At 39.1% G+C, this 57,671-nt stretch carries 58 protein-coding genes (1 of these 58 running past the window's edge); 15 read left to right on the top strand and 43 right to left on the bottom strand.

Annotated elements, in window-relative coordinates; translation table 11 throughout:
• Window positions 1-576, top strand: the 3' portion of a protein-coding gene (locus ACFSFY_RS05130; protein ID WP_381536104.1) for an LCP family glycopolymer transferase. It extends 345 nt beyond the left edge of the window; the window shows 576 of its 921 coding nt (coding positions 346-921); its start codon lies beyond the left edge, outside the window; it ends in the stop codon at window positions 574-576.
• A gap of 57 nt (window positions 577-633) precedes the next feature.
• Here ACFSFY_RS05130 and ACFSFY_RS05125 read toward each other — a convergent pair whose 3' ends face one another.
• A complete protein-coding gene (locus ACFSFY_RS05125) occupies window positions 634-1,431 on the bottom strand; it encodes a phosphatidylserine decarboxylase (protein ID WP_381536103.1) in 798 nt (265 codons plus the stop codon).
• Between the two features lie 85 nt (window positions 1,432-1,516).
• Between ACFSFY_RS05125 and pssA the strand changes: the two genes are divergently transcribed.
• Complete coding sequence (gene pssA, locus ACFSFY_RS05120) at window positions 1,517-2,056, top strand: CDP-diacylglycerol--serine O-phosphatidyltransferase (protein ID WP_381536102.1); 540 nt, start codon at window positions 1,517-1,519, stop codon at window positions 2,054-2,056.
• A gap of 503 nt (window positions 2,057-2,559) precedes the next feature.
• Here the strand turns inward: pssA and ACFSFY_RS05115 are convergent.
• The 9 genes from ACFSFY_RS05115 to ACFSFY_RS05075 form a co-directional block, all read right to left on the bottom strand.
• Complete coding sequence (locus ACFSFY_RS05115) at window positions 2,560-3,867, bottom strand: serine hydrolase domain-containing protein (protein ID WP_381536101.1); 1,308 nt, start codon at window positions 3,865-3,867, stop codon at window positions 2,560-2,562.
• Window positions 3,868-3,926: 59 nt separating this feature from the next.
• A complete protein-coding gene (locus tag ACFSFY_RS05110) occupies window positions 3,927-4,889 on the bottom strand; it encodes a 2-hydroxyacid dehydrogenase (protein WP_381536100.1) in 963 nt (320 codons plus the stop codon).
• Between the two features lie 48 nt (window positions 4,890-4,937).
• A complete protein-coding gene (locus tag ACFSFY_RS05105) occupies window positions 4,938-6,587 on the bottom strand; it encodes a M20/M25/M40 family metallo-hydrolase (protein WP_381536099.1) in 1,650 nt (549 codons plus the stop codon).
• A gap of 132 nt (window positions 6,588-6,719) precedes the next feature.
• Window positions 6,720-7,730, bottom strand: a complete 1,011-nt coding sequence (gene moaA / locus ACFSFY_RS05100) for a GTP 3',8-cyclase MoaA (protein WP_381536098.1) — start codon at window positions 7,728-7,730, stop codon at window positions 6,720-6,722.
• 4 nt (window positions 7,731-7,734) lie between these two features.
• Complete coding sequence (gene mobA / locus ACFSFY_RS05095; RefSeq protein WP_381536097.1) at window positions 7,735-8,304, bottom strand: molybdenum cofactor guanylyltransferase; 570 nt, start codon at window positions 8,302-8,304, stop codon at window positions 7,735-7,737.
• Window positions 8,301-8,534 carry a molybdopterin converting factor subunit 1 gene (gene moaD / locus ACFSFY_RS05090; RefSeq protein ID WP_381536096.1) on the bottom strand — a complete coding sequence of 78 codons (234 nt, stop codon included), beginning with the start codon at window positions 8,532-8,534 and terminating at the stop codon, window positions 8,301-8,303. The genes mobA and moaD overlap by 4 nt, the downstream gene beginning before the upstream one ends.
• A 6-nt stretch (window positions 8,535-8,540) precedes the next feature.
• Window positions 8,541-8,978 (bottom strand): molybdenum cofactor biosynthesis protein MoaE, encoded by a 438-nt coding sequence (locus tag ACFSFY_RS05085; RefSeq protein WP_381536095.1) that lies wholly within the window; start codon window positions 8,976-8,978, stop codon window positions 8,541-8,543.
• A gap of 1 nt (window position 8,979) precedes the next feature.
• Window positions 8,980-9,438, bottom strand: a complete 459-nt coding sequence (mobB, locus tag ACFSFY_RS05080; RefSeq protein ID WP_381536094.1) for a molybdopterin-guanine dinucleotide biosynthesis protein B — start codon at window positions 9,436-9,438, stop codon at window positions 8,980-8,982.
• The gene (locus ACFSFY_RS05075; RefSeq protein WP_381536135.1) at window positions 9,435-10,691 is read right to left on the bottom strand and encodes a molybdopterin molybdotransferase MoeA; all 1,257 of its coding nucleotides are present in this window, start codon (window positions 10,689-10,691) and stop codon (window positions 9,435-9,437) included. Before ACFSFY_RS05075 ends, mobB begins: the two co-directional genes overlap by 4 nt.
• A gap of 70 nt (window positions 10,692-10,761) precedes the next feature.
• Between ACFSFY_RS05075 and moaC the strand changes: the two genes are divergently transcribed.
• A complete protein-coding gene (moaC, locus tag ACFSFY_RS05070) occupies window positions 10,762-11,256 on the top strand; it encodes a cyclic pyranopterin monophosphate synthase MoaC (RefSeq protein ID WP_381536093.1) in 495 nt (164 codons plus the stop codon).
• A 15-nt stretch (window positions 11,257-11,271) separates the two neighbouring features.
• On the opposite strand, the gene ACFSFY_RS05065 is transcribed toward moaC, so the two are convergent.
• The 16 genes from ACFSFY_RS05065 to ACFSFY_RS04990 all read right to left on the bottom strand — a co-directional run bounded on the left by ACFSFY_RS05065 (window position 11,272) and on the right by ACFSFY_RS04990 (window position 30,046).
• Window positions 11,272-11,784, bottom strand: coding sequence for a MogA/MoaB family molybdenum cofactor biosynthesis protein (locus ACFSFY_RS05065; protein ID WP_381536092.1), 513 nt, complete (start codon window positions 11,782-11,784; stop codon window positions 11,272-11,274).
• 12 nt (window positions 11,785-11,796) lie between these two features.
• Window positions 11,797-12,816, bottom strand: coding sequence for a ThiF family adenylyltransferase (locus ACFSFY_RS05060; protein ID WP_381536091.1), 1,020 nt, complete (start codon window positions 12,814-12,816; stop codon window positions 11,797-11,799).
• Window positions 12,817-12,937: 121 nt separating this feature from the next.
• Window positions 12,938-13,585, bottom strand: a complete 648-nt coding sequence (locus ACFSFY_RS05055) for a response regulator (protein ID WP_381536090.1) — start codon at window positions 13,583-13,585, stop codon at window positions 12,938-12,940.
• Entirely contained in the window at window positions 13,582-14,655 is a 1,074-nt protein-coding gene (locus tag ACFSFY_RS05050) for a sensor histidine kinase (RefSeq protein WP_381536134.1), read from the bottom strand. The genes ACFSFY_RS05055 and ACFSFY_RS05050 overlap by 4 nt, the downstream gene beginning before the upstream one ends.
• Entirely contained in the window at window positions 14,655-15,119 is a 465-nt protein-coding gene (locus tag ACFSFY_RS05045) for a GAF domain-containing protein (protein ID WP_381536089.1), read from the bottom strand. The genes ACFSFY_RS05050 and ACFSFY_RS05045 overlap by 1 nt, the downstream gene beginning before the upstream one ends.
• Window positions 15,120-15,136: 17 nt before the next feature.
• Window positions 15,137-15,217: a hypothetical protein gene (locus ACFSFY_RS05040; RefSeq protein ID WP_381536133.1), complete on the bottom strand. Its 81-nt coding sequence runs from the start codon at window positions 15,215-15,217 to the stop codon at window positions 15,137-15,139.
• 260 nt (window positions 15,218-15,477) lie between these two features.
• Window positions 15,478-17,571: a methyl-accepting chemotaxis protein gene (locus tag ACFSFY_RS05035; protein WP_381536088.1), complete on the bottom strand. Its 2,094-nt coding sequence runs from the start codon at window positions 17,569-17,571 to the stop codon at window positions 15,478-15,480.
• 472 nt (window positions 17,572-18,043) lie between these two features.
• The gene (locus tag ACFSFY_RS05030; RefSeq protein WP_381536087.1) at window positions 18,044-19,045 is read right to left on the bottom strand and encodes a nuclease-related domain-containing protein; all 1,002 of its coding nucleotides are present in this window, start codon (window positions 19,043-19,045) and stop codon (window positions 18,044-18,046) included.
• Window positions 19,046-19,493: 448 nt separating this feature from the next.
• Window positions 19,494-20,531: a ribonucleotide-diphosphate reductase subunit beta gene (locus tag ACFSFY_RS05025; protein WP_381536086.1), complete on the bottom strand. Its 1,038-nt coding sequence runs from the start codon at window positions 20,529-20,531 to the stop codon at window positions 19,494-19,496.
• Complete coding sequence (locus tag ACFSFY_RS05020; RefSeq protein ID WP_381536085.1) at window positions 20,510-20,953, bottom strand: flavodoxin; 444 nt, start codon at window positions 20,951-20,953, stop codon at window positions 20,510-20,512. Before ACFSFY_RS05020 ends, ACFSFY_RS05025 begins: the two co-directional genes overlap by 22 nt.
• Window positions 20,938-23,160, bottom strand: a complete 2,223-nt coding sequence (locus tag ACFSFY_RS05015) for a ribonucleoside-diphosphate reductase subunit alpha (RefSeq protein WP_381536084.1) — start codon at window positions 23,158-23,160, stop codon at window positions 20,938-20,940. Before ACFSFY_RS05015 ends, ACFSFY_RS05020 begins: the two co-directional genes overlap by 16 nt.
• A 598-nt stretch (window positions 23,161-23,758) precedes the next feature.
• Complete coding sequence (locus ACFSFY_RS05010; RefSeq protein ID WP_381536083.1) at window positions 23,759-25,183, bottom strand: alanine/glycine:cation symporter family protein; 1,425 nt, start codon at window positions 25,181-25,183, stop codon at window positions 23,759-23,761.
• Between the two features lie 249 nt (window positions 25,184-25,432).
• On the bottom strand, window positions 25,433-27,376 hold the full coding sequence (locus ACFSFY_RS05005; protein WP_381536082.1) for an FtsX-like permease family protein: 1,944 nt from the start codon (window positions 27,374-27,376) through the stop codon (window positions 25,433-25,435).
• On the bottom strand, window positions 27,363-28,142 hold the full coding sequence (locus tag ACFSFY_RS05000) for an ABC transporter ATP-binding protein (protein WP_381536081.1): 780 nt from the start codon (window positions 28,140-28,142) through the stop codon (window positions 27,363-27,365). Before ACFSFY_RS05000 ends, ACFSFY_RS05005 begins: the two co-directional genes overlap by 14 nt.
• A 182-nt stretch (window positions 28,143-28,324) precedes the next feature.
• The gene (locus tag ACFSFY_RS04995; RefSeq protein WP_381536080.1) at window positions 28,325-29,347 is read right to left on the bottom strand and encodes a sensor histidine kinase; all 1,023 of its coding nucleotides are present in this window, start codon (window positions 29,345-29,347) and stop codon (window positions 28,325-28,327) included.
• A gap of 15 nt (window positions 29,348-29,362) precedes the next feature.
• Window positions 29,363-30,046 carry a response regulator transcription factor gene (locus ACFSFY_RS04990; RefSeq protein ID WP_417766396.1) on the bottom strand — a complete coding sequence of 228 codons (684 nt, stop codon included), beginning with the start codon at window positions 30,044-30,046 and terminating at the stop codon, window positions 29,363-29,365.
• A 251-nt stretch (window positions 30,047-30,297) separates the two neighbouring features.
• Between ACFSFY_RS04990 and ACFSFY_RS04985 the strand changes: the two genes are divergently transcribed.
• Genes ACFSFY_RS04985 through ACFSFY_RS04975 form a run of 3 tightly spaced genes read left to right on the top strand, consistent with a single transcriptional unit; the run spans window position 30,298 to window position 32,970 of the window.
• Complete coding sequence (locus ACFSFY_RS04985; RefSeq protein ID WP_381536079.1) at window positions 30,298-31,434, top strand: betaine/proline/choline family ABC transporter ATP-binding protein; 1,137 nt, start codon at window positions 30,298-30,300, stop codon at window positions 31,432-31,434.
• On the top strand, window positions 31,427-32,080 hold the full coding sequence (locus ACFSFY_RS04980) for an ABC transporter permease (RefSeq protein ID WP_381536078.1): 654 nt from the start codon (window positions 31,427-31,429) through the stop codon (window positions 32,078-32,080). The genes ACFSFY_RS04985 and ACFSFY_RS04980 overlap by 8 nt, the downstream gene beginning before the upstream one ends.
• 2 nt (window positions 32,081-32,082) lie before the next feature.
• On the top strand, window positions 32,083-32,970 hold the full coding sequence (locus tag ACFSFY_RS04975) for a glycine betaine ABC transporter substrate-binding protein (RefSeq protein ID WP_381536077.1): 888 nt from the start codon (window positions 32,083-32,085) through the stop codon (window positions 32,968-32,970).
• 47 nt (window positions 32,971-33,017) lie between these two features.
• On the opposite strand, the gene ACFSFY_RS04970 is transcribed toward ACFSFY_RS04975, so the two are convergent.
• On the bottom strand, window positions 33,018-33,602 hold the full coding sequence (locus ACFSFY_RS04970; RefSeq protein ID WP_381536076.1) for a TetR/AcrR family transcriptional regulator: 585 nt from the start codon (window positions 33,600-33,602) through the stop codon (window positions 33,018-33,020).
• A 115-nt stretch (window positions 33,603-33,717) separates the two neighbouring features.
• Here ACFSFY_RS04970 and ACFSFY_RS04965 point away from each other — a divergent pair, with 115 nt between their 5' ends.
• The gene (locus ACFSFY_RS04965) at window positions 33,718-34,263 is read left to right on the top strand and encodes a hypothetical protein (protein WP_381536075.1); all 546 of its coding nucleotides are present in this window, start codon (window positions 33,718-33,720) and stop codon (window positions 34,261-34,263) included.
• 86 nt (window positions 34,264-34,349) lie between these two features.
• On the opposite strand, the gene ACFSFY_RS04960 is transcribed toward ACFSFY_RS04965, so the two are convergent.
• The 8 genes from ACFSFY_RS04960 to ACFSFY_RS04925 all read right to left on the bottom strand — a co-directional run bounded on the left by ACFSFY_RS04960 (window position 34,350) and on the right by ACFSFY_RS04925 (window position 41,881).
• The gene (locus ACFSFY_RS04960; RefSeq protein WP_381536074.1) at window positions 34,350-34,811 is read right to left on the bottom strand and encodes a flavin reductase family protein; all 462 of its coding nucleotides are present in this window, start codon (window positions 34,809-34,811) and stop codon (window positions 34,350-34,352) included.
• Window positions 34,812-35,008: 197 nt separating this feature from the next.
• Window positions 35,009-36,613: a M20/M25/M40 family metallo-hydrolase gene (locus tag ACFSFY_RS04955; RefSeq protein ID WP_381536073.1), complete on the bottom strand. Its 1,605-nt coding sequence runs from the start codon at window positions 36,611-36,613 to the stop codon at window positions 35,009-35,011.
• Window positions 36,614-36,648: 35 nt separating this feature from the next.
• Entirely contained in the window at window positions 36,649-37,803 is a 1,155-nt protein-coding gene (locus ACFSFY_RS04950; RefSeq protein ID WP_381536072.1) for an aminotransferase class I/II-fold pyridoxal phosphate-dependent enzyme, read from the bottom strand.
• A 97-nt stretch (window positions 37,804-37,900) separates the two neighbouring features.
• The gene (locus ACFSFY_RS04945; RefSeq protein ID WP_381536071.1) at window positions 37,901-38,569 is read right to left on the bottom strand and encodes a GntR family transcriptional regulator; all 669 of its coding nucleotides are present in this window, start codon (window positions 38,567-38,569) and stop codon (window positions 37,901-37,903) included.
• A gap of 56 nt (window positions 38,570-38,625) precedes the next feature.
• On the bottom strand, window positions 38,626-38,964 hold the full coding sequence (locus ACFSFY_RS04940; RefSeq protein WP_381536070.1) for a cupin domain-containing protein: 339 nt from the start codon (window positions 38,962-38,964) through the stop codon (window positions 38,626-38,628).
• 12 nt (window positions 38,965-38,976) lie between these two features.
• Window positions 38,977-40,257: a TRAP transporter large permease gene (locus ACFSFY_RS04935; RefSeq protein ID WP_381536069.1), complete on the bottom strand. Its 1,281-nt coding sequence runs from the start codon at window positions 40,255-40,257 to the stop codon at window positions 38,977-38,979.
• On the bottom strand, window positions 40,254-40,736 hold the full coding sequence (locus ACFSFY_RS04930; RefSeq protein WP_381536068.1) for a TRAP transporter small permease: 483 nt from the start codon (window positions 40,734-40,736) through the stop codon (window positions 40,254-40,256). The genes ACFSFY_RS04935 and ACFSFY_RS04930 overlap by 4 nt, the downstream gene beginning before the upstream one ends.
• Before the next feature lie 134 nt (window positions 40,737-40,870).
• Window positions 40,871-41,881 (bottom strand): DctP family TRAP transporter solute-binding subunit, encoded by a 1,011-nt coding sequence (locus ACFSFY_RS04925; RefSeq protein ID WP_381536067.1) that lies wholly within the window; start codon window positions 41,879-41,881, stop codon window positions 40,871-40,873.
• An 831-nt stretch (window positions 41,882-42,712) separates the two neighbouring features.
• Between ACFSFY_RS04925 and ACFSFY_RS04920 the strand changes: the two genes are divergently transcribed.
• The 3 genes from ACFSFY_RS04920 to ACFSFY_RS04910 all read left to right on the top strand — a co-directional run bounded on the left by ACFSFY_RS04920 (window position 42,713) and on the right by ACFSFY_RS04910 (window position 45,363).
• Window positions 42,713-43,453, top strand: coding sequence for a metal ABC transporter ATP-binding protein (locus tag ACFSFY_RS04920; protein WP_381536066.1), 741 nt, complete (start codon window positions 42,713-42,715; stop codon window positions 43,451-43,453).
• Window positions 43,453-44,313, top strand: a complete 861-nt coding sequence (locus tag ACFSFY_RS04915; protein WP_381536065.1) for a metal ABC transporter permease — start codon at window positions 43,453-43,455, stop codon at window positions 44,311-44,313. Before ACFSFY_RS04920 ends, ACFSFY_RS04915 begins: the two co-directional genes overlap by 1 nt.
• A 75-nt stretch (window positions 44,314-44,388) precedes the next feature.
• The gene (locus ACFSFY_RS04910) at window positions 44,389-45,363 is read left to right on the top strand and encodes a metal ABC transporter solute-binding protein, Zn/Mn family (RefSeq protein ID WP_381536064.1); all 975 of its coding nucleotides are present in this window, start codon (window positions 44,389-44,391) and stop codon (window positions 45,361-45,363) included.
• A 72-nt stretch (window positions 45,364-45,435) separates the two neighbouring features.
• On the opposite strand, the gene ACFSFY_RS04905 is transcribed toward ACFSFY_RS04910, so the two are convergent.
• From ACFSFY_RS04905 to ACFSFY_RS04890, 4 genes are all read right to left on the bottom strand, one after another.
• Window positions 45,436-46,263, bottom strand: coding sequence for an undecaprenyl-diphosphate phosphatase (locus ACFSFY_RS04905; RefSeq protein WP_381536063.1), 828 nt, complete (start codon window positions 46,261-46,263; stop codon window positions 45,436-45,438).
• Between the two features lie 6 nt (window positions 46,264-46,269).
• Window positions 46,270-46,881, bottom strand: a complete 612-nt coding sequence (locus ACFSFY_RS04900; RefSeq protein WP_381536062.1) for a DedA family protein — start codon at window positions 46,879-46,881, stop codon at window positions 46,270-46,272.
• Between the two features lie 280 nt (window positions 46,882-47,161).
• Window positions 47,162-47,911, bottom strand: coding sequence for a VanZ family protein (locus tag ACFSFY_RS04895; protein WP_381536061.1), 750 nt, complete (start codon window positions 47,909-47,911; stop codon window positions 47,162-47,164).
• 114 nt (window positions 47,912-48,025) lie between these two features.
• A complete protein-coding gene (locus ACFSFY_RS04890; protein ID WP_381536060.1) occupies window positions 48,026-49,648 on the bottom strand; it encodes a long-chain fatty acid--CoA ligase in 1,623 nt (540 codons plus the stop codon).
• A gap of 326 nt (window positions 49,649-49,974) precedes the next feature.
• Between ACFSFY_RS04890 and ACFSFY_RS04885 the strand changes: the two genes are divergently transcribed.
• From ACFSFY_RS04885 to ACFSFY_RS04865, 5 genes are all read left to right on the top strand, one after another.
• Entirely contained in the window at window positions 49,975-50,322 is a 348-nt protein-coding gene (locus ACFSFY_RS04885) for a lmo0954 family membrane protein (protein ID WP_381536059.1), read from the top strand.
• A 16-nt stretch (window positions 50,323-50,338) separates the two neighbouring features.
• Entirely contained in the window at window positions 50,339-50,977 is a 639-nt protein-coding gene (locus ACFSFY_RS04880) for a PspA/IM30 family protein (RefSeq protein ID WP_381536058.1), read from the top strand.
• Window positions 50,978-51,055: 78 nt separating this feature from the next.
• Window positions 51,056-51,757: a cell wall-active antibiotics response protein LiaF gene (gene liaF, locus ACFSFY_RS04875; protein ID WP_381536057.1), complete on the top strand. Its 702-nt coding sequence runs from the start codon at window positions 51,056-51,058 to the stop codon at window positions 51,755-51,757.
• Entirely contained in the window at window positions 51,754-52,782 is a 1,029-nt protein-coding gene (locus ACFSFY_RS04870; protein WP_381536056.1) for a sensor histidine kinase, read from the top strand. Before liaF ends, ACFSFY_RS04870 begins: the two co-directional genes overlap by 4 nt.
• Window positions 52,775-53,407, top strand: a complete 633-nt coding sequence (locus ACFSFY_RS04865; RefSeq protein ID WP_381536055.1) for a response regulator — start codon at window positions 52,775-52,777, stop codon at window positions 53,405-53,407. Before ACFSFY_RS04870 ends, ACFSFY_RS04865 begins: the two co-directional genes overlap by 8 nt.
• A 77-nt stretch (window positions 53,408-53,484) precedes the next feature.
• Here ACFSFY_RS04865 and ACFSFY_RS04860 read toward each other — a convergent pair whose 3' ends face one another.
• From ACFSFY_RS04860 to ACFSFY_RS04845, 4 genes are all read right to left on the bottom strand, one after another.
• Window positions 53,485-53,694, bottom strand: coding sequence for a hypothetical protein (locus tag ACFSFY_RS04860; RefSeq protein ID WP_381536054.1), 210 nt, complete (start codon window positions 53,692-53,694; stop codon window positions 53,485-53,487).
• Between the two features lie 295 nt (window positions 53,695-53,989).
• Window positions 53,990-56,236, bottom strand: a complete 2,247-nt coding sequence (locus ACFSFY_RS04855; protein ID WP_381536053.1) for a sensor histidine kinase — start codon at window positions 56,234-56,236, stop codon at window positions 53,990-53,992.
• Between the two features lie 2 nt (window positions 56,237-56,238).
• Window positions 56,239-56,415: a hypothetical protein gene (locus ACFSFY_RS04850; protein ID WP_381536052.1), complete on the bottom strand. Its 177-nt coding sequence runs from the start codon at window positions 56,413-56,415 to the stop codon at window positions 56,239-56,241.
• Window positions 56,393-57,085, bottom strand: coding sequence for a response regulator transcription factor (locus tag ACFSFY_RS04845; protein WP_381536051.1), 693 nt, complete (start codon window positions 57,083-57,085; stop codon window positions 56,393-56,395). The genes ACFSFY_RS04850 and ACFSFY_RS04845 overlap by 23 nt, the downstream gene beginning before the upstream one ends.
• Window positions 57,086-57,671 lie beyond the last annotated feature (586 nt).

Below are 57,671 nucleotides of genomic sequence, written 5' to 3'. Positions count from 1 at the left end.
GTTAGGGATAAAATCAATCATGCCTATGCTTTCGGCGGCATTGAGATGGCTATGAAAAGCGTAGAATACTTACTTGATATCCCAATTGATTATGTCGTCCAAGTAAATATGGAAAGCTTTAAGGAGATTGTAGATGCCATTGGTGGTATTACAGTAAACAACATGCTCGATTTTAAAGTTGGGGAAGAATCTTTTCCAAAAGGACAACTCTCAATGACTGGCGAAGAGGCACTCACCTTTGTTCGGATGCGTTACGAAGACCCTCGTGGAGATTTCGGCCGACAAGATCGTCAGAAGTTAGTCATTCAAGCAGTTTTGAAACAAGGAGCTTCCGTTAATAGCTTATTGAACTATAAAGGTATCTTTAGCGCAATTGGCAATAATGTTCGAACGAATATGACATTCGATGAAATGGTAGATGTACAAGCCAACTACCGTGACTCAGTAAATAGTGTCGATCAGATTTATATCAATGAAGGTCACGGAAAAATGATGAACGACATATGGTATTACATTATGAACGAAGATGAACTGGTTCGAACACAAAATGAGTTAAAAACTCACTTGGAACTATAAAAAAAGTCCTGACTGCAAATTGCATAGTCAGAACTTAATTAGCAATAAGACGTACTTCTAACTCGTTTGTTCTTTAGAATCAAGCGTTCCAATCTTTTGTCCATATTTAATATCCATTTCAAAAGAAAGAGTTTTTTCAATTTCAAAATCACATTCGTCTATAAATAACACAACAGTTGAACCAAATGAAAAGTAGGCCATTTCACCGCCTTTTTTCAATTGACTCGTTTCGTGGGTGAGATGAATGCTATTGATATTCAGCGCACCTACTTTTATGACGGCAGCTTTGACTTTTTCATTTCTTACCAATGTGATAAGACGGTAATTTGTTGATAATGGTTTATTGCCGTATTTCATACCTAAACTATTGACTGGATACGACTTCCCTCCGCGAGTCCATTGTTCTTCAACAATGCCATCTATCGGGCTATGTATTCTGTGATAATCCGTTGGTGATAAATAGAACAGAAAATAGGAGCCATTTTTAAATTCATCCTCTTTGTTTTTACAATCAAATATTTGTTCCATACTGTATTCTTGACCCTTTACAACAAATGTATCATTCTCAGAAACTTTACCGAAGGAAGACAATACCCCATCAACCGGACTAACAACCGTATTTACTCCGTCATCTATTTTACGGGCATCTGCTTTCAATGTCCTTGTAAACAACGCTTGTAAGCTTGTGTATTCTTGAAGAGGACTTTCCATCTCATCAACATTTACTTTATATAACTTAACAAACGACTTGTTTAGTGACCTGCTCCAACGAGAAGATGTGAATTTCTTCAATACATTTGATGAAATTGGGTGTCCTGTTAATTCGACCAAAGATTTAAAAAGTATTTTCCTCAAAATAACACCCCTAACAAATAATTTAGTAGTATAATAAAAAAAAAGCCATTTCCTATGGACATGGTACAAGACGGGAGTGATAAATTTGTCTTTCACTAAAAGTGTGGATACAAAAAAGAAACTACTTCTTAATCAATCTGCCAATATATTAACGATGCTCAATCTAGGTTCAGGCTCCATGGCACTCATACTAATAATGAAAGGTCATGCCTCATTAGCCGCGGGTTTAATATTTCTAGCCGCTATTTGTGATATGTATGACGGAAAAGTCGCAAGAAACCTTAACATCTCTTCAGATTTTGGTAAGCAATTGGATTCTTTAGCTGATTTAATCTCTTTCGGTGTGGCACCCGCTTTACTTATTTACCAAAGCATTCTTTTTCAATATTCTATTGCCGGCATTTTACTTACAGTCATGTACATTTTATGTGGTGCTATTCGTTTGGCACGATTTAACGTCACAACGTTCACTGGTAATTTTCAAGGCTTGCCGATTCCAGCAGCAGGTTGTCTTCTAGCTCTATTCTTCTTAATGAAGTTTTACATTCCTTCTGTCTTCTTTATGTTTATCTTACTTGGTTTATCCGTTTTAATGATTGGTACTTTTAAAGTGAAAAAGATTTGATTTCAGTTATTATATACTTTTTATAAATTTTACCACGTTTACCATCATAAAGCGCACTCTTATTAAAAAGGTGTCTACCTGTATTGTGGTAGACACCTTTTCATTTTGGATTGTGCGATATATATCGAACAAAAGAATTCTGCTCTGTTACCCGCTGATTTCCGTTCCGACCGGACGCGTTCCATGGGGCGTGCGTCGAGCCTCCTCGTCGCGAAAACCACGCTCCTGTGGGGTCTCGCCTGTCTTCGGGACGAATTGGAATTCATTCGTCCTTAATCCCATTGAAGTGTTTGAGCCGTGGTCAACACGATGTTGATTATGCAGTCGTTGCAACAGGACGTCGCGTACTTAGACTGCGTCTGCACTACAATCAGCTAGAATGTGTAAAAACAATAAATTCAATATGAAAATAAAACAGGGAAGATTCTCTTCAGGGCAAGTCCACCAAAGTTCTTAATCAACTTTATTTGATAAACACCCTTTTTATAGCTAACTAGTTCCCACTACTTTTCATCCGTGGATTTAACCAGCATTCTAAGACCTATTGAAAGTGCCCAGGCATTGTTCGTTTCGTCGAAATGAAAACGGATTGGCTTTTCGATTGGGAGCATCACCAATGTCTGTTTGTCGCTTGCGCGTAGTTGGAATGTTTTATCCGCAACGATTGCCGTCATTAAAGCGCCTTGCTCTACGATTCGGATTTTTGCTCCTTCATCTGATCGATAAATTCCGAGCATAGGTTGTAGTTCAGTATCTGTTATTTCATAGTGCGGTTCAATGCTTCTTTTATTATCAATCGGGATATTTAACGCTGTATTCACTGCTGCGAGCCAAATTGCATCCGCATTTACGTCGCTTAAGTTCGTTAAGACAACCGCTACGATACCCTTTTCTGGAACAAAACCGAAATTGGAAGATACACCTGGTTGTCCTCCGCCGTGTTCTACCAATGTGACGCCCATATAATTCGGAGTCGATTTTAACGCATATCCGTAAAAGCTGTTGCCGAATACTTGGTGCACGTGTTTAGCCATTTCAGAGGTATATTCTTTCTTGATGATTCGGTCTTCTAGTGCGTCTACATAAATCTGTCCGTATTTTAATAAATCCGTCACGTTTGAGCGAATGCCGCCCCCTACTGCATAATTACCTAATTCTGGCCACGAACAAGCTACGGGTTTTTCATTTTCTAACACATACGGTGTTGTGACGTTTTCGAAGTTCTGTAATTCATTGAGATCATATGTCGTTCGATTCATCTCTAAAGGTTTTAAAATGAAGGTTTTTATGTATTCCTGATAATTTTCACCTGTCACTTTTTCAATAATTGCTCCAAGTAAAAGAAACATATCATTGTTGTAGCAAAAATATTCGCCCGGTTTTCCTAGGAAAGTCCATTCCTTCCCATTTATATACTTCAGATGTTCATCAAAACCAGCTAATTCTTCTTTTCTTTCTGTTGTTGCAAGACCTGTTGTATGGGAAAGAAGATGTAGAATCTTTATTTCCTTCATATGGTTACAGTCAATTAATCGGAAATTAGGGAGGTGCTTGATCACAGAATCTTCGACTTGCAACTGCCCTTCCTCGACTAATTTCATAATTGCAAGTGCTGTAAATGATTTTGTAACCGATGCAACTCCAAATATTGTTTCAGGAGTGACTGGTTCATTTGTCGCTAAATTCCTCTTTCCAAAACCTCGCTCATAAATTGTTTTCCCATTTTCAGAAACAGTAACCGCAACACCTGGTATTTGTTCTTCCATCATCATTTGTTCAACGTACTTTTCGAATTCATTCCAACGACTCAAGTAGCATCCACCTAACTTTCTACAAATTCTAGGAACACGTCAAAATATAAAGAGCTGAATTAAACTAATCGGTTTTCCGGTTCTCGTCCTTCAAGAACATCGATAATCGCATATGCATTTAAATTCATCATCCCAATACGCGTGTCAATGCTCGCGCTACCGATGTGAGGCAATACGGTAACATTGGGTAGCGTTAGCAGCGGATGATTGGGATCTACAGGCTCTACTTCAAAAACATCCAATCCAGCTGCCCAGATTTGGTTGTTTTTAAGCGCAAAGTATAAAGCTTCTTCGTCGACAATTCCCCCACGCGCCACGTTAATCAGTACTGAAGTTTCCTTCATTAATTCAAGTTCGCGCTGCCCAATTAAACCCTTTGTTTCCGGTGTGAAAGGCGCAAGAATGACCACAAAATCCGATTGTATTAATAAGTCATCCAGTTCCTTGTATTCAAAACCATAGGCTTTTTCAGCCTCCAATTTCCGACTTCGGTTATGGTAAAGTACTTTCATGTCAAAGCCCATTGCACGTCGCGCGACAGCTTCCCCGATACGTCCCATACCAATAATTCCGATTGTCGCCCCGCCAACATCCATCCCTGTATAATCCATCGGCGTCCAAGACTTCCAGTTCCCTTTTCGAAGCTCACTTTCTGCTTCAATTAATTTACGGGCTGTAGCAAGAAGCAATGCAAATGTTAAGTCCGCTGTCGTATTTGTCAGTACACCAGGCGTGTTCGTTACAATTACCCCTTTAGACTGCGCCGCCTCAGTATCGATATTATTAAAACCGACGGCCAAATTGGAAACAACTTTCAATTTTTTCGCAGCATCAAACACTTCTTTGTCAATTTGATCGGCTATGACAGACCAAAGTGCATCCGCATCCGCTACTTCTTTTAATAAAACATCGCGTGGAACGGATTCACTTTCAGATTTCCACATACGTACAGTGAATTTCTCTTGAAGTGGCACAACGACTTCGTCAGGCAACTTTCTCGTGATAAAGACGACGGGTTTCATTAAACTACCTCCTTAATTTAAAAGAATATATTCAAAATAGACCTATTTCTAATTCAATAATCGCTGAATCACTTCATGGGTTAAATTTGGGACGATTTCATGCGAGAATTTAATTTCTGTTCGTTCATATTGTTTGTGACCGTCATACCCGTAAGGACCGATGTTAATAACAGGTACATTGATGGCCCGTATATCCTCGTAGTTTACAAAATGTTTCGTACCCCATCCCGGGTTATTGTTCATAACCGCATCAATTCCATCTTCGTCATCACTGAGTGCCATAAAACTTGCATCGGAAATGTACGGGAAAAAGTTTTTTGTAACGATTGGATGCTCATATGCCGGCTGTACTTGTTTAATTGCTTCATCAAGAGCATTTAACAAGTTCTGCTCATTCTCGTCTTTCCCAGTCACTTCAATTCTCGGGGAATACAAAGATGAATAAAATAAAATGATGACAGGTTGCTGATCACTCATCCATTTACACGCTTCTTCAACAACGCGGGCTGCGAACATTCGTGTATCGAGATCCTTTACCGCCATGAGATCTTCCTTAAACTTCTTCATATGGTTGATATACGTTTCGCCATGCTCATCCGTTAGTAAGGCATCCAATTCCTCATAAATATAGACCCTTGGCTTCCACGTAATTTCTCGAACAGGTTGGTTGCTCAATTTACTGTATTGCTCATATTTACGTTTGAATTCATCCAATGCATTCTGGAAAGCAATTTCAGCCTGCTCTTTCAACATTACAAGAACATCTTGCGGAGACCACGAATGTACAAAAAAATTATAATAAACAAAAGCGGACAATGCAGTTTGAACGGTATATGTAGGTTTTAAATCCGTCTGCTTCAACGATACTGGCGGCACAGTCACTTCCCCATATGCTTCATTGCATAAATCTGGATTGTAACTGATTTGCTTCGTTAGTTCTGCCACAATAAAGTTCGGATCGATTCCATCAAAACAAGTTCCAACATGAACTTCTTCCCCGGTGATAAAAAACGAAGGCAATAGTTTTCCTACTGTTCCTTTATAAATATAACGGTTTTCATCCCCATCAAACCTCGGGGTGACAAAGTCCGCATTCACTGCACCAATATAATCAAAACCATTTTCCTCACGGAGCGTTATTAACTCTTTAAGCGCAGATAATATGCCACGGGATCCATCTTCTTCGTCACATTCAGTGATGACAACAAGATTTCCTTTTAACTTTTCGGGATGCTCTGAATAGTATTTAAGCAAATACAAATTACTTGCGACACCACTTTTCATATCCAGGGTACCTCGTCCAAAGAGATATTCGCCAGATTCAAGATGCTCGGTAACAATTGTTGGAAGCGGTTCTAATTTCAGTGCATTCATTAGCTCGTCTGGATTGCACGCATGTGTTTTCAAATGATTGAAATCCTCAATTCCTACCGTATCCATATGTCCCATCAAGAGGACTGTTTTATCACTCGGTTCTTTCGTTCCTTTGACGAATGCAATGACATTGTAACGTTCAATATCGTCATCAATGGTTTGCTGGTATCTGACGAAAGTAGGATTTTTCTTGAAATAAGGTAGCTTTTTAATCCAATCATGAACTACTTGGCTCATTTCAATTTCACCGCCCAAGTTCACAACGCTATTCGTCTGTACAAGTTTTTTTGTTAAGGCGAATACTTCTTCACGACAGAGTAACATATACATATCCCCTAACCTATTTGGTATAAGAATCCTCATTCAGTTTAGCATAAACCCAACCCGTTTTCAGACTTCATAGAGTTATCGAAATCGAAATTTAATGAAAAGAAAAAACGCTACCTAAGTAACGTTTTATCCTCCAATATAGCTCATTCCAATTTTCTTTCGATTTTTTGCAGTTTGTTCCGTACGTTCATCTGAATATCGATCTGTTCGACCTTCCCATACATTTCGAATTGCTTCCAATAACTCATCATCGGGAAGACCACTGCGAATCAGTTCTCTCAAATCAAAGCCTGAAGACGCAAACAGACATGTATAAAACTTCCCGTCTGACGAAAGACGAGCGCGGGTACAGGACGAACAAAAGGATTCGGATACGGATGTGATGAAGCCTACTTCAGATTCGCTATCCATATAACGGTAGCGTTTTGCGACTTCACCAAAATAGTCTTCATCAGACGGTTCCATCTCATACACTTCACTCAGCATTTCGTAGATTTCTTTTTTCGTTACAACTTTGTCGAAACTCCAACCATTATCGTTTCCAACATCCATAAATTCAATAAAACGCAACGTAATTCCACGTTCTTTAAAATAAGCGGCCATTGGTAGAATTTCGCTTTCATTAACACCCTTTTGCACAACCATATTCACCTTAATTTCAAAGCCGATTTCTCTTGCAAAATCAATATTTGAAAGTATAAAATCAGGCTTTATGCCACGGCCATTTAATACTCCAAAAATTTCTGGGTCAAGTGCGTCCAAGCTCATATTGAGTCTTCTAAGTCCCGCATCGTACAACGGTTGCGCAGCCTGACGTAATAATACCCCATTTGTCGTAAGGCCAATATCTTCAATGCCGTCTATGACAATTAACTTCTTAACTAGATCTGGAAGTCCTCTTCTCATAAGTGGTTCTCCGCCTGTTAGACGCAACTTCTTAACACCAAGTGATGCAAAAAGTTTTGCTAAACGCTCGATTTCCTCAAATGACAAAAGTTCACTCTTTGGTAAAAAAGCATAATCATCACCGAAAACTTCTTTAGGCATACAATATGTGCATCTGAAATTACAACGGTCCGTTACCGATATTCGTAAGTCTCGAATCGGTCGGCCCAATTTATCTATAATCGTTTGCATGGCTTTAACCTCTCTCCAAAACATCTGGCGTATTCACATTTGTAAATACAAGCTCCTCGTTATCCGTGAGCAAGTATCCAGGAATCCAACATGAATGATTTTCATCCAATAACCTCATCACACTTAACCGTTCATTCTCAAGTGCATTTCGAAGGGCGTTCTTAAAATGATTATCCCATATTGAAACCAATGGGTGTCGCCTCTCTTCTGAAATAACCGCCGTGATTCCTTTTTTGTGATAGCCCATTAACTTTTCGAGCACTTCCGAAGTTACATAGGGCATATCCGTAGGCAACACAACGTAGCGGTCCGCTTCCACAGATTCCATACCGGACAGGATCCCTGCAAGCGGACCGAGGCCAGCAAATTCGATGATGTCGGTTAGGACATAATCTTCTTCTCTATGACGTTGAATGAGTTCGGGGCGAGTTACAATTACTACTTGATCACAAAGAGGACTGAGCACATCAACAGCAATTTCATAAAAGTGTTTGTCTCCGCTCATGGCAAATGCTTTTGGCGAGCCAAATCTTCTAGAAAGACCCCCTGCTAAAACGATGCCTATTGTTCTCAACCGCCGCTTACCGGAGGAATAAAGGCACATATATCACCAGATTGTATTACATCTTCTTTCAATGCGTATTCCTCGTTCACCGCAACGTGAATCGTATCTTTTCCAAAACCGGGATACGTCTCCTCTGCCCAATCAAGTAAATCCTGTACAGTTATATTGTCTTTTTCAAGCGTTTCATTCGATTTTCCTGTTAACTCGCGCAGCCTTGCAAAGTAATTTACTTTAATCACTTTGGTTCATCTCCCTTCATTCGGATACTTTTTCTGTCCACCAATCCATTCTTCTCCGTCTTCCCATATTTCTTTCTTCCATATGGGAACAACTTCCTTCAATCGCTCAATTGCATATTCATTTGCTTCGTATGCTGCTTTTCTATGAGCCGAAGAAACAGCAATTAGAACAGCAATATCTGAAATTTGAAGTTCCCCAACTCTGTGTACAATCGCTACTTTAACGCCTGGCCATTTGGACTCCATTTCAGCCCCTATTTCCGCCAACTTTTTCTCCGCCATTGGGATATAAGCTTCATATGAAAGATATAATGTTCGAACACCGTGCGTCCACTCGCGAACATTGCCCGTGAAAATCGTTACCGCCCCGGCACCTGCATGAAGAACATAGTCCGAATACTTCTGTATTTCAATGGGTGTATCCACAATTTCAAATGCTTTCATTTCAAAACTCCTTTTCGACCCATTCCATAAGCCAGTTATCAAGTTGGTCATTGTCCATATTTCGAACGACGAGCTCTATATCTGTAAGGTTTTTCAACTCTTCCCAGTCCGTTTCATCGCGCAGTAAAAGAACTTTCTTACCTGTTTCTCGTTTATATCCTTCTATTAATAAAATATCTGGATGATCCATCTTTGCAATCTCTTTTAATCCAATGAAGTCGGGTTCTATGCTCATATGAAGCTGAAGAATACCTCCGCCTGCAACAATCGTCGTATTTGCACCTTTCGCAAAAAAACGCATCGTATCCGTCGATAAATCCGGCATTTCTGGTGTGCCACCATGCCCGTGATGTTTGAGCACTGCAACCTTATATCCATTCGCTTTCAGTAGTTGAACCCATCTCAAAATAAGAGTTGTTTTACCGCTGTTTTTAAACCCTACGACATGCAGTGTTTTCATAGCACCCAATCCGCAACGCCTTGTTCTGCACCTAACAAAAGGATATCAACTTTCATACCCACGGTAAAACCCCTTGTTCCACTTGGGAGTACAATGATGCAGTTGCCACGTGCGATGGATGACACCGCACTTGATTTATTAAATCCTGCGGGCCTTGCAACAACCCCATCAGGCGTACTTTCCCAAATTGCACGAACAAAACGTGTGAATGGGTTTGGCTTTTGGAAGTCTTCCGAGAGTTCAGCAGTCATCCGAGGCATATACGGTTTATCCGCGCCCATCATAGTTAGAATCGCGGGTCTTGTAAACAGTTCAAATCCTGTAAAACATGCTGACGGGTTACCCGAAAGACCAAATAGCAGCTTCTTATCCAACACAGCGACCGTCGTGACGCTACCGGGCCGCATCGCTACTTTATTAAATAAAACCTTCGCACCAAGGCGCTCATAAATCAGTGGTAAATGATCATAATCTCCAACAGAAACGCCGCCTGTTGTTATGAGTACATCCGTTTCCTCGATTGCTTGCGCGACCATTTGAGCACATGAATCTAAATCGTCTGCGTGCATACCATAAGACTTATAATCAATTCCCATTCGGTCAAGCTGGGCCATAATCATTGGTCCATTGGAATTCCGAATCTTCCCCGGCACAAGTTCTTCATCCACATTCAACAGCTCTGTTCCAGTAGATAAGATGCCTACAACAGGCTGTTTGGCTACGTTTACATGCGCATAGCCGAATGTAGCCAGAAGAGCGATTGTTCCAGGATGAATGAGTGCTCCTGCATCAATGAGAAGTTCCCCATCTTTCGCGTCTTCGCCTTTAAACGAGATGTTTTCACCTTTGGAAAAGGGTTTGCGTATTGTAAATGCATCTTTCGTTTCTACTGTTTGTTCAAACATTACGACAGCATTTGCATTTTCAGGAATTAAAGCTCCCGTCATAATGCGAAAAGCTTCGCCTTTATTTATCGGACGGTCCGCCACATGCCCTGCTCCAATTTCTCCAATAACACGAAATGGAACACGCGAATCTCCGGATGCACCATCCGTGTCTTCCGAACGAATTGCGTAACCATCGTAAGGAGATCTATCAAAGGGAGGTACATCGTGTTTTGCAAGAAGTGGTTCAGCAAGGATTCGACCATAGGCATTTTCTAGAGGGATTTCCTCGTTTCCAAGCGGATACGCGTGTTTCATCACAAGTTCGACTGCATGTGCTACTGGAATAGGCTTTCTGATTTCAACCACATTTTTCACTCACTTTCTTCTGTTATACTTAAGAGCAGATCGGTACTCTATTTTGAAAGGACTGACTTCCATGTCTAAACTAACTCATTTTAATGAACAAGGACGCGCAAAAATGGTCGATGTCTCTGAAAAAACTGAAACAGTGCGAACAGCTATTGCAAAATCCTCGATAATCGTCAATGAAACCATACACGAACAAATTACAGAAGGTACAAATAAGAAAGGCGATGTGTTCGCTGTCGCTCAAGTCGCTGCAATTATGGCAGCCAAAAGTACATCCTCAATCATCCCGATGTGTCATCCAATCCCTCTAACTGGTGTTGATGTCCGTTTCGATTGGTTAGTTGATGAGACAACCGCCCATTTCGAAGTACAAATACAAGCTGAAGTAAAGACAAAAGGGGTTACCGGTGTTGAAATGGAAGCTCTCACAGCCGCATCTGCTGCCGCTCTAACCATTTACGATATGTGTAAAGCAGCTGGTAAAGAAATGGTGATTGGACCTACAATGCTCCTTCGCAAAACAGGTGGAAAAAACGGTGATTTTGATCGCACGGAACAGTAATTAAATTCTAACGTATTAATCATCCAAGTGTTTCGTGATTTCATGCACGACATGGTGGAGTTCTGGTAGGACAAGTTTGTCCATTAGGAGCTCCACTGCTTTCACTGATCCAGGTAACATAAAAACTACTTTGTCTTTTATGACTCCGGCATTTGCCCGGCTTAAAAGTGATTTAGATCCAACATCCTCATAACTAATCATTCGGGCCAACTCTCCAAAGCCATCGATTTCCTTCGTGAAATATGGTTTCAACGTTTCAGGTGTTACGTCACGAAAACCAATACCTGTTCCGCCTGTCGTAATGATTCCATGAATGTCCGGATTTCGTAACCATTTCTCAACGATCGACTCAATTGCCATCCTGTCATCTTGACAGATCCACGTTTCAAAGATTTTATGGCCCGCTTTTTCAAGTTTTTGGCGAACGGTCCACCCACCGCGATCATTGGAAATGGTTCGTGTATCACTTGTTGTGAGAACGCAGAATACTAATTGTTTTTGTGTGTTTAGTTCATGTGTATCCGACAATCCAATTCCTCCTTACCCAAAGAACTGATGATATAATTTACGGCCTTTTTTTAAATCTTTTAATCCATGGATGAGCAATCGTCCGTTACTAAATAAGATGCACCGAAACGATTCAACTGTAAATTCTACAAAAAATGGTGTCACTTTATATTTTGCGCCAAGACGTATTGCAACAGCTTCACCGTCTGCGATTGTCAGTTTACGACTCGCTTCCGGTATCACTTGAACGGTAGCACGGCCACATAAAATGGCATAACCCGTTCCCTCAGTTTCAACCAGAGCTGGATACAGCGGATTTGGACCACATGTTTCACATTCCGCATTTTTCATACGGGAAATACCCGCTTCTACATGCGTACTATTCCAAACGTCAAAATGGAAGAGTTTTTTCCGCATCGCATCCTTATTTCCTGTTAGCCATTTGAGTGCCTCGGCACTTTGATGAGCAGCGGTAATTTGTACAGCTGGCGCGATGATACCTGTTGTATCACATGTTTCGTTTACTGCTGGTAAAACCGGAAGCAAACACCTAAAACAAGCGGACTCACCGGGTATGAACGGAAAAACGGTTCCTGAACTCCCTACACAAGCGCCGTAAATCCAAGGAATTCCTCGTTTCCAAGCGATATCATTCATTAACAAACGCGTCTCAAAATTATCTGTTGCATCTAAAATAATTTGAGCGTCCTTTGTAATTTCTTCTATAAGAGGTCCGTCGATATGATTGAGCACCGCAGTAATCTCAACGTCTTGCCTAATTTTTTTAAGTCTCTTTTCGGCGGCGATTACTTTGGGAATTCCTTCAAGTGCATCCTTTTCAGTAAACAACTGTTGCCTTTGCAAATTACTCGATTCAACATAATCCCGGTCCGCAATCGTTAGTTTTCCAATTCCAGCACGCACAAGGGTTTCTGTGATTGCGGATCCTAGTGCTCCGCATCCAATTACAACTGCATGAGCAGTACTTAGTTGTGCCTGTCCCGAGTTTCCAATCGGTTTAAATAATGTCTGTCTTGAAAAGCGATTTTCCATCGGACTGCACCCTTTCTATAGCAAAATTAAAAGCGGGACTCTATCCACGATGAGGTGCCCTAACGAATTTACTTAAACATACTCAAAACTATTCAACTTTTTTATGCAGGAACTATTTCTGCTAGAAATCTAATAGTTTTTTTCGAAGAGCATATTCCACAAGTTCAGGCCTATTTTTCAATTTCAATTTTTCCATAATCTTTGCTTTATGTGCTTCTACTGTTTTCACGGAAATAAATAGTTTCTCAGCAATTTCTTTATTTCCATATCCTTTTGCAGCAAGTGGTAGTACTTCAATTTCTCGTTTCGTCAAAATTTTAAAAGGATCGTCTTCCAATATAGATGTATCGTATTTAATAAATTCACGAACAAGTGAAGTTGCCATCGAAGGATGGATATACGTATCTCCGGCATATACCGTTCGGATCGCCATCAACAACTCTCCGTCTGGAGCATTTTTAAGGACATAACCAGAAGCCCCATTTTTTAATACATGATACAAATACTCTTCATCATCATGCATTGTTAGAATCAAAACTTTCGTTTCTGGAAAGTCTTCTGAAATTTTCCCCGTTGCAATCAATCCGCTTTCTCCGGGCGGCATACTGAGATCCATAATTAATATATCGGGACTATGCTTTGCAACTAAGGCATAAGCTTCCAAACCATCCGCAGCTGTTGCAACAACTTCCATATCATCTTGAAAGTTTAATATATGCATAAACCCGCTACGAACAACCGCATGATCATCCGCAATAATTATTCTCATTTAGCATCCTCCTTTTGAACATCTATCGGCAGTGGAATCGCTAAACTTACGACAGTACCTTTTCCAATATCCGTTTGAATTGCTAGTTGACCTGTCGCAAGATCCGCACGTTCCCTCATCCCGTAAAGACCCAAGCCCGTTCCCTTTGGATTAATATCGTTTAAATCGAAGCCGACTCCATTATCCGACACGATCAATTCAAGATTTCCATCTCTCTCAAAAAGTCGAACAGATATTTCATCAACACCAGCATATTTCAGTGCATTAAAGACAGCTTCTTGGCAAATTCGATAAACTACTGTTTCAATTTCACCATCGTATCTTTTAGCAGATAGTTCTGCTGTAAACTGAATTACGAATCCATAATTTTTTTCCATCCATTTAAAATGAGTTCGAAAAGCAGCTTCAAGTCCGAGGTCATCTAACGTTGCCGGCCTTAACTCAACGGACATGTGGCGAATATCATCCAACAAACGCATTATAGAGCCTTCCGTTTGCTGTACTTTTTTAAGAACTTCCACATTTATATCCATATATTTAAGCACTCGCAGATCTACAAGAGTACTGAGCATTTCTTGTGCCACTCCGTCGTGAAGTTCTCTTGATATACGTTTCCGCTCATCTTCTTGAGCTTTAATCACATTTTTTACCATCGTTTGATGATTCAATGTCTCTTGTGTTTTATATTGCTTAGTTAGATCTCGTAACATTAAAACGGATATCTGATTTTCATTGTCTATTGTTTGAAAACTTGCAGCATATGGAACAATGCCTTTACCTACTGTATCTAAATATACTTGAAATGAACTAAAATCATCTTGTGGACGAACAAGATAGCATGATCGACAGGTTTGAAGTTCTTTATCGTTCGTATATCCTTTACAAGCCATGCAAATTGCATCTTTATTGCCCAAAATCATCTGATTCAATACTGCTGGACTTAAAATCTTTTCTGCCGAAGGATTCATGGAAACCACTTTTCCATTTCCATCAAAAAAGAAGATGGACTCAGATGAATTGTCGTACATTTTCATTAACAAGTCTGTCAATTGAACACTTCCGATTGGCATCAATGTTTCACCATCTCCTTATTGTAAAACGGACCAAATCTCGGTCCAATTTCAATATTCAGTCTTTCGAATTCTTCACATGTCATTCTTTTCTCTTCACGGTATCCCACTAACAGGACTCCTTTTACACGATTGTATTTATACAGCGGTATTGCACCAAAGCTTTTTATGTTTTCCGCTACAACGATTGGATACGTAAATAAGTCGCTTTTTCCATACAGTTCTTCAACTTCTTGAACAAGCATTGCTTTTCCCGTCTTAAAAACTGTTCCGGCGACACCTTTGCCAGACTGCAACGTTACTTTTTTATATCGATTACTAATATTTCCTACACTGTACTCCCACTTTAAAGAAAATTGATTTTCCGCAGGTTGGACAAGTGCCAATCCTACAAAGTCGAATCCAAAATATTCTTTAAGTTGTTCTAATTTATGTTGATAATTGAATTTCATTTCTTCATTCATAATATTCTCCTAATTAATCAGTCTGGACGTTCCGTTCTATATAGGATATAGCTTCTACCAACATAATTCAATGGTACACAACACACATGAACGAGTATTGTAAACAGTCACATCGCTAAAATTAAGAAACCTGAGTCTACGTGAAGTAGAAATTCAAGCGGAACACCCGTCTTATATGCACCATTTGGTCTGAATATAAGATTCATACTCGGATGATCCCCTGTTTCCAATCTGCAGATTTATCTTTACTAAAATATTCATGAGAACCCTTTCCAAAAGTACATATAAAAGAGGCGTACACGATGTAATTCGTGTACGCCTTTCATGTGCAAATCTATTTAAACAGTAAATAAAATGATTAAGATAGTTTAAATCGTTCTACAACATCTTGCAGTTCCCCTGCTATTTTATTCATTTGAGTTGTAGAATCAGCGACTTTTTCTAGTTCCGCTTGCTGTGAAGCAGATGATGCACTTACTTGTTCAGCAGATGCAGCAGTTTCTTCAGATACTGCGGAAACGCTTTGAATCGCTAACATCGCTTGATCTTTTTGTTCCATCATTTCGGATAACTCCATAGAAAGCTCTGATATCGATGTTGAAATCTGTTCTGTCAGTTCTGCATTTCTAATAAACGACGCTTCAGTGCCTGAAACAGACTCGTTTTGACCAATCATCAACTCAACGTTCATATTAATAACGGATACCGTTTCCTGAGATTCAATTAATATTTCTTGAACAGTTTTCTGAATGACTTGTGTTTCATTGCTGGATTGTTCAGCAAGTTTTCTAACCTCTTCAGCAACTACCGCAAATCCTTTTCCGTGTTCACCAGCCCTTGCAGCTTCAATACTCGCATTTAAAGCAAGTAAATTTGTTTGAGCTGTAATTGCCTGAATTGAAGTGATCACTTGATTGATCGACGATATCTTTCCTGTCAATACGTCGATTTGTTGCTGAACGCGTTCATTCATTTGATTTGCTGAGGCATTATGTTCTCGTAATTTATTAATTTCTTTCATTCCTGTTTCTGTAGAACCTAATGTACGTGTCGATAAAACATTCATACTTTCAGAGAGGGCAGATAGTTGATCCATTTTATCCGCCAATACAATGATTCGATGACTCGTTTCTTCTGTATCTTCTGACTGTTTGGCCGCACCATGCGCAATCTCATCGGTTGCCACTGAAACTTCTTGACTTGCCGCAACGACTTCTTCAAAAACTTGATGGACATGATTAGATGATTCATTCAATCGAGTAGATGAATCCATAACGATTTGAATGGCCTCATTCGTTTTTTTAATCATATCGTTATAAGCAAAAGCCACTGCTCCTATTTCATCATTCCGAATGTATTTATCATCGACATATACCGTCAAATCCCCTGCAGCTGCTGTTTCTATAGAACCTTTCAAATGCACAAGCGGTTTCATCTGTCTGAAGATAAACCCTCCTGTAACAATCGCCATCAGCACTACAATGACAACACCCGAGATAATCGTAAATACTAAAATCTGAGTGAAAGTCTCTAGTATGACTGATCTAGGTGTTACCGTTTGAACCGACCATATGTCACTGATGCCTTCTAAGACTATGGGTGAAAAGGAATTAAAAGCATCTTCATTAAAACTTTTCGAATCTACATATAAAGTTGATGATTTACCCGTATCCAGATCTGCCTTTACTGATGACCAGTCAATGGCATCCTTCATGTTCGTTCCATTCATCTCTTCTTTTAAACTATTCGCAGTAAGAAAACCAGCATTTGTAATAATTGAAGCATACCCACCATCAGGCTCAATTGTATTTACCAATTCATTCAGAAAGTCGATTGATATATCTGTTGTTAAAAGACCAAAAAAGTCTCCTGATTCCGTTAGTAAAGGAACGGAAATCGTTGTCATCATAACTGAACTTCCGCCAGCATTATAAAGATACGGTTCTGTCAATACGGACCGTTTTTCATTTTTCGGCATTTGGTACCAATCACTTGAATCTATTTCAGTTAAGGCTTCTAGTTTAATTTTCTCATCTTCTTTGTAAAGATAGGGAATAAATCGTCCCTGATTGTCGATCAAACTGTTTGCAACAGCATCTTCTTTAATGAACGAGTCTTTTTCAATTAAAGCAGCCATTCCCGTCGCATCACTACTGTTCTGCAAATTTTTCTCGATGATACTCGTAATCACTTCTGATGTTAGAGTACCTTTTGAGTGCAACATTTCAAGAGTATGCTTTGTAGTGTTCAGCATATTGTTCGTTTTTTCAAAACGTATGCTCAAAACGGAAGCGTTTTTCATGGAATTCTCAATTGCAAATTCTTCTGCATCTGCAATACTTTGTTTGTGCAAAATCGTACTAGTAACTGCGGTATAGATTAAAAACAGCACTAAAAAAAGGCCAATGATTAGGCCTGATAACTTCCAAGCAATACTCTTTGTTTTTTTCATTCAATAAACACTCCAATACATTTTTTATCCAATAGTACTAGTATCGGCTTAAATTAAGAAATAATAAATGATAACTAGCTTTTTCACAATCATTTATGTAAAATGCATCAAAAACGGACACACTTTCCAATTTAGAGACTGTTTCAGGGCAGGTTGTCGCGATTGCGGGGACAAAATACGTGATTGAGAGGACAACCTTGGGGATTCGGAGGACATTATGTGCTATTGAGAGGACATACTTGGTTTCAGGGGACATCCCTTGCGTTTGAGCGGACAACCTTAGGGATTCGGAGGACATTATGTGCTATTGAGAGGAGATCTTTGGTTTCAGCGGACAACCTTGAGGATTCGGAGGACATTATGTGCTATTGAGAGGACATAATTGGTTTCAGCGGACATCCCTTGCGTTTGAGCGGACTTTCTTTCATTTCAAAACACAAAAAGCCACTTCGCCGTGTGAAGTGGCTTTTTATTACATGAATGGTTTTCCTGATGGCCAGTGGTATCTTGTGGAGACGGAATTCCCGGTTTTATTAAGATGAAGTGTCTTTAGTGCATAGTACGCATCGTCTTTGTTATTTAATTGTAGAAACTCTCTGCATTCTCGATTTGAAATCGAATCATTGACTAAGATGAACCAATCTTTTAACGACTCTTGATAGTTGTTTGGTTCAATTAATCCGCAACTAGTACATTGGCGTTGTTTATGACTTTTGTATATCATCGAATTAAAGCAATTCGGGCAGAGTTGCCCCCTCTTTAAATCAGTAGGGTCGATATCGTAATGTCTACACAAAGGAAAGGGGTTGAATACGACTTTGCTTTGTTTAATCACATTACTTATTTCACTCAGTTGATTTTGACTGTAGATTACAGGAAGTTTCGCCATTTCATTTAATAGAATAGGCAGTCCCTTTCTATAAATTATTGGCGCATTTTCCGGCGCTTCTTTTACTCTTCCGCTCTTACTTGAAATTATTACGCGGCCCAAAATATCGACATTTATTCCTCTTTTCGCCAGCCAGACCTGCAGGACATATATATGCGTTTTAAGCTGGTCTAATGGACAATCCATTATAGTCTCTTCGCCTGTTGAAAGTGTTTGTTCTAGCTGATTCGGATTCGTAGTGAAATGAAGATTGCCGGCTATATTTTTCACGTCCAAAATCAAGAGAAATCGATCGGATAGGATGAGGGTGTCAATTTGAAATGAATTTCCAGGGGTAAGGGTTAGATGAATATCGGTGAGAACTATCAATGATATGGGGACCTCAAGTGATTCAAGGTATCGATCGATATATCGTTCTCCAGAGAAACCTGCTTGCACATTGTAAAGTTGCTTTTGTAGCGAATTCGTCTTGGATTGATTCGAATTCAGACGCGCTATAAGCCTAGGTAATGATTGCAATAGTTCTGGTTCTTTTCTTTGGATTTTTTTAATAAACAACCACTCTCTTTCCGAATTATTAGTCATTTCACTATTAATATAGCAAGTCCCGCATCGGAAAACAAGACTTATTGCCACTTTTGTAATTTGGTGCTGCTTATTTGGAAGTCATTGCTGATTGCGCGGACATAATCCGGCATTCAGAGGACATCACAGAAGTTTGAGTGGACATCACACAATTCAGAGGACATCCTTCACCATTGCGCGGACATAATCCGGCATTCAGAGGACATCACAGAAGTTTGAGCGGACATCACACAATTCAGCGGACATCTTTCACCATTGCACGGACATAATCCGGCATTCAGAGGACATCACAGAAGTTTGAGCGGACATCACACAATTCAGAGGACATCTTTCACCATTGCGCGGACATAATCCGGCATTGAGAGGACATCACAGACAATCCAACGTGCAAAGAAAAATTCCTCATAAAAAAACACGTACAGCCTAAGGCCATACCTGTTTCTTCATCTTATAGATCATCGAATCCGTTCAAGTCACTTGTTTTCACATATTGTCTTGAAGCCTGTTCAAAGAAGTCTGTTTTTGTATCATCGAAGCTGTCGACATAGGCTTTAATCCATCTCATCGGATTGTCCGTGAACTCTGGATAGATTTCGCTCAGTCCAAGCATTCTCAACATTTTATTCGCACGGTATTTAATATAGCCGTGCATTTCTTCCAATTCAATGCCTTCTATATCTGCGAGAACGTAGTTACTCCAAGCCTTTTCTTGTTCAACAGAATGACGGAATTGGTCGTAAATCCATTCTGTGAATTCTTCAGTGTTGTAGTCAGGATTCTCTGCAAGGGCTGCGCGGAAAATATCGCTCATTGCTTTCCCGTGTTGCAACTCATCTCGGTTGATATAGGAAACCATTGTAGACGTTCCAACCATTTTTTGATTGCGTGCTAAATTATAGAAGAACGCGAAACCACTATAGAAAAACAATCCTTCTAAAAGGGTCGTATAAACCATTGCCTTTAAAGCTGTTTCAATAGTAGGTTGCTCTGCAAATTCATTGTACACACTTACAATGCGTTCATTTCTACGCATCAACACATCATCTGTGCGTCCCATTTCGAATGCTTTGATCTGCTTATCCAATGTCGTTACCGACGAAAGTACATAAGCATAACTGTGATTATGCTCGCTTTCTTGGTCTGCAATTGTTGCCATAATGGATTTTACAGATGGATCTGTTGTGTAATCCGATAATTTTGCAGCGATATCTGTTTGTGGACCATCTAGTGTCGCAAGTAATCCAATGATTTTCAAGAAAGCATCTTGCTCACGCTCTGTTAATCTAGAAAATTGTTTCACATCTTGTGTCATGTCCACTTCATTTGCCGTCCAAAAAAGAGAACGAATTTGTTGACGTAATTTATAAAAATGCGGATGTGCAAGGTCGTTCCAATTGAGGATACCACTTGCTTTACCACCGAAAATCGCTGTTGATTTATTCGGATTCGCTGGTTCTAGTACTTTTACTTTTGTAAGTATTGCCAATGTGTAACTACCCCTTCCGCCCAATTGATTGCTTTAACTTCTTGTTCTCCACGTGGGCTTTGTTCTATTAAAAGTGGTGGGAACTGTGACTCATAAAAACGTGCAAGTTTGACTGTTGCAAGACAAAACAATTCGTCGCCGCCAAACTGTGTATCCCCTGTTCCAAAAACGTAAACGTTCGGAGGTTTATAGCCGAGTTCAGCCACAAAATCCTTCACTTCATCCGGAGTTGAACCTTTTTCCCATGTAAAAGAACCGAGCAACATGGCCCCATAATCACTAGGATTTGGAACGGCCACGCCGCCACCGATTCGATAAGTTGTAAAGGGTACGTTCATCTTCGTAAATGTTTCTTCAATAATCTCCGCGACTTCTTTTGTATTCCCACTCCATGACGCATAGACGATTAAGAATGACACCATTCACACTCTTCGATATCCGTCGCACTTGAACGTGTGTAATACGTTGTTTTCATGCCTGATTTCCAAGCTTGTACATGTAAATCAAGCAATACAGAAGCGCGGATTGTATTTGGTACGTATATGTTGAATGAAATTCCTTGGTCAATATGACGCTGTCTTGCTGCGTTTTGTTTGATCGACCAACGTTGGTCTACTATATAAGCGGAACGACGATAAATATCATACGTATTATGATTTAAATCAGGTGCCACGACTGGTAATTTAAAGTCTTTCTTTTCTTCATGGAAAAACGGCTTAAAGACAGGGTCAATTGAAGCTGTTGAGCCTGCAATGACTGAAGTCGAACTGTTCGGTGCAACAGCCATTAAATAGCCATTACGCATACCGTTTGTCGCAACGTCTTTCCGAAGTTCATTCCACTCATTTGAGTCGTATCCTTTTAGGTCGAAATAATCGCCAGACTGCCAATCTGATCCTTCAAACAACGGATATGAACCTTTCTCTTTCGAAAGTTCCATCGATGCAGAAATCGTTAAGTAAGCAATCTTCTCATATAATGTATCTGCGAAATCAACCGCTTCATCGGATTCCCACTGAATATTCTTCAAAGCAAGTAGGTGATGCCAACCGAATGTGCCAAGACCAATCCCGCGGTAACGAGAATTTGTACGTTGTGCTTGAACAACTGGTATTTTATTCAAATCGATGACATTATCCAACATGCGTACTTGGATTTTAATCAATCTTTCCAGTACATCCGCAGGCACAGCTTTCCCTAAATTGATTGAAGATAAGTTACATACAACGAAATCACCTGGTTTTGAACGTGTTACGACAACATCATCTTCGAGTGTCACGGATTCAAACTCAGTTGCACTCATATTTTGTGTGATTTCTGTACAAAGATTACTAGAGTAAATCATACCTTCATGCTTGTTTGCATTCGCACGGTTTACTTCGTCACGATAAAACATGAACGGCACGCCTGTTTCGAGTTGACTGCGTAAAATACGCTTCATTAAATCGATTGCAGGTACAGTTTCGCGGCTTAGTTCAGGATTGTTCACACATGCTGCGTATTTCTCGCGGAAAGATCCAGAACCCCGTTTTTCATCATAGGCATCTTCAAGTGAAAAGCCCATTACTTGGCGAACTTCATGTGGATCAAACATATGCCAATCGCTCCGTGCTTCAATTGCTTCCATATATAAGTCCGGTAAACAAACGCCCGTGAATATATCATGCGCACGCATACGATCGTCACCATTGTTTAATTTCAAATCTAAGAACGTAAAAATGTCTTTATGGAAAACATCTAAATAGACAGCTATCGCACCTTGACGTTGTCCAAGCTGATCGACACTTACTGCTGTATTATTTAATTGCTTAATCCACGGAAGTACACCACTTGAAGCGCCTTTAAATCCACGAATAGCAGCTCCACGGCTACGTACTTTCCCCATATAAACGCCGATTCCGCCGCCGTATTTTGATAAGTTTGCAATGTCCGTATTGCTGTCGTAAATCCCTTGAAGAGAGTCGTCCACTGTATCGATAAAGCAACTTGACAGCTGGCCATGTGGCTTACCCGCGTTCGACAATGTCGGCGTTGCGACAGTCATATACAAATTACTCATCGCCCAGTAAGCTTCTCCTACTTTTTCAAGACGGGTTTCTGTTTCGTCTTGCATTAGCGTCATCGCAATAACGAGCCAGCGTTCTTGAGGAAGCTCTACAGCCTTTTTATCGAAATCCACAGCAACATAACGGTCCATAAATGTTTTTAAGCCGATGTATGTAAAGAGCTTGTCCCGTTCAGGTTTGATGAATTCCCCAATTTCCCGCAGTTCTTCTACTGTATACTTTTCTGTTAGAACTGGTGTGTATAACCCTTTTTCTACAAGGTTTTTCACATGTTCTGCAAAGTTTTCGTATAATTTTTCATTACGTTGTTTTTTTTCATGGAAATAAACTTCATGGAGATGAATTCGAGCTGCGACGAATGTCCAATACGTTTCGTCTTCAGCTACATAGCTAATCGTTTCAAGAACCATTGATTTCGCCCACTCAGCAATCGATGCATTCGGATGTCTTTCTCTCCATCTTTCACTCGCCTTCAGTAAAGGGGCTATTTTATCCGCTCCAAATTCAGCTTGTAATTCATTTAGAAGTTTTTCAATACTTGTTGGTTTGATTTGAGTTGTCATTATTAATCGTCTCCTTTTTATGTACATGAATAAAGAGCATTATGTCTGCTACTTCGGCAGAGAGCTCGCTCATTAGGTTGATTCAGAGAAAGCAGATTCGATTCATTTACATGCTAATAGTAGCGTAAACAAAAAACCGCATGCTTCCACCTCTTAACCCCCGAAGAAATTATGTATTGTCAATAATTGTCGTTATACTCTGTCCGTCACACCACTTGTCTATACGAAACTATTTTCTTAGACTCTGTGATTCAATCTATATGATTCAACTCGTTTTTACAAACAATTCGTTTCGATCACTTTCGCAGCCAACACTATATGTTGTACCTGTCTTCATATACATACCCTAACATGTTGTGTTCTAATCGTAAATAGGCAAAAAGTTATCCTCTACACGAATGAACAACTTGTCAACATATCCACAATGCATTCTCCACAATCCGACCACAGTCTTCAGCGAGCTTTTTAGCGAAGAAAGGCAAAGTTATTCACAATCTATTAAATTAAAAAAAGTCTTCTCATTCCATAAAATCATGGAATGAGAAGACTTTTTTGTGACCGCATGAATCAAATACGACAATTCATCAATATACAATTATTAAAGCTGTTTTTCACTATGCGTTGTGTTTTCATCTTCCCAGCATTCAGCACCTTTTAGTCCAGGAATCGAACTTGCCTTAAACACCGGATTTATCCCCTTACGCCGTTGAACTGTAAAATCATCAAGCACACTAAATGCCACTTTTCCAAGTAAGAAAATAATTGTTAAATTCAATATGGCCATTACTCCCATAAATAAGTCTGCCATATCCCAAACAAGACTAACTTTTGCTATCGCGCCAAACATTACCATGCCGAGAACGGCTATACGGTATAACCACATCCAAGATTTATGCGCTTTGATAAATTCTATATTCGTCTCACCGTAGTAATAATTTCCAATGATTGAACTGAATCCGAAAAATGTAATTGCAATTGCTATAAAATAAGGTGCCCATGAACCTACATGAAAAGCCATCGATGCTTGCGTTAAAATAATTCCGCTTTGTTCACCTGTATCATAAAGACCGGCCAGTAAAATAATAAATGCCGTTGCTGAACAAATAACGATTGTGTCGAAAAACACACCTAAACTTTGAACAAGACCTTGCTTCGCAGGGTGTGAAACATTTGCAGTTGCAGCGGCATTAGGTACACTACCCATCCCTGCTTCGTTCGAAAACAACCCACGACGAACACCTTGCATCAATGCTGCACCAATACCACCGCCGACCATTTCCTTTATTCCAAAAGCATGTTCAAAAATCAAAGCAATAATGCCGGGTATTTCTGTAATATTAATAATAACTACGAAAAGAGCAATACCAATATAAAATGTTGCCATAATCGGAACGATAAATTGAGTTACTTTAACAATCCGTTTTATACCTCCAAAAACGATTAACGCTGTCAGCAATACCAAGCCTATCCCGACAATCCAATCACTTAAACCAAATACATCCATAAAAGATTGACTAATTGTATTCGATTGCACTGCGTTAAATATAAACCCAAAGCTAAGTGTCAATAAGATCGCGAACACAACACCTAGTTTTCGATAACCAAGCGCTTTCTCCATGTAATACGCAGGACCCCCACGGAACGTATCTCCGTCGCGCACTTTGTAAACTTGCGCCAGCGTACTTTCAACAAACGCCGTCGCCATACCAATAATCGCAATAATCCACATCCAGAAAATCGCTCCTGGTCCACCAACACCGATTGCCAGTGCAACACCTGTAACGTTTCCTGTCCCTACTCGAGAAGCCGCACTAATTGTGAATGCTTGGAACGGAGACACTCCATCGTTGCTGTCTTTTTTCTCGACAATTAAACGAAACATTTCTCCAAACAAACGGACTTGCACAAATTTCGTTCGAATTGTAAAGTAAACCCCGATTAGTAGAAGAAAACCAATCAATATGTACGTCCATATAAAATTATTCGCTGGACCAACGAGCCAATTTAAAGCGTCTAAAATCATCTCATTCTCACCTCATTCTTTCTAATACATTTCCTATACCCCAAATTTTGAGAAAAACATCAATTTCATGTCAACTACTCTGGAATATAAATATAAACATTTACACAGCAACAAGCAAATTCCATTCGGACAAATTAAGAAAACATTCTATTGGATAACTCATTTACCTTCTATAAGAATGCCCTAGATTTTCCCGAACAATAAAACCCCTATCTCCTCATCAAATTCCAAGGAAATAGGGGTTCGTTTTTATAAAGCAGCTTTCACTGTTTTTCGGTAGTAACCGACTGTCAAGAAAGCAAACACAAGGTATATCAATGCATATAATCCCATTGCAATCGAAGCTGGCACTATAACATCTGACATAAAGAGGAAACTCGCTGCCTTGGTGGCAAAAACGGAATGTAACAGGCCAATTGCAAGAGGTAGTCCAAAAACAAATACCTGCTTACGAATAATTCCCCGCATAATATCTTTCGCCGTAAACCCGAGCTGACGCAGTGTTGCGTAACTTTGTTTCTCCTGCTCCGCTTCGGTCATTTGCTTGAAGTACAAAATACTACCTGTTGAAATTAAGAAGACAAGACCTAAGAATCCAGCGATGAAGATTAGTAATCCGTTTGTCTGAATAGCGTTTTGATTGAGCGTATGATAATCCATACGGTATTCCGCGGGTACATCCCCTGCATATTTATCCTGCATGAAAATGGCAGATGCTTTTGCACGTTGGTCATCATCTAGCACTTGAAACGTCTCGATGACTAACGTCCAAACGCCGTCCTCCTCTGTTACGAAATGACCTTGTAACTCATCAAATGTCTCTTTGCTGACAACCATTTGACTACCGCCCAAATTTCGATTCATAACCCCGTCCTTTTCAACAGCAACCACTTGCATCGGAAGTTCTATATCATTTACCGTAATTGTCAGCGTGGCTGGAAACTCATCTGGCTTCGCTTCCAGAAACAAGTTTAAATCATAAGAAACAGCGCTGCCCTTTACGGGAATTTCCACGTCTTTTCCAGCTTCACGTAATTGTTCTGCCACATAAAATGACACACTCGGACGAACATTACGTTCACCCGACCAATAAGGGATGGAAACATCAAGGAATCCCCCTGAATCTAAAGCTTCAACAGATGCTCGTTTGAAGTCAATACCTGCAGCTTTCAGTTCTACAGCAAATTCATCAGATAATCCTTCCTCATTTAGATAGTTTGTAAATGTAAAATCGAAAGGCATCGACACCCGAGACGCTTTTTCAGATGAATAATAAAGTGAATATGCACCCGCAAGCATAGTAAGTGTCATCGCTGACAAAACGGTAATAACCGTCAGTGAATTGGCATTGCCTTTCATTCGATGCATAAGCGGGGCCAATGACAAGCTATTTTCCAAGCCCAGATGCCCCTGTTTTCTTGACCTTATTTGATAAAACAACCAATTAATCGTGACACGAAACACAAGAAATGTTCCGAATATCGTTGACGTAAGCACAACTAACATATTAAAGAGGAGCCATTCATTCATCATATCTCCAGATAACCAATAACCGAATCCAATAAGACCTATTCCTAGAAGAGCCAACGCGGCCGATACAAACGTTTTAGGCTTTTTCGGTTGCTCTCCCTTTTTATCAGCATTGAATAAACCGAGGAGTGAGCTCCTGTAGACAGTAAACAACATTTGCATAGATGTAAGTGCAATAACTGCTATGAATACGACGATTGTTTGAACGACCGCTACGAGTGAAAACGACAATGTAATAAAGCCCTCATGTCCTACGAGCTTCATAAGTAAGAGTAAAAACAGACGGGATACGAGCATGCCCGCACCAATTCCGACTACAAGTGCGCCCGCGCTTAATAGTACATTTTCGATAATGAAAAGACGCGCAACTTTACGTTTCGGTAACCCAATCAATTGATACAAACCAATTTCCCTGCTTCGCCTTTTCAAAAAGATTGCGTTTGCGTACACAACAAAAATCCCTGCTATAACGATTAAAAGAATTCCTGCCACCTGAAATGCCGCACCCATAGATCCGCCTGACCTATCGCTCACAGACTGGTCATGTTGCAAGGTCGCAAACACAAAATAGAGTACTACACTAAAAATAAGCGCAAAGAAGTAGAGGTAATAATGTTTAATGTTCTTCCGCATACTGCGAATTACAAGGTCAAATAGTGTCAATGCCATCACCCCCGAGAATGCCTTGGACATTTAGAATGTCTTGGAAAAAGGCCTGCCTCGTTTTGCCGCCGCGATAGAGTTCCGAGTAGATATTACCATCTTTCAAGAAAACGACACGGCTGCAATAACTGGATGCAACTGCATCATGTGTCACCATCATAATCGTGACACCGCGCTTTTTGTTGACATCTTCCATCGTTCCTAAAAGGGATGACGCTGATTTTGAATCAAGAGCCCCGGTTGGTTCGTCCGCAAATACCATGCTTGGTTCATTTATAAGTGCACGCGCTGCCGATGTACGCTGTTTCTGTCCACCTGAAAGTTCATACGGGTACTTATGTGAGATATCCATGATCCCAAGAATCGTAGCGATCTCCGTGAACCGTGCTTCCGCTTCCTTCTTATTTACTTTTCCTAAAGAAATCGGAAGTAAAATGTTTTCCTTCGAAGTAAGTGTGTCTAGGAGATTATAATCTTGGAAGATGAAACCGAGCTTGTCGCGCCGGAATGCCGATAGTTCAGCATTTTTCATTCTTGATATATCAGATCCATCAATCAAAATCGCACCATCTGTGGCACGGTCAATCGTTGCTAAGACATTGAGTAAAGTCGTTTTTCCTGCTCCGGATGGCCCCATAATTCCAACGAACTCACCCTCTGCTACCCGAAGTTCAATTCCTTTCAATACTTCCTGCACATTTCCTCGTGCACCGAATGACTTTCTTACGTTTCTTGCATGCAACACCGTTTTATGTTTTTCCATCATGAAAGCCTCCCTGTTCTTTATCATGTCCTTATCGTACCGCGCATCGAAGCGCTGGTCGTTTGATTGTCATGACAAAAAGGGGTTTGAAAGTGACATTGTTGTCACTTTGCATGTGATGCAACCTAGAGTAAAGTCCTATTTCACAAATATATACTCGTAAATGTTGGATATAACCACTACAATCACTTTAACGTTTGATCAAATTCATTTTCCACAGAAAACATCATTTGCATTTCTGTTCCATTCCCAATTCCAGATTTTGCCGTAATCGATATACCCATCTTCTCCGAAACCATCTGAGCCAGATAAAGCCCAAGTCCTGTTGCAGCATTATGAATTCTTCCTGTACTTCCTGTGAAGCCTTTGTCAAAGATGCGTGGAAGATCATGCGCTTGAATGCCAGGTCCTTCATCTTGAATCGACAAAACAACATTTCCATTCGAATTCACACTTGAAACAATACCTATATCACTACCATTCGGACTGTATTTCACAGCATTTGTAAGCAATTGTCGAATGATGAACCGACACCATTTCACATCTGTAACAACTTCTCTGTCATCCCCTTCAAATTCAACTCCAATGTTCTTTTCCATACACCACGAACGAATCTCACGGATTTCTTCTCGAACAAGTTTTAGCACACTTGTTGTTTCTAAGATGAAGTCTGCTTCTAATGTCGTCAACCGTGATATGTAAAGTTGTTGGTCGATTAATAAATGGATGCGAAGCCATTCTTTTTCTATTTTCCACATAGAAGGGTCGTCCCGGTACGCTTCCATTGTGAGCTTCATAGCAGTTAGTGGAGCTTTTACTTCATGTACCCAAGCTGCTGTATAATCACTTTCCATCAAAATCATTTGTTGAATAGACCTAAGTTCCTTTGAAAATGTAACCGCTGATTGTTGCAGGATATTTTTTATAATTTCATCGCGTACAAACTTTGATTCCGGTACCATTTCATGCCAATCTTGTGGTGGTTCATCCGTGAATAACAACATTTTTTTTACGAACTTCATTTCCACATGATATCGCCATAAAACAAACAGCATGAAAATGAGAATAAGCAGCAGATTAAAATAGAGAATCGATGATGTCTCTACACTGATTCCTTGATCAAGCCAAATCACACCATTTGCCAATGCTAGTGAAATAATATAAAAGAGAATCCAACTTTTCACATCTCTAATATAAGAAACGAACATCTTTAGGACTCCTTTCTATACTATAATCGCGATATAACCTTGCCCCTTTTTCGTTACAATCGCCTCACCTAGTCCAATTTCTGCAAGTTTCTGACGCAATCTCGTCATATTCACGGTCAACGTATTGTCATTTACAAAACGCTCATCATCCCATAACTTTCGAATTAAATCATCACGGGAAACAATCCGATTACTCGATTCAACAAGAATCGTTAAGATGAAAAACTCATTTCTTGTCAGTTCCACTTCTTTACCGCCCGAACGAATCACGTTTCGCTTCATCTCGATGAATGCACCATTCCACTCGAGTACATCAGGTACTTCTTCCCCATATGCGTACGTCCTTCTTAAGAGCGCCTGTACTTTGGCGAGCAAAACGTCCATATGAAAGGGTTTTTGAATGTAATCATCCGCCCCCATATTCATCGCCATTATCATATCCATTGGATGATCTCTAGAAGATAAAAAAATAATTGGAACTTTTGATACCGCACGGATTTCGCGGCACCAATGAAATCCATCGTACACCGGTAGTTGAATATCAATTAGGACTAGATGTGGTTCTTCTTTAATAAATGAACCCATTACATCATGAAAATTTCCCGGGCCTTTCACTTCAAAAGCCCACTGCCCTAGATGTTCCTCTAATAATTCAAAAATTGATTGATCGTCTTCAATAATAAAAACGTTCATTTTCATTATAATTGCACATCCTATCTACAATGATTAAAATATATTCAAAACCCTTTGTGAATTCAACCTGCATATAGTTTCCTATAGGAACTTTCACACTACAAAAACCCACAAATTGGGTTTTTCATCTACAGAAAACTTGCAAGTGTGCTATACTGAAGGAGTCGAACAGTTATCCAACGGCTGTTGGATAGAGGGATGTTTGATTTTCACCATGGAAATCAATACCTACATCCCATTATTAAAAGGAGGTACACATGCTCAAATTTGAAAATGTAACTAAAACATTTGATCGCAATTTCAAAGCTGTAGACTCAGTTAGTTTTGAAATTGAAGAAGGTGAATTACTTGTCATAATCGGGCCAAGTGGTTCAGGTAAATCTACAACTATGAAAATGATCAATAAGGTTATTCCTCATACAAGTGGAAAGATTTCAATTAACGGCAAAGACATTAACAGCTACAATGTATCAGATCTCCGTAGAAATATCGGCTACGTTATTCAGCAAATCGGTCTTTTCCCCCATTATACCATTGAAAAAAACATCGCAATTGTACCACAACTAAAAGGTTGGACAAAGCAGGAAACTAAAGCTCGAGTGTACGAACTGCTTGAAATGGTTGGACTTGACCCCGAAATTTATGCTGGACGTTACCCAAAAGAATTGTCGGGCGGACAACAACAACGTATTGGAATCGCCAGGGCACTTTCTGCAAATCCAGATATCATCTTAATGGATGAACCCTTTAGCGCACTTGATCCAATTACACGTGGTCAGTTGCAAGAGGAATTAATTACACTCCATCAAAAACTCAAAAAAACAATTGTGTTTGTTACACATGATATGGATGAAGCTTTGAAAATGGGCGATCGCATAGCCATTATGAAAGACGGCCACTTACTTCAAATAGACACTCCCGAAAAACTTCTGCATGAACCAGCTCACGGCTTTGTTGAGGAATTTATTGGTAGACACCGGATTATTCAAAATCCTGGACTTATGCCAGTCACTGATATTTTATCAGAGTCTATCGTTACATCTCTTCCCACACTTTCTCCAGAAAGAGGAATCACTCTTATTCGTAAGAGTAAAACAACAAATCTTATAATTGCAGATGAAGATAAGAAACTTCTTGGAATTGTGTCTGCTTATGACTTAATAAAGAAGTTAGATGATATTAAAACTGTGTCTGAAATTATGACAAAGGCTGAACCTTATTTATTTGATTCGGCTACGGCAAAAGATGCGATTGTTATGATGGATCACACATCTATGGGAATGATTCCAGTTGTGGACAGAAATCATAAAATTATTGGACTTGTAACTCGAGGTTCTTTACTCTCCGCTATGTCTAGTCAATGGACAGAAATGGAGGATGATCAATATGAATGATTTAAATATATGGCAACAACTTATTGAACAATCTCAATTACGTTGGAGAGAAGTTCTTGAAGCTACCTCGATTCACATTCAACTTGTATTCTTCTCAATGATCATAGCTACGATTCTTGCTGTTGCACTCGGAATTCTTGTTACACGCGTACCTGCTCTTAAAACAGTAGTACTTGGTGGAACTGGAGTCTTGCAAACAATACCAAGTTTGGCTCTACTCGGTTTTATGATTCCAATTTTCGGTATTGGTGTAAAAACTGCAATCGCAGCTCTGTTTCTATATTCTTTACTACCTATTTTGCGAAACACATATACCGGTATTAAAGACGTCGATGCAGCAACAATTGAAGCTGCCCGAGGCATGGGAATGACCAGTATGCAAATTCTGTTTAAAGTCGAACTCCCACTTGCGATTCCAATCATAATGGCTGGAATACGAACTGCCGCTGTTATTAACGTTGGTAACGCAACGCTTGCAGCCTTCATAGGAGCAGGTGGACTTGGTGACTTTATATTCCTTGGTATTACGCGAGGAATTGACGGTTTAATCTTACTAGGCGCAATACCCGCTACTATTCTTGCGATAGGGCTCGAAACGTTTTTCAGTGGTGTTGAACGCTGGACAACTCCGAAAGGTTTGCGATAAGTATGAAAAAGAAACTTATTTTATTATTCCTGACAGTTCTAATGGCAAGTGCATTGTCAGGATGTATTTTTATAGAGAAAGACTCTCTAAGACTCGGTTCAAGGAACAACACAGAAAGTATTATTTTATCTCATATAATGGGACAACTTATTGAGAGTAAAACAGATATTGAAGTGCTTTACAAAGAAAATCTTGGAGGTTCTTCGGTCGTATGGAACGCAATGACGAACGATCATATCGATGTTATACCCGATTATACGGGAACGATTGTCGTTACGTATTATCATGAAGAACCAGGCACCGCAGAAGAAACATTAAAAATGACGAAAGAACTTGTTGATGGCGATGACATTGTTGCGTTTGACACATTCGGCTTTAATAATACGTACACGCTTGCATTAGATGAAGCAAAAGCCGAAGAGTTGAATATCGTTACTTTTAGTGATTTTGCAGAGCATTCCAAAGACTTTACGCTTGGAGCTGTATTTGAATTCATTGATAGACCCGATGGACTTCCCGGTTTCCAAAAAGAGTATAATCTAGATTTCAAAGACGTTAAAGGAATGGATCACGGTATGATGTACCGCTCGATTAGCGCGGGTGAAGTGGATATTATTAACTCATATACGACGGACGGTCAGCTTCAAATTTACGACCTACGAGTTCTTGAAGATGATAAAGAGTTCTTCCCTCCTTATCATGCACTTCCTCTCGTGCGAAAAGAGACTCTCGAGAAATACCCCGAGCTTGCTGAGCTTTTAGAATCTCTAGCTGGGAAGATTGATGAAGAGGCTATCCAAATCATGAACGGAAAAGTCGACAATGACGGCATGATTGTTGAAAGAGTCGCGAAAGAATTCCTTATTGAAATTGGATTAATAGAAGAATAAACACGGAAACGCACTTCTCAGCTAAATGAGAAGTGCGTTTTTTGATTTCAAATACAAATCGAATCAATATGATATTTTATTGTTTGCATAACTCGTTCACTATTTACGCGTACTGGTTCTAGCAGCGCATGCATGGCGATTCCATTTACGAGTGCATATAGCCGCTCGACTTCCAGTTCCACATCAAGGCCTGGTCTTAACAAACTGCTGGTTTCCAAATAACCAATGAGTTTCCAAACACTTTCATATACACCATCATCAGGCACATCTAACGAATCTTTTCGATGCTTTACATAGGCTATAAAAGCAAACCACACTTCCATTTCTGCAAGTGTTTCCTCATTTACTGGCACAATCTCTAGAAGGATAGCAATCACCATTTCCTTCGGTGGTAGATCACGTTTTGTAACAGCTACAATCCGAATCGTCGCTCTTTCTTGAACAAGCGCCATCGCATAAACAAGCAAATCATCTTGGGTTTTAAAATAGTAACGAAGCGCTCCAAGGGAAAGCCCCGCTTCTTCCGCAATATTTCGCACTGTCGCCCCTTCCATTCCTTTATCCAAAATGACTCGCCACATCGCCTCTGCAATGAGCTTTCGTCTTTCTTCATGTTTTACAATTTTAGGCATACGTTAAGTTTAGCAGAAAAACACCTGTTAGCAATTAATTAATACAGTTGTGCTAACTCGATTTTTTATGATATGATGCATTTAATAATACAACTGTATTAATTAGGAGGGTCTTATGAATTTCATTGCTTGGACAATTGTTGCATGTGAAATAAGTTTTTGGGTTGTGATTGCACTTGGGCTTGTCACGCGCTATATATTTAACAAAGAAAAACTAGGTTTTTTCTTTCTTGCATTAACACCTGTTGTCGACTTAATCCTTCTTATCGTTACTGGAGTTGATTTATATAACGGTGCAACTGCAACGACAGCACACTCCATCGCAGCTATTTATATCGGTGTTTCCATCGTTTTCGGAAAAAGTATGATTCGTTGGGCAGATGAACGATTTCTTTACTACATTAAAAAGCAGGGCCCTAAACCTGTTCGAAAAACGGGATTGGACTATGCTAATCATTCAATGAAGGGCTCTTTACAACATTTACTATCTTATATTATTGGTGCCGCACTTCTTGTACTAATGATTTACTTCATTGACACCCCGTCAAGAACCGCGGATCTATCTGCCACGTTAAAATTCTGGACTATCGTACTTGGTATCGACTTTTTCATTTCCATCACTTACTACATTTGGCCACGCACAGCAAAAAAAGGCTTATGAATCGCTTTCTCGAATATAGATTTATAACAAAAAAAGCCTTTCCAAGTTCATAATTGAACTAAGGAAAGACTTTTTAGTAACACTTGTTATTGAGCTGATATCGAAATAAACTTTCCTTGGTAGTAACCTAAAGCTTCTCCGTCATCATACTTAAAGTTCTTTACTTTCCCTACATATAAGACATGATCTCCACCGTCATATTCTGCCCATGGTTCACATTCTATGTATGCAAGAGATTCTTTCAAGCGATGACAATTCTCGCCCTCTTCCCACTCGAACGGCAACACTTCAGTAGTACGTCCTGCAAAATGCATTGCTGTATCTTCTTGAGTATCTTTTAATATATTTACAGTAAAATTATTCTTCTTCATATACTCAAACGACTTTATCTTCCGGTCTACCGATACAAGTACCAGTGGTGGATCGAGTGAAACGGAAGTTAGTGAATTCGCTGTAAATCCATGTTTTCCATCCTCTGTATCATATGTCACAACGGTTACCCCAGTTGCAAATTTACCCATGCAATTTCTAAATTCACGTGTATCCATCTTATATTCTCCTTTATTCAAATCTTTATTAAATTCTAATAGTCCAATTCCATCTTATCACTAATGCTTAAAGAGTGCTTTAAACCTGTTTCAGATCCTAACTAGCCTGTCTCTACGCGTTAAATAAAAAATTGGCTTACGTGTACTCTTATACTAAAAAAGCTCTGCACCGGGTTTCATCCGATGCAGAACTCGTATTACTTTTCAAACATATTTCGTATTAATGTTTCAAGTATTTGTGGCATTTCAACAAACGCACTATCTACTTGCAATCGTTCTGTCCGTTGGTGTGCATCTTTTCCAAATGGACCCACATTCAACACAGGTGCTTTAAGTTCTGCCATCTCAGCGAAAGGAATGCTGTACGTATTTCCCCAAACAGGTGTGTTTTGTTCAAATGCTACCCAGCCATTGCCTTCGTCTTCATAATTGACGTAACTGAGATCACAAATTCCATTGAAGTAATGGATTTGATCCAACTCTAGGTCGAATTTTTTCGCCTCGCTTTGAACCAATGCAATCGATTCCTTCACTAATGGATTATCTGATGTATTGACAGCGGGGTAATACGGTGGCGCATAGAAAATAACCGTTGCCGGTGCGAGCTCTTGACACTGTATCATCAAATTATCAACGATTTCAATACACATTTCGCGATCATCGGCTTCAACATTTTCAAGTACTGTAGTTTTCAATCGCTCAACTTCTTCGAGACCAAGCTTTTCAGTAGCGTATGTTAACAACTCTTCATAGCGAATCACACGAAGATCTCCTACACCATTCACTTGCTCTCTGTCACAAACTGCTTTATAAGCCGCATTGCATTCATCCATTGCTTCTTGTGCAACTTGTTCAAACAAATCCATCACTTCGTCTGCCGTACGTTTAAAGAGAAATACGTTATATAACGCAGCAGCCCGGTAAGGGGTTTGTGTTGAATATTGTGTTTTCAAATCTTTCTGCTGTAGCGAAACCGGTAAAGGTGTCGTTTCACCAAGATCTGATTCACTAAACAGTGGATTCCATTCCATCCGCTGCGTGAGGAATGAAGCGATATAATTAGCCGTAATCCCTCTCAGTGGCTCACCGACATGCGTTTCTTTTCCATAAAACAATGCAGACGGCATAATCTTACCGATTGTACCTGAATAAATGTATTCTTTATTGTCTTCAGGTCCTTGTGAAAACGAAGGTTCACCGTTCAAAAATAATTTATATGTAAGTCCGTGAATATCACGTAAACGAACAAGCTCAGTCACTGCAACACGCATACCAGCAGAGTTTACTTCCTCGTCCGGAACCGTTGTAAGTAAAAGATTAATAGGCCATTGTTCGATACTGGCTTTTTCAAGAAGTGATAAATGAAGGGTAAGTCCCATTTTCATATCCATCGTCCCACGGCCAAATAAATACTTTCCACTTTCAAGATCGATTCGAGCCGCTTCTGGAAGCTCATCCTTATGGTCCAACAATTTTCTTGTCAATTCTTCCGGATTAAAAGCAAGAGGTTCTAAAATGCCATACTCCTCAGTTTGAACTGTATCGAAATGACTGATGAGTACAATGGTTTCAGTCGCTTCTGGGTGTTTATATAATGCAGTAACGGTTTGTCTTCCCATACCTGCATCATGAAGTTCTAAATGATCCGGATTTTCTTGAAAATAAGAAAGACGTGTCAATTTCGCCTCCAATTTGGGTGCAAATGTAACTTCACCTTCCGTTAATGTACGGCTATCCCAACTTACGAGTTCGCATAGTAATGCACGAAGTTTTTCAGGTGTATTCCATAAGTAATTTGTCATAATAACGTCTCCTTTAAATTTAATACTTTAAACTTTTATAGTTGTTGTATAAACTTTTCTAATCGATCCATTCCCTCTACTAGAACAGGCATCGCATACGCATAAGACAGGCGTATATAACCTTCTCCATACACTGAAAACGCACTTCCTGGTACAGCGGCAACTCCGCCTTCTTTAAGAAGTTTTGTCGCGAAACTAAATGAATCTAGCCCGTACTTTTCAATAGAAGGAAAAATATAAAATGCTCCATTTGGTTTAATCGTATCCAGACCCATTCCTACCAGTCTTTCATAAACAAAATCACGACGCTTGATATACTCTTTATTCATTTCATCCGGTATATGTCTACAGTTATTTAAAGCTTCGATTCCCGCATATTGACTTGGTACAGAAGCGCATACAGAGTTATATAAATGGACTTTCACAATATGATTCATAATTTCTTCTGGCCCTAAAACGTATCCAATTCTCCAGCCCGTCATTGAATGTGATTTAGACAATCCATGAATTAAAAATAAACGGTCTCTTAAGCTTTCATATTGCGCAAATGATACATGTTCTCCAGAAAAAGTATTCTCGCTGTAGATTTCATCTGTTAAAACATAAATCGGATGTTCTTCAAGAACTTTTACGATTTCATCCATATGTTCCTTTTCAAGAGTTACACCTGTAGGATTAGATGGGAAATTAAAAAGGATTGCTTTTGTTTTAGAAGTAATGAGTGATTTGAGTCGTTCCGGTGATGGACGAAAACCTGTATCTGAAGTATCCATATAAACAACTTTCGCTCCACACAATTCAATAATTGGCTCATAACCAAGATAGAGCGGTGTTGGCAAGATAACTTCATCGCCAGGTGACAGTATTGTCCGGAAAGTTGAATCGATTGCTTCACTCGCGCCAGCTGTAATGACTATTTCGTTGACTGGGTTATATGTAAAACCATACTTGTCCGAAAAGAACGAAGAAACGGCTTGTCTAAGTTCTAGTAGGCCTGCGTTATGTGAATAGCCTGTTTGGTCGTTGTTAATTGCATCAATGCCTGCTTGTTTAACGGCTTCAGGCGTTGGAAAATCAGGTTGACCAATTGTTAAATTTACAGCATCCGGATAATCTACAAGTTGGTTCGAAAACGCTCGAATTCCAGGCACTTGTAACGCTTTAGCTCTTTCATTAATTGGTATCTTCATTTTATTCATCCTTTAAGAATCTTATTTACCTAATCGATTAGGTATATACGTAATCACTAACAAGCAATCATTGTGAGTGATTGCATTAGTGTAGAGTCTATTCAGTTTCTTTGCTTTTATAATAATACAAGAATCTTTCTTCGATATTCTTCAAATGAATCGTCATTTCCTTAGTAGCTAAATCGACATCTTTCAATTTTATCGCCTCAACAATTCGCTGGTGCTCTTCGTAAGCACCCTTTGCACTCATATGAACTGTATTGGATAACATTATAAATGCCCTATTTACTCCTGAATTCACTTGATGAATCATTTCTCTAATTTTACTATTCTCATTTTCCGAAGCCAAAATCAGGTGAAACTCTCTATCATAATCAATGAATTCTTGATAATCATCTTCTTTTATTGCATCCATTTGTCTATCGAGGTTTTCTTCTAACTCATGGATAAAAACCGGATCCTCCACAAAGACAACTTTTCCAATATTGTATATCTCAAGCACACTTCGCAGCTCCATAAAATCCAACGAATCCTCTTTTGTGAACGTAGCAACTGTCGCAGGCTTTCCTTTATTTAAAACAACAAGACCTTCAGCAGCCAGTCTTCTAATTGCTTCTCTTAGTGGTGTACGACTGACCCCTAAATCTGCTGCTAGTCTTTCTTCTGGAAGCTCTATTTCTGAAGCCAACTTACCAGACATAATTGCTGTTTTTAGTAAAGAATAGGCTTGCTCAGCCAATGATGCAGAAGCTTTAACTTTTTCCAACATTCCACCCCCTGTAAATCATATCTACGATTCAAAATAGGTACTTTATACAAGTCTTAGTATACTATCGCGATTAGTTGGACTTCATTATCACTGTGATTTTCAAAACCATGACTTTGACCTTTTTTAATTAAACATAAGTCTCCAGTTTTCACATTAACTCGTTCTTCGTTGTGATTAAGAAAAACACCCTCACCTTCCAATACATAATAGGCCTCCGCATCATCCGTATGTAGATGATAACCTATTGTAGAATGAGGATGAATAACCACTTTGGCAAATAGAGATAATCCATCTACTAAATCTTCTTTAGTAACATTTTCATGAATTTCAATACTTCCAATGCCTCCACGACAGTTAGGGATAACTACTTTATCTTTTGTGCCTTTAATCATAAGAACCCCTCCTTAATCAAACAGATTTGGAATAAATGTTGAAATTGCTGGGAATAAAATGATCATTACCACGACAACAGCAACAATTGCGATTACATGTAAAATGTACGGGAATGTATCTTCTATGCCCATATCTCTATCCGTAATGCTACATCCTGCGATTATAGATAATCCAACTGGTGGTGTAATATTTGCCAATGCAAAGTTCATAATAAGTACCATTCCAAAATGAATTGGATCGATTCCATATTGCAACGCAATCGGCATGAATATCGGACTTAGCAATATGATTAGAGAAGTAACCTCCGTTAATGTACCTAGAATAAATAAAACTAGGGATACAATTAATAAGAATTGCAACGGAGTACTTGCAAACTGTAAAAAGAATTTTGAAATCATTTCTGGAATTCTGTTGGCAGTTAGTACATAAGTAAATCCACTTGCAACGGAAATAATAATCAATATTGTTGCAGAAGTTGTTGCAGAAGTTATCATGATTTCTTTAAACTTCTTTAAAGTCAATTCTTTATAAAACATTGATAAAATGAAACCATATACAACTGCTATTACAGCAGCTTCTGTAGCAGTTACAAGTCCACTAAAAATACCACCTAAAATAAAGATAGGAGCCATTAATGGGAAGAACGCTTGTAAACATATCTTCAAAAATTCTGAACCAGTAGGCTTAGTTTGTTCTATTACTCCAAACCCTTTTTTCTTCGACATATAGGCTACATAGATACAGAGAACTACCGTTAATAAAATTCCCGGTAAAAAACCAGCAATGAATAATTTCCCGATAGATATGTTTGCTGTGATACCTAAGATAACCATCGTAATACTAGGAGGTATGATTAGCCCTAATACACCCGCGGGACCAATAATAGCCGCAATAAAAGAGTTACTGTATTTTTGCTCCTTCATTCTTGGAACAATTACAGATCCAACAGCATACGTAGTAGCTACTGTTGAGCCGGACACTGCACCAAAAAAGGCACTTGTTACAACTGCCGTCATTCCTAGCCCACCTGAAAACCTTCCAACTATAACATCAGCCAATGCCATCAGTCTCTTAGTTAGGCCACCTTTACCCATAATATTACCCGCTAAAATAAAGAGAGGTAATGCTAAATAGGAGAAGTTATTTACACCTGCAAACATTCTTTGAACCATTATTTCTAATGAAATATCACTGAAAAACAATACTCCCATTGAAACAATACCAATTGTAAATGCGATAGGCATCCCCAGAAATAGTAAAACGAAAAATAAGAGTAGAACTGCTATTATCATAATGTAACCTCTCCTTGTCTTGAATTAGAGGGATTAATCATATTTGCAAGTATAAAGTAGATTGAAAACAAGGAGCTAATCGGTATGACTCCATAAAATATTCCCATAGGCAACTGAAGTGCCGGAGATGTTGTCGACATAGTAGTCATCGTTAATTTAAATCCATAAACTACTAGCACACCAAAGAATACAATCATTAATATATGTATAAGAAAATCAATCTTTTTCTGCTTGTTTATGTTAACCAATCCTACAAAATAACGGACACCTAAATGCATTTTCTCGTAGATTGCTAAACTTGTACCAAGGAACGTTAACCAAACGATTAATAACCTTGCCAACTCTTCTGTTCCAGGTAATGAATATTTGATGAACCTTGAAAACACTTGAACAAATACAATAATTGTTAATCCTGTAATTGCGAGTACACATAATATTGATAAAAACGCTACAATACTCTTGGTCAATTTAGTTAACATGATATCCTCCTTTACACTCTTGACGATGGATAATAAAAGCAATAGCTAATAAAGTAAAATTTAGATGCGCTTTATATCGAAGAAGATAAATCTCCTTGTTTAAATAACATAATTCAAACAAGGAGATTCAACAATTACCAACCAGAAGCGTCTCTATAAATATCCATTAACTCTTTCCCGAACACATCTTTTTCCCACTCTTCATATACAGGCAACATTTTTTCACGGAAAGCATTTGTGTCTACATCATCGTTAACAAGCATTCCTTTGCTTTTCAGTTCTTCTATATATTCTAATTCCACTTCATCGTTCTTAACTTGAACCTCTTTTGAAATTCGCTCGGATTCCTCTAAAATGACCTTTTGGTCTTCAGAGGAAATTTTATCCCATGTACCATTATCTACAACCATCATGATCGTATTGTAAAAATGTCCTGTTAATGAAAGATACTTTTGAACCTCGTTAAACTTTGGTGCAACAATATTTGCTAAAGGATTTTCTTGAGCATCCAAAGCTCCTTGTTGCAATGCACCATAAACCTCACTAAACGCCATTGCAGTAGGTAGTGCATTTAACTCTTCAAATGCATCAATACGAAGTTTCGACTGAGCTACACGAATTTTTAAACCTTCTACATCTTCCGGTGTTACGATTGGTTTTTTATTGTTTGTAATATGTCTAAAACCCCACTCAACATAACCAATCTTTTTCATACCTTTTTCATCCATTACTTTTGCTAAATATTCACCGAATTCACCTTTATAAGCTTCACGAGCATGCTCAATATCTTTCCACATATAAGGTAAGTCTTCAATTGCCATTTTCATATCAAGAGATTGCATAGTACCAACCATAATTGCTGCTGATTCCATAGTTCCCAATTGAACTTGCTCCAACATTTCCGTTTCAGATCCTAATTGACTGTTTGGAAATACGTCTATTTCTACGCGACCTTCTGTTTTCTCGCTAATTTTTTCTGCCATATCGTTTATTAAATCCGAAGCCGGTGTTCCCTCTGACAATGCATGGCCAAGCTGCAATTTAACTTTTTCTTCGCCATCTTTTGAGTCTCCAGAACTAGAACACCCTGCCATTACAATTAAAAACAGAATTGAACCTATTAATGTATATGTAATTTTTTTCATAATTTATATTCCCCCTATTTTTAGTTGAATTCAAAAGATCAAAATAATATATTGCATGGTACCGCTTACAATCACTATTCTAATAATATCTTATATTTTCATTCTTCTAGCCTCCCGCTCAAGTGTATACTGTATACACCTCTGGTTTTTAGATTACAGTAGACAAAATTAATTGTCAACTCTTTTTTAATAGAATACTTCGATATGTTAAAAACAGCTTCCCTTCTATAAGAGTAGATTGTATTTAAGGTTTTTGCCCTGATTCCTTAATTGCACACATTTCCTTTCATTAGGCGATCCACAGTTTTCATCAAAAAAGCTCTGTGCGGGTTTTCATTCAGCACAGAGACCTTATTACTTTTTAAATACTTTTCGTAATAATGTTTCAATTAATTATCGTACGCATTTCATCAGTAAAAGTCATACAGTGGGACTCCTTATTTTTAGGAGTCTTTTCTCATTTAAAACATACTTTTTTTAAAAAAGCACAAACTGATTTACATAAAGCTGAAAATTTTCACTTCCTATATTAAAAAAGCCGTTTCAACTTTTGATGTTCAAACATAAGGTACATGTATATGCACAATTTCTGTAACTACTTTCATTTTTTCTATTTACAAATAAATCAAAATAAGTTATGCTGTTAAAAGTTGCACGAGGGAAACTTTTAGTTTATCTTAGAGATAGACTAATAACTATTCAATAATGATTTATATATAACGCACTGAAAGACCCCCCTAGCTTTTAATAGTCAAAAGTATTCGTTTGCTTAAAAAGTTGCACAAGGGAAACTCTTCTTAAAAAATAACACTAATTCAGGAGGCAAACAGAATGATCGATCCGATAAAAGTATCAAATGTAAGCGTGTCGTATGACGGTAACGAGGTTGTGACAGATGTGTCGTTTTCATTTGGGCCCGGGAAACTAATCGGTGTGCTTGGGCCGAACGGAGCGGGAAAATCAACCTTAATGAAAGCAATGCTTGGACTAATTCGTAAAGACAGCGGAGATGTCCGATTTGGAACAAAAAAAATTGATGAGATGCGTAAACGAATTGCCTATGTACCCCAGCGTTCGAATATCGATTGGAATTTCCCAATCATCGTAAAGGATACGGTACTCATTGGGACTTATCCAAAAACCGGACTGCTTAGACGTCCAAAAAAGGCAGATAAAGAATGGGCACTAGAATGTTTGAAATTAGTCGGTATGGAGGAATTTGCAAATCGTCAAATTGGCGAACTCTCAGGAGGCCAACAACAACGAGTGTTTCTTGCAAGAGCTCTTGCTCAAAAGGCGGATTATTTTTTCCTTGACGAACCGTTTGTTGGTATAGATGTGTCAAGCGAAGAAGTCATCATTAACATATTACGCAAATTAAAAAATGAAGGGAAAATTGTCTTTGTAGTACACCATGATTTATCAAAAGTAAAAACATATTTTGATGAACTCGTTCTTATTAATAAAGTATTAATAAGTGCAGGACCTGTCAGCACAGTGTTCCAATCAAACAACATGTCGAAAGCTTATGAAAGACAACTTACATTGGAAAGCTTGGAGGTTTCTATGTAATGGAATTTATTAATGATTTAATGACCTATGGATTTTTACAAAAAGCCTTTGTCACCTCAATTATGGTAGGTGTCATTTGTGGAATAATCGGGAGTTTTATTGTTCTACGTGGTATGGCACTAATGGGAGATGCGATTTCACATGCAGTTCTACCAGGTGTAGCAATTTCCTACATGCTTGGCATCAATTTCTTTTACGGTGCTGTCGCAACAGGTGTTTTGACAGCATTTGGGATCGGAGCGATTTCACAAAACAGTCGCATTAAAAATGACTCTTCCATCGGTCTCGTATTCTCCGCATTTTTTGCACTCGGAATCATTTTAATCACGAAGGCCGGCAGCGCGACCGATCTGACTCAAATATTGTTTGGAAATGTATTGTCTGTTCAGACTTCAGACATGTGGTTGACACTAGCTGTCGGATCATTTGTCATTCTAGTTGTCATATTGTTCTTTAAAGAATTACTTGTATCTAGTTTCGATGAGACAATGGCTGCTGCATATGGTTTAAAAGTCCGTTTAATTCACTATACCATCATGTTTTTATTGACACTTGTCACAGTTGCATCATTGCAGACGGTCGGCGTTATCTTAGTAGTTTCTATGTTAATCACACCTGCTTCAACGGCATATTTACTAACAAACCGTCTTTCTGTCATGGTTGTTTTGGCAGCTTTCTTCGGTGCTTTATCTTCGGTTATCGGTCTATACTTCAGTTTCTTGTATAACCTACCATCTGGTCCCGTGATTGCGCTTGCTACATTTTCTATATTCGTACTTGCTTTTCTATTCGCACCTAAACAAGGCATTGTATCGAAGAAAATTAGAGCGATGAGCAAGAAAAAGGTAGTCACAAACTAAACATCTCATTATGCTAATGAACCATGTACTTCCAGGCAGAAAATATAAACTAAAAAAAGGGGTAGAATTAAGAACATGAAGAATTTAAGTAAATGGTTCGTTCTCGGATTGCTTGCAGTATTTATGCTTGCAGCTTGTGGTAACGACAAAGAAACCAATGGAAAAAACGATGATAAAAACAATGAGTCATCAGAATCAAGCGACAAATTAAAAGTGGTTACATCCTTTACAATTATTGCGGATATGGCTAGAGAAATCGGAGGAGAGTTTGTAGAAGTTTATAATCTTGTGCCTACTGGTACAGATCCTCATGAATACGAGCCTTTACCAAATGATATTAAAGCAGCCACCAATGCAGACATTCTTTTCTACAACGGTTTAAATCTTGAAGGTGGAGAACACGGTTGGTTTATGAAAATGATGAAAACAGTCAAACAAAAAGATGAAAACATCTACAGTTTAACAGAAAGAGTAGAACCTAAATATTTGTCAGGTGGCGACGAGCGTGATGAGGAAATTAACCCTCACGCATTTATTGACCCTGCGGTTGGTGTCAAAATGGCTGAAGATATGCGCGATGCATTAGTGAACAATCACCCAACAAACAGTGAAAAAATTAAGGAACTCGGTGATGCATATGTACAACGTTTAAAAGATCTTGATGCAGATTTTGAAGAACGCATCAGCACGATTCCAGAAGAAAACCGAATTCTAGTTACAAGTGAGCGTGCTTTCCAGTACTTGAACGACCACTACGGTTTAAAAGAAGCCTACATCTGGGAAATTGATACAGAAGAAAACGGCTCTCCAAAACAAATTAAAGATCTTGTGAACTTTATCCAGTCTCATAAAGTACCTGTTCTCTTCGTAGAATCGAACGTTGACACACGACCAATGGAAACAGTGTCTGCCGAGAGTGGCGTTCCGATTGCTGAAAAACCAATTTATTCAGATGAAATTGGAGACCCTGGTGATGAAGTTGATACGTATGTGAAATACCTAGAATACAATATGAATTTAATTCATGATGAATTAGGTAAAGTTAGATAATTAGAGATTAAGACAACAAAGAAGCCACTCTATTTAAAGGAGTGGCTTCTTTTTGTATGGTTTTTTTAGCGATTAAGTGAAGACAATGATTGCTAAAATCGCTGCAAGTACAAGTCTGTAAATCGCAAACGGTACGAGTTTAACTTTCGAGATGAGCTTCAAGAAGAAGCGAATCGAGATGAGTGCAAAAACAAATGCACTGACAAAACCAACGATGTAAAACGAGAGATCATCCATTGAAAGGTGTTCCCAGTTTTTCAGGACCGATACAAGACTTGCACCAATCATAATCGGCACTGCCATAATGAATGTGAAATCAGCTGCTGTCTTGTGATTCATACCAAACAAAACACCGCCTGAAATGGTTGCTCCTGAACGTGAAAACCCTGGCCATAATGATAGACACTGAACAAGTCCAACCGTAAAAGCTTGCTTGTATGTAATCTGATCCAATGTTTTCACTGGCGGATTTTTAGGTCCGAATTTATCCGCGGCTATCATCAGTATTGCTCCCACAACCAAAGCATATATGACTGTTTTGATTCCTGATAATTCCAAGTCAATAAAATCTTTGAAAATGAAACCAACGATTACCGCCGGCAACATACCAACAATGACATGAGCCAAATTGAATCGGTCATTCATTTTTTGTCCGTCTATTTTATAAAGACCTACTAAACTGAAGAGACGTTTCCAAAAAACAATAACAACCGCTAATATTGATCCAAGCTGTATGACAATTTTAAATGTAAATGCCGACCGATCTCCAAGAAAGTTTGTTATCTGTAACCACATATCATCTACAATAATGAGATGCCCCGTTGATGATACAGGTGCAAATTCGGTCATTCCTTCAACAAACCCTAATATAAGTGCTTTTAATAACTCAACAAAATCCATAAGGTTTTACGCTCTCTTTCTGCGGAAGCGGATATACCAAAAACAAACCACAAATCCGCTAAACACTAGTAATAAATAAACAATGTAAGAATAGATATCCATATACTGTACAATGAGTTCCCAGTTCTTACCTACAGCAGCACCAACTGAAACAAGGATTGTATTCCAAATCAAGCTTCCAACCGTTGTAAGCAACAAAAACAATGGAAAATTCATATTCGCCATACCTGCAGGAATCGAAATTAGACTTCGTATAAGTGGAACCAATCGACAAAAGAATACCGTCCATGGTCCAAACTTATTGAACCACTCTTCTGCTCTATGGACGTCTTTTCTCGTAAGCCGCAGTATGGAGCCAAAACGATCCACAAACCTTTCCAAAACGCTTACATCAACGAGAAGACCAATACTGTACAAAACCATAGCCCCAATAACCGAACCAACAGTCGCCACTCCAATGACACCTATTCGAGTCATTTCAGAATGAGTCGTCATAAATCCACCAAATGTAAGAATCACTTCTGACGGAATAGGTGGAAATAAGTTTTCAAGCATTATTAATAAGAATACACCAAAATAACCAAACTGGCTCATAAAATCAATAATCCATTCTTCCACACCAAGCCTCCATCAATCTATTTTTCTAGAAAACCCAAGCAAGAATAGCTGATACCGTTTATTGGACGCCTATTATCGGGTTTAGTTCCGTCGTCCTTCTCCTTACTTTACGCGATATCGAGAAAAGTTATTACATTTCTAACCGCTGTGGACAAGTCTTCTTTATTAACAATTATCCACATGGTTCAGGCATAACTTTTGAATTTGTGGATTGTTTCAGAATATTAAGACGTTTTTCGACTAAATCGTACATTATTTGTATAACTATCCACAACTCTTGTTACACACTTGGATAGTACTTCTTTTTTATCACTGCATACAGTATGTATCCAATCAACGCACCCGACGTATTAAAAATTAAATCATCTATCTCTGCGCTCCGATTTGTAAACAACATTTGAAACAACTCTATTGTTAGAGAATACCCAAATCCATAGACGCCAATTGCAATAAGATTGCGACACCGCTTAAATAAAAGCGCTAGAAAAAAACCGAACGGTATTGTCATCATGATATTGCCCACAGCAAAGTACGTAGCAAGTTTAGGCGTTCGACCGTATTGCGTAAGAATTTCTTTAAATGGCGACCACTGCATTTCCAAAACATGAGTATATGGAGCAATAAATTGAAATGGATAAAACGTAAGATGAAACACGATTAATAAGTACGTGAAGAAGAGGTAGATTCCAACTTCGCGAGCGATTTTGACATTTCCTTGTGTTTTGTATTTAGATATACGCGACACCAAAAATACGGATATTGCCAACAGGGCAATTATGAAAAAAGGCACTTTCAAGCCTAAATGCGCAGCACCTGTGAAAACAGCAAAAAGAATTAATACAACAGGAAACATCCAACCATATCCAATAGTTACTAATGCCGAAAACCCTAAAACAATTGTACTTGGAATGAATACAAAAAGAATTATTGTTAAAAAGATATCTGACATTCTATCCCCGTAAAACAATGAGGCTGTTGAAATACACGTCAGAATAAGTGCCACTGGAAGAACCCACGGTAATTTTCTCATGCATGATACTCCGTTCATAAGTTTACGATTCACTTACTATTGTAACAGAATGTCTTCGGTTTATTTCTATAATAAAAAGAAAAGCCATCCGAAATCAAATCGGATGGCTTACCGTTAAACTTCCTTAAGTTGTTCAGACAATTGCTTGCGAAGTACTCTTTTCAAAAACTTTCCTACAGATGTTTTTGGAATTTCAGCCATAAATACAATATCATCTGGAATCCATAACTTCGCAAATTGTGTTCCTAGATAATCGAGCAATTCCTTTTTCATCGGATCGTCTGCTTTTTGCCCGTCTTTTAAAACGACACAAGCAAGTGGCCTCTCTTGCCATTTTTCATGTGGCACAGCTATGACCGCTGCTTCAAAGACTGCTTCGTGCGTCATTAAAGCATTTTCAAGATCTACTGAGGAAATCCATTCTCCCCCACTTTTTATAAGATCAGCTGTCCGGTCCATCAATTTAAGATAACCGTCTTCAGTCATTACTGCTATATCTCCTGTATAGAGCCAACCGTCTTTAAATGCTTCCGCAGTGCGCTCGTCCTTATAATATTCACTTGCAATCCAAGGGCCTTTAATCGTTAATTCGCCCATTGTTTTTCCATCCCACGGAACCACTCCATCGTCATTCACAATTCGAACTTCAAGCCCAGGCATTGTAAGTCCTTGTAGAGCTCGAATGTCAATTTTTTCATCCGCCGACAGGCTTTCCATTTTCGATGTGAATACGGATAGACTAACAAGCGGAGACGTTTCAGTAAGGCCATAGCCTACAATAAAAGGTACCCCGTGCTTTTCTTCAAAAGCGCGAATCAAACCTTTCGGAGAAGCAGCCCCACCGCAAACAATTGCCCGTAAAGACGAGATATCACGCGGATTTTCTTCAAGCTCTTTAAGTACCGCAAGCCAAATCGTTGGTACACCTGCTGTTATTGTGACCTTTTCTTTCTCTATTAAATCAAGGATGAGCGCGGGGTTGAATCCGGGTCCCGCAAGAACTTGCGTCGTTCCAAAGAATACTGCCGCAAAAGGTATTCCCCAAGCATTGACATGGAACATTGGCACGATTGGCATTGCTACATCACGCTCACGTATGCCCATTGCATCTGCGAGTCCGAGAGCATAACTATGAAGCACAATGCCTCTATGTGTGTAGACTACGCCTTTTGGATTCCCAGTAGTTGCGGAAGTATAACACATACCCGCTGGTGAATTTTCATCGAGATCTTCTGGGAACTCATACAAATCTGATGCCGCATCCAGCAGTGCCTCATACGAATGCACATTTGGAAGTGTAGTCTCTGGAACCTCTTTACTATCCCCCATAATGACGTAATGTTTCACTGTTTTAAGCATCGGTGCGAGTTGCGCCAAATGCGGAAACAGATTGTCATCTACTAGTAGTATTTCATCTTCTGCATGGTTAATGACATACGCAATATGTTCTGGAGATAAGCGAATATTAATCATATGAAGAATCGCACCGGTACAAGGTACACCAAAATATGCCTCTAAGTGGCGGTGATGATTCCATCCAAACGAACCGACTTTCGTACCTTGCTTCATACCTAGTTTCGTTAGTGCATCTGCAAGTTTACGTGTTCGTTTTGCCCAATCACGATATGGAATTCGGTGAATGGTATCTTCAGCTGTCCGTGAAATGATTAACTTGTCTGGAAAGAATTGTTCTGCCCTTTTTATAAACGAAGACAATAGTAGTGGTGTTTGCATCATAATCATCCATCTCCTTTTTAGTTGGAATAATTGGTTTGTTAGAAAAACTCCTGATGAATAAGCGCAAAAAAAGTAGTACAATGCCCCAGATAATACTATGAGATTTCCAAAACATTTAGAACAAGCCTTCACAAAATCATCTATCACACACAGACGAGTTAATAGACTTTTCACTTAATATAAGTTTACATGAAAACGCTTACAAATGATAGGTATATCTTAGATGGATTCAGCCTTAAGTCGTAGAAGAAAATCCGTATAATGCCCGTTTGGACAAGCCGGGAAACAATATAAGATTAAGTTATCAACGAAAGGAGGAACAACAGATGAAAAAATTTGGTCTTGTACTATTAGGCATTATCGCAGGAATCGTCGCTTTGGCAAATCTTGGATCCCTACTAGCACTCGTAATTTCAGTGGCGATTGCGTATGCGGGGTTCCATTACTTTAGAAAAAGCACCTCTACCTTTCCAAAATTGTTCTGGGGCGTAGTCCTACTTATAGGAATTCTCACTGCAATTTCAAACATACCTGCCTTCATCGGCATCATCGCTTTAATCGGCATGCTTTATGTTTGGAATAAATGGAAAGGCGTAAAGAATCCTTCAGTCATTCAGAAATCAAAGGATCCATTCGTAAACTTCGAACGCCAGTGGAATGAAATAACAAAATAACGAGGAGGAATAACTTATGAACTCACTTTGGAATCGTTTTAAATATACGGTACAGGCAGATCTTCATACTGCATTTGACAAAAAAGAAACCAAAAACCCAATCGCCATGCTCAATCAATATATTCGCGAGGCGGAGAAACAAACCGAATCTATCGGAATGTTTCTTGAACGACAAAGTAAACTGCAAGTAGAGTTGCAAAAAGAGATGAACGAAGCTGAAAATATGGCGAACAAACGTCGTGGCCAACTTGAACTGGCTAAGGAAAATAATGAGGAAGATCTAATTGCCTTTGCAGAAGCAGAAATTACCGCATACAACACGCGTGCTGCTGAGCTTTCGAATAGTGTTCTTGAAGCAGCTAATGAATTATGTATTCTTGAACGAAAATTTGAAGAAATGAAACATAAAGTAAAGGATATGAAAGTTCGACAACTTCAACTTATGGGGAAAGAAAATGTAACTCGAGCCCATCATCGAATGGATCAAGTGATTTCTCCTAGCAATGCAGAAAACAATTTTGCTACTGTAAATGAGATGAATGCATATATCGAAAACCTCGGAGGTAAGATTAACCAAGAATACGAGGCCTCATCGATGGAAAGAAGATTGGAATCCTTAACAAAGAATTCAACAAAAGAAGAAGTAATTGTGTAAACTATAAGATAGAGGAAGGCGTTAAGACTCGCCTTCCTTATAAATAATTCATCGACATCTAGAAGGGGGAATACAGTTATGAAACGAATCGACACGAGTAAAATTACATTTTGGGTAGTTGCATTCCTTCTTCTCATTTTCCTTGAGTCGGCTTTCTTTCACAATGGGAATATCGTGTTCGTCCTTCTAGGTGCCGGACTGCTTTATTATGGTTCTCGTAAACGCTCAAAATGGATGTTTGTACTCGGAATCATTTTTATCGTCATGGCGCTTCTTACTTTGTGGAGTTTACGCCTTTTAATCTTCATGATTATTGTTTATATCTTAGTGAACCTCTGGAAAGGCATTCCTTCTGAAGAAATCATGCGTCCAATAAAGGAATTTCAAAAAGAAACACCCAATGGGATTTGGAAAAACAATTTGTTTTCCATTCAATCCTCCCCTTTTTCATCTTACGAATGGGAGGACATTCAAATTCAAGGGATTTTCGGGGATATCCATATTGACGTTACGGATACGGTTCTGCCAAAAGGTACTTCTTTCATAGCTGTTCGCCAAGGTATCGGAAAGATTAAAATCGAATTACCTTATGAAATTCCCGTTCGCATTCATTACACATCATTACTTGGGGACGCCAAAATATTTGACATCACACGAAAGCGTTTGATCAATGAGTCTCTTTATATGAAGGATAGTTACGAAGGGAAACGAGACAATGATCCCGAGTTAATCATTTCACTCTCGACATGGCTTGGAGATATTGAGGTGACAAGAAAATGAAATCATTTATTGGTCGTGGAGTGTTTTTATCTATTTTATTTACAAGTATCGCAGCCGTCTATGTATTCTTCCTTCTCGACGTACCCATTGAAGAAAGTTGGTCCGTATTTATTGAACTACAGTATTCAGATGTCCCTCTAAGTTGGTGGATTCTAAATACAGCACTTGTTCTTGGCTGGGGCATCGCAATTTGGATGTATTCTATTGATCGCTCGAAAGAAAAAGCAATCGAAATTCGAATGGCTAAATTAATGGACCAGGAAAAAATTCAGTATCCGAAAGAAAAGTTTACTCCCCGAATGGACAGAGCAATTGACACAGTTTCAACTGTGATCCAAACACAGAAAAAAAGTTTGCAACGAATTATTGAAGAACGCGCAGAAACACAGGACCAACTCATTCAAGAACGAATCATACAAGAACGACAACGTCTTGCACGGGAATTACATGATTCCGTTTCCCAGCAATTATTTGCGGCTTCCATGTTATTGTCCGCACTGACGGAGGGAAGCGACAACGAACACTTACAAAAACCTTTGCTGCAAGTGGAACGAATGGTACAACAAGCACAGCTCGAAATGCGGGCACTTTTACTTCATTTACGCCCCGCCGCACTTAATAACAAGTCTCTTGCCAAAGGACTTGAAGAGTTGTTGGAAGAACTAAAAGAAAAAGTACTATTCGACATCCGCTATCGTCTAGAAGAAGTATCTTTATCAAAAGGCGCAGAAGACCATCTTTTTCGGATTGCACAAGAAACATTGTCAAACACACTTCGTCATGCACAAGCGTCAGAAGTCGATGTATTATTTGTCGAACGCGACGGTCTTGCAATATTCCGTGTACAAGACAATGGTATTGGATTTAAAGTAAGTGATGGCAAGGGCGGATCCTACGGTTTACAAAACGTCAAAGAGCGTGCAATTGAAATTGGCGGAACATGCAAAATTGTTTCAGTCCCCGCGCAGGGAACAATTGTAGAAGTACAACTGCCTATTGGAAATGGAGAGGATTCGAATGATTAAAATTTTACTTGTAGATGATCATGAAATGGTACGCATCGGTGTATCTACCTATTTGCAGATTCAGCCGGATATGGAGGTTATCGGAGAAGCAGTTAACGGACTGGAAGCAGTTGAAAAAGCACTTTTGTTAAGACCGGACATTATTTTAATGGATATGGTGATGCCGGAAATGAATGGCGCTGAGGCAACTGCGGCGATTATTAAGGAATGGCCGGAAGCAAAGATTGTCATTGTCACAAGTTTTCTAGATGACGACAAAGTATATCCAGCACTTGAGGCGGGTGCAATAAGTTATATATTGAAAACATCCAACGCCAAACGAATTGCAGAAGCCATTCGGGAAACATTAAAAGGACAAACTGTTTTAGAACCTGAAGTGACTACGAAAATGATGAAAAGAATGCGAGCTAACAACGACCGACTTCCCCATCAAGATTTAACGGAACGCGAGATCGAAATATTACTGCAACTCGCAAAAGGGAAATCAAATCAAGAAATTGCAGATGAGTTGTTCATCGCATTGAAGACAGTTAAAACTCACGTCAGTAATCTCCTTTCAAAACTAGGAGTTCAAGACCGAACACAGGCAGTCATCTATGCTTTTCAACATGAATTGGTGAAATAAGCTTTCTAAAATGTCCCTGGTTGTTTAAATTTATGTAATAATTTTTTCTTTTCTACACATAAAAAAACAGCCCTATTTTAAGGCTGTTCTTCCTTACTTTTATTGTCGCTGAAAGCTGAGGGCTTATGTTCCCCTTTATCATTTGTTTCATTTTCACGAAAAACCTGTGTAGAGTCCGATTCCGATGGATCAGAAAGCGGAAGCTCTTTTCCACCATCTTTCATATGCACATCACGGTTAGGTTCAAAATCAGCTTTATTAGGATATTTATCATTGTGCTTAGCCATAATATCTCCTCTTTTCCTATTTAATTCTCACAACTATTTATTCGTTGGAGGGATAGAAATACGGATAAAATCAATCGTTTACCATGTCCAACTCCAAGTACTCTTTTAGTACTTCGGTTCGAACAAGGTCTTCTCCTTTATTATATTAAAAAAACAATAAAGAATTAGTCCTCACTTCTACAATACCCTTAAAGACGAATACTCAAACATATGCCTATGTTTGAGTATCTGAAGACTGGATAAAACTGCATGACCTAGCTAAAATGAACTTTGGCAAATCACACAGTTTTTCTACCTATGAATTCGTAGGAATTTCTACAGTTACTTTGAATAAATCACCATCAAGTTCGACTTTCATATTACCGCCATGCATATCGACAATCGACTGTGCAATGGCAAGACCCAGACCTGAACCTTCCGTATGTCTTGATGTATCCGCGCGTTTGAAACGTTCGAATAATTCATCAACATTCTCACCTAGCTCATACTTCGTCACGTTCTTCACGATGAATTCCGCAGTCCCCCCCACTTTCCGGAGCGTAATATAGACACGTGTTCCCGGCATCGTATATTTAATTGCATTTAAAATTAAATTGTCGAGGACACGCCACCATCTCTGCCCATCAACGAAAGCGATCAGTGCAGTCTCAGGAAGTGTTGTTCGGAAATCCAGACCAGATGTCACAATCTCTTCTTCGTGCTCCGCCAATGCTTGTTGAAGAAGTTGCGTTAAATCGACTCGTTGCTTGTTCAATTCCAAATTACCGCTGGCCATCTTAGATACTTCAAACAAATCCTCTATTAATGTTTTTAGCCTCTGTGATTTTGCATCAATAATATCGACATACTTTGCACGCTCTTCAGCGGATATATTTTCACCTTTAAGCAAGTCCGTATACGTAATGATTGATGTGAGTGGAGTTCGTAAATCATGGCTTACATTCGTAATCAATTCCGTTTTCAAACGTTCACTTTTTGCTTGTTCGCTCATTGAACTCCGTACACCTTCACGAAGATTGTTCAAACTGACTGCATGATCCGCAAGTGGTGATTTCCCTTCAATCGGGATTGGTTCATGAAGCGTCCCATTAGCCATTGCTTCAGTCGCGTGGATTATACGATTTAAATATGCAGAACGTCTTACAAAGATATAGAGAATTGGTAAAGCAAAGATGACTACGAGTGGAATATAAACAATGATTAGCATTGGTTGAAACGCAACCACCATGAACCCTATTCCAGCCAAGAAAAAACCTATGAGCAAAAGGAATGTTTGCATACCAATCGTTTTTCTTACAAATGAATCTTGTAGTGCTAAGAAAAATTTCAAAGTATAACTGTTTTTAATGTCTTCTTCCAACATGCCTTTATGTTTCAAACGTTCAACGATATTCACAAGTTGGAAAGCAATAAATGCAACGGCAACCGCCAAAGCAATGAGCCAAAAAATGCGCTCTGCCCAAATGCCTGTATTGTACTGGTAATAGAACCCGAAGAGTTCCACTGCTCTAAAATGAATTAATTGCACTGTAAATAAAAGTGTAAGGAATACAATCACTGCTTTCAAATCAATTTTCAATCGATTGTAGCGTGCTGTAAATTCCGACTTCAAAACCCATTCTTTTTTGAATTTCAACACTGTAAATAATGCAACCGCCGCCAATATTCCAAGCAACCAAATCGTGTACGTACTGTACTTTCTTTTATTATAATCCTTCACTTCCGCACTTAAAGCACCTTTCGTGAGTGCTGCTTTCGGAACAATGACAAGTCCTTCGAATGTTCGAATAGGGTTTTTATAAGAAGGTATGTCACTACTAGATTCTGTCGCATATTCGTCCCCCCATGAAGGCCCTATCGCATTCATACTATAGCCATCATCAAACCAATTCATATTCGAATCATTTGAAGGAATTGAACTCGCCTTATATAATCCATCAGATGTATTAAATGACTTTTGATACGCCTCCGGTTCAGATGATTCGATGTTACCCGAAGAAAAGGTCTCCCCATTTTTCACATCTGTAAATTTGTAGTAGATCGGGAAACTTCTTGCTTCAGAATCCTTAATACTCTCCAAATAATGGTCAATTGCAACTGTTTTTTCAGTTCGTATTTTTTCTTCTACATGAGTATCATTTTCAAAGTTTTTTTGGATATCCTCAATTTTATTATCGCGTTCTTTAGTAAGAGATTCTTCCAAAACTTTATTTTTCGCTTCTGCTGCTTCTGCAATACGGTCCATATATTGTCCTTGTATGTCCGAAATCTGGTCACCCAGTGATCCATATCGATTCCGATGCTCTTCAATTTCTTCTCTCGTTACTTGAATCGATTTTATTGCCTCTTCCCGATCTAACGGGTTGAGTACAGCAGGACCAATTTGAGAATAAAATGCATCCATTTCACTTTGAAATTGTGGTGTGTCTACGTAACTTTTCCCTACATATTTCGGTGCTGTTTCCATAAAAGATGACACAGCAATTAAGACGAGTGCTGCAAGCATAGCCCACATAAATAGCAGAAGACGATTACTTTTCATACTCATACGCCTCCTTTAATAGACCACATAAGTTGTGCGATCAGTTGACTTGAACGACCCATTCCACTGTTAACTATATCGATGACGTGGGAGAAACAGTATGCAATGCTCACTATTGCGATGACTATACCAATAACAGACCAAACAATTGCAGAATCATTTTTCGATTTTGTAACCAATTCCCCACACCACCTTTACGTATCTCGGATTTTTTGGATCCGTTTCGATCTTTTCACGAATTTTCCGTATGTGAACAGCAACGATGTTTTCCGCATTGTATGCTTCTTCATTCCAAACACGTTCATAAATATCGTTAATGGAAAACACACGTCCCGCATTTTTCATGAGCAGTTCTGTAATTTTATATTCAATCGGTGTAAGCTTTACGACAACATCTTCAACTGTAATCTCTTTTGCCTCCTCATCAAGAGTAAGTCCATCAATTACAATCTTTTGTTGTTTCCCGTCATACGTGCCAAATTGCACATAACGCCGCAATTGAGATTTCACACGGGCCATTAATTCCATCGGGTGGAACGGCTTCGTTACGTAATCATCAGCCCCGACGGATAATCCGTGGATTTTATCGGAGTCCTCAGCTTTTGCGCTCAACATGATAATCGGAATGTTACGATTTTCTCTAATTTTAAATGTCGCTGTGATACCGTCCATATTGGGCATCATAATATCGAGTATGAGGAGATGTACCTCGTTCTTCTCCAGGAGTTCAAGAGCCTCTTTGCCATCCGCAGCCTTTAGCACCTCATACCCTTCATTTTTCAAATAAATTTCAATCCCGTCGCGAATTTCCTGGTCGTCATCCGCAACGAGTACTGTGAACTTAGTCATCATCCGCACCTCGCTTTTCTCTATGATACCAATTCTAGCGGGTGAATCTTAATATTCACCCACTGTAATTATGAAGAATTTCTTAAGATGGAATTAAATCTATATAAAAGTCTTGGACAGGAAGGACTTTTTCAAAAATAAGCATGCTTACAATTAACACTTTGACTGTTATCTATGGTGATTCCGGGGACATTACGCGATTCAGAGGACATCCATGGCAATGGCGCGGATATAAGTCAGGGTTGAGAGGACATTACAGAGGATTCCGGGGACATTACCCGATTCAGAGGACATCCCTGGCAATGGCGCGGACATAAGTCAGGATTGAGAGGACATCACAGAGGATGGCGGGGACATAACGAGATTCAGAGGACATCCATGGCAATGGCGCGGACATAAGTCGGGATTGAGGGGACATAATGCGATTGAGAGGACATCAATGGAAATTGTGCGGACATAAGTCAGGGTTGAGAGGACATCACAGTCAAGTCCATAGTCTTGTGTACTTTTCCTTAATCGTGTTTTCAACTTTTCACTTTGTATATAGAATTCACACGAAGCTAGATAACTCGCGACTTTACTTGGA

This window comes from Sporosarcina siberiensis, from assembly GCF_042681925.1.
GTDB classification, from domain to species: Bacteria; Bacillota; Bacilli; order Bacillales_A; family Planococcaceae; genus Sporosarcina; species Sporosarcina siberiensis.
The sequence above is the reverse complement of the archived record's forward strand: the minus strand, read 5'-3'. Positions and strand labels throughout refer to the sequence as shown.

What these genes read in the sequence shown, in the direction of transcription:
- ACFSFY_RS04870 (WP_381536056.1), top strand. Translation starts at nt 51,754, where the DNA reads ATGAAATCATTTATTGGTCGTGGAGTGTTTTTATCTATTTTATTTACA.
- liaF (WP_381536057.1), top strand. Translation starts at nt 51,056, where the DNA reads ATGAAACGAATCGACACGAGTAAAATTACATTTTGGGTAGTTGCATTC.
- ACFSFY_RS05020 (WP_381536085.1), bottom strand. Translation starts at nt 20,953, where the DNA reads ATGGTGTCATTCTTAATCGTCTATGCGTCATGGAGTGGGAATACAAAA.
- ACFSFY_RS04845 (WP_381536051.1), bottom strand. Translation starts at nt 57,085, where the DNA reads ATGACTAAGTTCACAGTACTCGTTGCGGATGACGACCAGGAAATTCGC.
- ACFSFY_RS04950 (WP_381536072.1), bottom strand. Translation starts at nt 37,803, where the DNA reads ATGAAGATACCAATTAATGAAAGAGCTAAAGCGTTACAAGTGCCTGGA.
- ACFSFY_RS04915 (WP_381536065.1), top strand. Translation starts at nt 43,453, where the DNA reads ATGGAATTTATTAATGATTTAATGACCTATGGATTTTTACAAAAAGCC.
- ACFSFY_RS05085 (WP_381536095.1), bottom strand. Translation starts at nt 8,978, where the DNA reads ATGAAAGCATTTGAAATTGTGGATACACCCATTGAAATACAGAAGTAT.
- ACFSFY_RS04910 (WP_381536064.1), top strand. Translation starts at nt 44,389, where the DNA reads ATGAAGAATTTAAGTAAATGGTTCGTTCTCGGATTGCTTGCAGTATTT.
- ACFSFY_RS04955 (WP_381536073.1), bottom strand. Translation starts at nt 36,613, where the DNA reads ATGACAAATTACTTATGGAATACACCTGAAAAACTTCGTGCATTACTA.
- ACFSFY_RS04855 (WP_381536053.1), bottom strand. Translation starts at nt 56,236, where the DNA reads ATGAAAAGTAATCGTCTTCTGCTATTTATGTGGGCTATGCTTGCAGCA.
- ACFSFY_RS04885 (WP_381536059.1), top strand. Translation starts at nt 49,975, where the DNA reads ATGAAAAAATTTGGTCTTGTACTATTAGGCATTATCGCAGGAATCGTC.
- ACFSFY_RS05060 (WP_381536091.1), bottom strand. Translation starts at nt 12,816, where the DNA reads ATGGAAAATCGCTTTTCAAGACAGACATTATTTAAACCGATTGGAAAC.
- ACFSFY_RS04935 (WP_381536069.1), bottom strand. Translation starts at nt 40,257, where the DNA reads ATGATAATAGCAGTTCTACTCTTATTTTTCGTTTTACTATTTCTGGGG.
- moaC (WP_381536093.1), top strand. Translation starts at nt 10,762, where the DNA reads ATGTCTAAACTAACTCATTTTAATGAACAAGGACGCGCAAAAATGGTC.
- ACFSFY_RS04980 (WP_381536078.1), top strand. Translation starts at nt 31,427, where the DNA reads ATGAATGATTTAAATATATGGCAACAACTTATTGAACAATCTCAATTA.
- ACFSFY_RS05055 (WP_381536090.1), bottom strand. Translation starts at nt 13,585, where the DNA reads ATGAGAATAATTATTGCGGATGATCATGCGGTTGTTCGTAGCGGGTTT.
- ACFSFY_RS04990 (WP_417766396.1), bottom strand. Translation starts at nt 30,046, where the DNA reads ATGAAAATGAACGTTTTTATTATTGAAGACGATCAATCAATTTTTGAA.
- ACFSFY_RS04860 (WP_381536054.1), bottom strand. Translation starts at nt 53,694, where the DNA reads ATGGCTAAGCACAATGATAAATATCCTAATAAAGCTGATTTTGAACCT.
- ACFSFY_RS04965 (WP_381536075.1), top strand. Translation starts at nt 33,718, where the DNA reads ATGAATTTCATTGCTTGGACAATTGTTGCATGTGAAATAAGTTTTTGG.
- ACFSFY_RS05110 (WP_381536100.1), bottom strand. Translation starts at nt 4,889, where the DNA reads ATGAAACCCGTCGTCTTTATCACGAGAAAGTTGCCTGACGAAGTCGTT.
- ACFSFY_RS04890 (WP_381536060.1), bottom strand. Translation starts at nt 49,648, where the DNA reads ATGATGCAAACACCACTACTATTGTCTTCGTTTATAAAAAGGGCAGAA.
- ACFSFY_RS05030 (WP_381536087.1), bottom strand. Translation starts at nt 19,045, where the DNA reads ATGACTAATAATTCGGAAAGAGAGTGGTTGTTTATTAAAAAAATCCAA.
- ACFSFY_RS05000 (WP_381536081.1), bottom strand. Translation starts at nt 28,142, where the DNA reads ATGATGGAAAAACATAAAACGGTGTTGCATGCAAGAAACGTAAGAAAG.
- ACFSFY_RS04920 (WP_381536066.1), top strand. Translation starts at nt 42,713, where the DNA reads ATGATCGATCCGATAAAAGTATCAAATGTAAGCGTGTCGTATGACGGT.
- ACFSFY_RS05105 (WP_381536099.1), bottom strand. Translation starts at nt 6,587, where the DNA reads ATGTTACTCTGTCGTGAAGAAGTATTCGCCTTAACAAAAAAACTTGTA.
- ACFSFY_RS04985 (WP_381536079.1), top strand. Translation starts at nt 30,298, where the DNA reads ATGCTCAAATTTGAAAATGTAACTAAAACATTTGATCGCAATTTCAAA.
- ACFSFY_RS04960 (WP_381536074.1), bottom strand. Translation starts at nt 34,811, where the DNA reads ATGGATACACGTGAATTTAGAAATTGCATGGGTAAATTTGCAACTGGG.
- ACFSFY_RS04925 (WP_381536067.1), bottom strand. Translation starts at nt 41,881, where the DNA reads ATGAAAAAAATTACATATACATTAATAGGTTCAATTCTGTTTTTAATT.
- ACFSFY_RS05015 (WP_381536084.1), bottom strand. Translation starts at nt 23,160, where the DNA reads ATGACAACTCAAATCAAACCAACAAGTATTGAAAAACTTCTAAATGAA.
- ACFSFY_RS05035 (WP_381536088.1), bottom strand. Translation starts at nt 17,571, where the DNA reads ATGAAAAAAACAAAGAGTATTGCTTGGAAGTTATCAGGCCTAATCATT.
- ACFSFY_RS04880 (WP_381536058.1), top strand. Translation starts at nt 50,339, where the DNA reads ATGAACTCACTTTGGAATCGTTTTAAATATACGGTACAGGCAGATCTT.
- moaA (WP_381536098.1), bottom strand. Translation starts at nt 7,730, where the DNA reads ATGCAAACGATTATAGATAAATTGGGCCGACCGATTCGAGACTTACGA.
- ACFSFY_RS05010 (WP_381536083.1), bottom strand. Translation starts at nt 25,183, where the DNA reads ATGATTTTAGACGCTTTAAATTGGCTCGTTGGTCCAGCGAATAATTTT.
- ACFSFY_RS05050 (WP_381536134.1), bottom strand. Translation starts at nt 14,655, where the DNA reads ATGCCAATCGGAAGTGTTCAATTGACAGACTTGTTAATGAAAATGTAC.
- ACFSFY_RS04895 (WP_381536061.1), bottom strand. Translation starts at nt 47,911, where the DNA reads ATGAGAAAATTACCGTGGGTTCTTCCAGTGGCACTTATTCTGACGTGT.
- ACFSFY_RS04865 (WP_381536055.1), top strand. Translation starts at nt 52,775, where the DNA reads ATGATTAAAATTTTACTTGTAGATGATCATGAAATGGTACGCATCGGT.
- mobB (WP_381536094.1), bottom strand. Translation starts at nt 9,438, where the DNA reads ATGAAAACACTGCATGTCGTAGGGTTTAAAAACAGCGGTAAAACAACT.
- ACFSFY_RS04940 (WP_381536070.1), bottom strand. Translation starts at nt 38,964, where the DNA reads ATGATTAAAGGCACAAAAGATAAAGTAGTTATCCCTAACTGTCGTGGA.
- ACFSFY_RS04995 (WP_381536080.1), bottom strand. Translation starts at nt 29,347, where the DNA reads ATGTTCGTTTCTTATATTAGAGATGTGAAAAGTTGGATTCTCTTTTAT.
- ACFSFY_RS04930 (WP_381536068.1), bottom strand. Translation starts at nt 40,736, where the DNA reads ATGTTAACTAAATTGACCAAGAGTATTGTAGCGTTTTTATCAATATTA.
- ACFSFY_RS05045 (WP_381536089.1), bottom strand. Translation starts at nt 15,119, where the DNA reads ATGAATGAAGAAATGAAATTCAATTATCAACATAAATTAGAACAACTT.
- ACFSFY_RS04975 (WP_381536077.1), top strand. Translation starts at nt 32,083, where the DNA reads ATGAAAAAGAAACTTATTTTATTATTCCTGACAGTTCTAATGGCAAGT.
- ACFSFY_RS04970 (WP_381536076.1), bottom strand. Translation starts at nt 33,602, where the DNA reads ATGCCTAAAATTGTAAAACATGAAGAAAGACGAAAGCTCATTGCAGAG.
- ACFSFY_RS04905 (WP_381536063.1), bottom strand. Translation starts at nt 46,263, where the DNA reads ATGGATTTTGTTGAGTTATTAAAAGCACTTATATTAGGGTTTGTTGAA.